Source organism: Anabaena catenula FACHB-362 (genome assembly GCF_014698735.1).
Taxonomy (GTDB): domain Bacteria; phylum Cyanobacteriota; class Cyanobacteriia; order Cyanobacteriales; family Nostocaceae; genus Anabaena; species Anabaena variabilis_A.
This window is the reverse complement of the sequence record NZ_JACJTQ010000035.1, coordinates 1-57,671: the sequence shown is the minus strand read 5'-3', so window position 1 is coordinate 57,671 and position 57,671 is coordinate 1. Positions and strand designations below refer to the sequence as shown.

The following is a 57,671-nucleotide window of genomic DNA, read 5'->3' as shown; positions in this document are numbered from 1 at the left end:
GACAAGCATAAAGTATTGGTAAAGTGGTGACAATTTTTTCATGAAACTTGTCTGCAAAGATTGTTTTCGGCAAAATTACGTTGGTCGATAAGTACTTTATAGGGTAGATTAACAACCAGTAAGCAAAAGTTGAATTGGATATTTTTAATTATAGCCGTGGACAGGGTGGTTAAGACATCAATTGATAATGAAACTCTCACTACAAGAGGGTTTTACTCCTGACTCCGGTCACTGAGCGTAGTCGAAGTGCTGACTCCTGACTCCTGACTCCTGACTCCTGCTATAAATTCCAAATTACAAAACTACAGTAATCAATCCCATGCCGGACTTACAAATCTCTGCCATCATCTGTACTCACAATCGAGATACCTATTTAGGTGCAGCGATTGACAGTTTATTGGCGCAGGACTTTACTGCTAACTTTGAAATTTTAGTAGTGGATAATGGATCTAGCGATCGCACTCGTGAAGTTGTAGAACAAAGAGCGGCTGATACCCGCCTCAAGTACATTTTTGAACCTACCCTGGGCTTATCAGTAGCTCGCAACACAGGCGCTAAGGCTACCAGCGCAGACATTATCGCTTATTTGGATGATGATGCAGTCGCTAGTCCCCAATGGTTGCAAGTTTTGTATTCTGCCTATGAAAATAATCCCAACATAGCGATCGCTGGTGGTAAAGTTACTCTCATCTGGCCTCCAGACATTGAACCACCAAAGTGGATATCTCCGGGACTAGCTGCTAACTTGGGAGCCTACGACTTGGGAGACAGCATCATCTACATTGAACAGCCCGGTTCCACCCCTAGAGGCTTAAATTACTCCATTCGACGCAGTTTTCTAGAAGATATAGGCGGTTTTGACCCTCAACTGGGACGAGTCGGCAAAAACCTCTTATCTAACGAAGAACTACAAATGACCGAATTTGCCCTTCAGCGTGGTTGGCAAGTCGCTTATCTTCCCCAAGCCCTAGTTGCTCACAATGTTGCCCCAGAAAGGCTAAAACCCTCCTGGTTTTTAAACCGGGGTTGGTGGCAAGGTATTAGTGAGTGCTATCGGGAACAACTTGCTGGTAAAGCCGGTATTGGTCAACTGCAACGAGGCAGCGAGAAGTTTGTACGTGGCTTATATAAATCATTACAATATATTACTGATCCAGCCGAAAGATTTGATAAACTAGTCTATGCTTATGGTCAGATTGGTTACTTAAATGCAGCCATTCAAGGACTTCTTTTTACAGCGAACAAAAAATAAATTAAAGTAAAAATTATTATGTCATCTAAAATACCAATCTCCGTACTCATTCCCGCCAAAAACGAAGAATCTAACTTACCTGCCTGTTTAACTAGTCTGGCAGTAGCTGATGAAGTTTTTGTTGTCGATTCCCAAAGTAGCGATAAAAGTATTGAAATTGCTGAGAGTTACGGGGCTAAAGTTGTACAATTCAACTTTAATGGCAGTTGGCCAAAAAAGAAAAATTGGTCATTAGAAAATCTACCTTTTCGGAATGAATGGGTGCTAATTGTTGATTGTGATGAGCGGATTACACCTGAATCTTGGGCAGAAATTGCCGAAGTAATTAAACGTGATGAGTGTAATGGTTATTACATCAATCGTCGTGTATTTTTCTTAGGAAAATGGATTCGTCACGGAGGTAAATATCCTGATTGGAATCTCCGCTTATTTAAACATCAAAAAGGTCGCTACGAAAACCTCAACACCGAAGATATACCCAACACAGGCGATAACGAAGTTCACGAACACGTAATTTTACAGGGACAAGTTGGGTATCTCAAACATGATATGCTCCACGAAGATTTCCGCAATCTTTATCACTGGTTAGAAAGACATAACCGCTATTCTAATTGGGAAGCCCGTGTGTATTTAAATTTGCTCACAGGGAAAGATAATGGTAAAACAATTGGTGCAAATCTCTTTGGTGATGCAGTACAACGTAAACGCTTCTTAAAAACAGTGTGGGTACGCTTGCCATTTAAACCATTGTTAAGGTTTATTTTGTTCTATATTGTTCAGCGCGGCTTTTTAGATGGCAAAGCTGGATATATCTATGGACGGTTATTGAGCCAATATGAATATCAAATTGGAGTCAAACTTTACGAATTACGCAGTTGTGGTGGACAGTTAAATACTGCAAACACCTCTGAATCTACCTCCTCAACTTTGTCTCAGGAAGTTGGGTAATGGGTAATGGGTAATGGGTAAATATTTATATTTCTCCTGACTAATGACTCCAATGACTAATGACCAATGACCAATGACCAATGACCAATGACCAATGACCAATGACTAATGACTAATGACTAATGACTAATGACCAATGACCAATGACAAACCTTTTGTAGATTTACGTAAATATGACCAATCCTGGTTTGACCGAGGTCGTCCGGGTTGGTATGTTTTATTGTGGTGGTTGGTGCAAGCGATCGCATTTCCTCTGACTCCTCAACCGCTAAATATTCTGCGTTGCTCCCTGCTGCGGCTATTTGGAGCTAAGATTGGTAAAGGCGTATTAATTAGACCCACAGCCCGTTTCACCTATCCTTGGAAAGTTACCATTGGTGATTACAGTTGGATTGGTGATGATGTAGTTTTCTACAGTCTTGATCAAATTATCATTGGTGAACAGTGTGTAGTTTCCCAAAAAAGTTACCTGTGTACAGGTAGTCATGATCTTCAAGATCCAGCCTTTGGTTTAAAAACTGCAAGTATTACCATCGGTAATGGTGCATGGGTAGCAGCAGATTGTTTCCTAGCCCCAGGAGTAGAAATCGGTGCTAATGCAGTAATTGGAGCGCGTAGTAGTGTTTTTACTAATATGCCAGCAAATCAAGTTTGTTTGGGCAGTCCTTGTCGTCCCCACCATCAGAGAATAATTCGTAATTCGTAATTCGTAATTCGTAATTAGAAAAGTTACCTCTCTATCAAGTCCGGTTAATTGCTGATCAAAAAAATTCTCCGCGTCTCCGTGTCTCCGCGTCCCGACTTCTCCGCGTCCCGACTTCTGCGCGTCCCCGCGTCACCGCATAAAAGCCCACACTGGATTAGAAATCTCCAAATACAGTGTGGGTAGTTGAGGTTTTGAAATTATGCCGGATAAATCCTTAACCGACGATTTGGTTCTTCCCCAAAACTGTCAGACTTGAGTCGATAATGTTCTACCAACTCATGCTGCATTTTTCTAACCTGAGAAGAACGAGGTAATAACTCAACAGGCTGACCCTTAGGAATGACAATTTGCTCAACCGCAAGTCTTGCTTCTTCCAAAGCGTCCATCTCGTCATCACTGCCATTGTGAAGTAACAATTGTAATTCTCGGTCATCGCCCAGTTCTGGATCATCCATGTTCAGCAACCGCCGCAAACCACGAGTAATTTGGGGAATGGTGCTGGACTTAATCACATGAATTGGCACATGACGAGCTTTTGCCATTTGCCTTAACTTAGCGTGATTTTTGACGTGCGATCGCAATGCCAAAATTGCATCAGCACTATCTATATCTTTTGTTAATGCCACAGGCAAAGTGAGAACATTAATCACCTGTTCCAATTGGTGACGACTCACCCCATAGGGGTAAATATGTAATGGCAAATCTTCCCCATTTGGCCCCGCTAGTTTAGGAGTACTGAAATCAATACTGTCTGAATAATTGAAAGATTCATCCAACAAGCGGTCAAATTCACTGCGCCCAGTCAGACGTTCGCGTTCTAGAGACAAAGGCGGCAGAGCTACCATTTGTCCAGAAGCACGCCAGCCATTGACCTGCCTAGCAGCGGGGAAAGATTCTTCTTCATTAGCCAGCTGTCCACCGCGACCATTAACCACAGATAGCTGTCTGGTAATCGCCACCTTTCCCTGTTCATCAACAGTTCTCGTTTGTGGGCTGGCTTGCCGACCTCGCAACAGAGTATCAACTGTGTCAGCTACACTTTCATGTACTACCCAGCGCTGTCGTTCTAGCATTTCCACAGCAATCTCAAAAGTGGGAGGAGCTTTACGTTCCAAAACCGTCTTTTGAGAACCCCTTCTTCTGGCTTCATCATCTCCTAACGTCACAGCCTGAATACCCCCAACCAAATCGGAAAGGGTAGGGTTTTTAATCAGGTTTTCAATCTGATTTCCGTGAGCAGTACCTACCAATTGCACACCCCTTTCCGCAATGGTACGCGCCGCTAAAGCTTCCAGTTCCGTACCAATTTCATCGATAACGATGACTTCTGGCATATGGTTTTCTACAGCTTCAATCATCACTTGGTGCTGTAGTTCTGGTTTAGCCACTTGCATTCGTCTAGCACGACCAATTGCCGGGTGAGCAACATCACCATCTCCAGCGATTTCGTTAGAGGTGTCAATAATCACTACGCGCTTATGTAAATCATCCGCCAACACACGAGCAATTTCTCGTAAGGCGGTAGTCTTACCCACACCTGGACGACCGAGCATGAGAATCGATTGACCAGTTTCGACCAAATCGCGGATCATGGCAATTGTGCCGAATACTGCCCGACCGACACGACAGGTTAAGCCAATAATTTTACCCGTGCGGTTGCGGATAGCACTAATCCGATGCAAAGTTTGCTCAATTCCCGCCCGATTATCTCCGCCAAAGGTTCCAACTCTTTGAATGCAATCATCTATTTGTGCTTGAGTAACCGGTGTTTCGCTCAGATACTCTGCTTCATTAGGAAAGCGAGCTTCGGGGCGACGACCTAAATCCAAGACCACTTCAACTAAACTATCTCGTTTGGGATGATTCTCTAGTACGTTTCGCAGGTCTTGGGGCAAAATGTCTAACAACTTTTGGAGATCTTCTGTAATCGTCATGCTTTCTATGGTGACGTTTGTAGAGATAACGAATGAGCGATTAGGGGGACCGCTGTGACTTGAGTTGGGAAACGAGAGAATGGGCAAGCTCTACAGCCTGCCAGAGTAATTCTGGTTCTTCTTCCAGACGGCCTGTTGCCTTAATACTAGTTTGACTCACCTCCTGATTCTCTAATTTTTCAAGAATGGGTGACAGCAATACACGAGCGTAGCTACCGTAAGCAATGCCGGCTATGGAGGCAGAGGGGCGGGGGGCTGGGGAAGAAGAGGCAGAGGGGCGGGGTGCAGGGTGCAGGGGAGATGAATTTTCCCCCTTGCTCCCTGCTCCCTGCTCCATTTCCGCGTTTTCTCCCTTACTCCCTGCTCCCTGCACAAGAGCCTCTTGAAGCAGTCCCATTGCCTTTAACTTGGGGACTGTGTAGCTATTAGTACCGCCTGCTAACTGCACATATCCTGGTAGGTTTGCTGCCAAAACTTTTTGCCCTAATTTTATGGCTGCTATAGTGGTTCCATCGCCAATGTCACCACTCATAGAGCGCCCGTCTGTTTGCCAAATTACAACTTGGGGACGGGGGGCAATGATTTTATAAATTGCTTGCAGGTAATCAATTAGTCCTTCATGATCGTTACAGCTGATAGCTATTACCTTTAATTTATCTACTCCAGATGCCAAAGCTGACCACAGGCGCTGGAATTCTGCCAAACGCCCTACTTGTGTATGAATTTCTATCGCATCTATTCCCGTTGACATGATCAGTGGTGCGTTGCCTCTGGCAAGCGAAGCTATGGCTTCTGGAGTTGAGACATATGATACTGTATCAATTATGTCATAGGGACAAGCTGGGATGCAACGACCGCAGCCATAACACTTCTGAGCAACAATTCCTGAAAAACTATCTTTTATATTGTTAAACACAATCGCTTGTGCTGGACAAATTTTTTCACAGGGTCTAGGACATTCCGTTGGACAATGACTAGAATTAAACTCGGCTTTTCTAAAATGGGGGTCTTCTCCATCGTTGAGGCTGACCATTAACAAGGGTAAATTGCCTTGAAAGCCAAAGCCTCGCTCCTGGGCATCCCTCACTAAATCCTTGGCTGCTAGTAAACCTGCTTGGGCTGCGGCAATCACAGCTGGATCAGCTGCCACATCTATGCAGTCAGCGCCCGCCAAAGTGTAGGCTAATGTTAAACTTCTGACCGCAGGTAGATGTTGGTAACTGGCTCCACAGATCAATTTGAACCAGCGACCTTGTTGTAGGGATTGTAAAGGGGCTAACAGATTAGTCACTCTTCTATTATGCGTTTATCGGCCGGAAAATTGCACCCTAGTCATCTAAAGATCCCATTTATATTTCTTTACATAGTTATTTTGGGTTTGCACCAGGTTATTAGAGTGCAATTTGTCAGTATTCGCTGGGGTACGCTACTTGACATTTTGCACCATTATTAATCAAACTATATATCAAAGAATTTTTCTACCTGTTAAAACTTCTCTCACTTCTAACATGGCGGAATAGGTGGGGAGAATGTGTAAGGTTTCATTGGTTGGTGTATGTGCCAATGCTGTAGCGATCGCTTGCCGCAAGTCTTCTTCTACAATCAAATTTAGGTTACTCTGGGCAGATTTTTGGCTATAACGTAAACGTAAGGCCATATCATACACGCGATCGCCACTCACAACCAAAGTCCCACCCCGTTCAACTAATTTCTCAGTATCTACATCCCAAATCCATGATACATCAGTACCATCGGGGGTGCGGTCATTCAAAACCAACAAAGTTGTTTTATCTGTACTTTCAGTAACAACACGAATAGTTTCATTCGTCCCCACAGGATTTTTAGATAATAAAATCCTCACCCGTTTTCCATCAATTACTAAATCTTCGGCACGACCAAAAGCCGCTTGAAAACTATTAATTGTCTCTCTAATTATTTCTTCATCAATTCCTAATTCTTTGGCGGCGGTGGCTGCGGCTAAAGTATTATATTTATTGTATAAACCAACAAGAATTTGTGACCATTCACCACTTTCTAAAGCTGGTTTACTCTTAGTAAAACCGCAACTTGGACAGGTGAAATCTCCTAAATGAGATAGGTAAACCCCTTGATAATCAAGAGAATGTCCACATCTGGGACAATATATAGAATCTACAGCGTGAGGAATTGCTTCTAAATAATGTTCTGGTTCATTTAACCCAAAGAATAACACTTTTTGGGGTAATTGCTGACCGAGATTTGATAAAGTTGGATCATCAGCATTGGGAATAACTACCGTTGCTTCTGGTAATGTAGAAATAACCTTTGTCCAGCGCTTGCTAATGGTGTCAACTTCGCCATATCTATCGAGTTGGTCACGGAACAAGTTTAAACAGAGAATAATCCGGGGTTGAAGAGGTGTTAAAACTTTGGGAACAATATTTTCATCAACTTCCAAAATTGCGTAATCTACATTTAGAGAACCTAGTAAGTTCGCGTTGTCTATTAAAGCTGTGGCTAAACCATTTTCTAGATTTGCACCAGTAGCATTATGGGCAATTTTGTAACCTTTGTGTTCTAAAATCGTAGATAATAACAAGGCTGTAGTGGTTTTTCCATTGGTTCCCGCAATCAAAATTATCCCATTTTTAACTTGCTGACTCAATAATTGTAAAATTCGGGGTTCAATGCGTCGCGCAATAGACCCTGGTAATACACTAGCAGCACCAAGACGGAGCGATCGCACGAAAAATGTGACACTTTTAGCGATTGATACCGCTAAACCCAGTTGTAGTCTATCTATAAGTTCTATTTTCTTTCCCACAGCAGTAGTTAATTAATAGTCTTTAATTACAAATTTAATCTTGCAAGTGTAGCGAATCTTGGCACAAAAAGCCACACATTAATAATTCAATATTTATGAGTCATTGAGAATAGGGGGACTGGGGACTGGGTAATAGTTTTTCCCAATTACCAGTTACAGGGTATGTTAAGAAATGGTGCGTAGATGTAATTATATATCTAGGCTACTCCCTTGCCATCAGAATAATCTTGATTAAATGAACCGCAAAGACGCGAAGAACGCGAAGGAAGAAGGAAGAAGATAAGTAATCTTAAAGTGGGAAGGGTTGAATTCAGCACAAACTTAGAAAAAATAGTGGCTTAAAAGGTTCTCGTTGATGAATAGCATGAAGTGGCTTTTTTTACAAACTAAAATAATTGCTAACTGGCGACGGTTGGTGTCAAAATGCTTATTGTTGGTGATTTGTCTACTTATCATAAGTATACAGCCAGCTTCGGCAGGTATGAAAGATGATAGATACGAAGGGAATATTTTCGTAATTTATGCTGGTAATGGTTCTCTAGTTCCTCCCAGACAAACCCTAGCCCAGACTTTAGCACAACATAAACCGGCATTGCTGGCATTTTATGTCGATGATAGCCGCGATTGTAAACAGTATGCGGTCTTTATTTCCCAGACTCAAGCATTCTATGGACGAGCAGCGGAGATTATCCCCATAAGTGTTGATACAATGCCAATTAAGGAAAGCTACGACCCCACAGAACCAGGATACTACTACTCAGGGGGTGTACCGCAAGTTGTGATCTTTGACAAGTCAGGAAAAGTAATCTTGAATAAAAAGGGTCAAGTTCCTTTTGAAGAGATAGACGACAAATTTCGAGAAGTGTTTGATTTTTTACCGCGTGACCAGTCTATTGAGTTCAAGCAACGCTCATTTAATGAATTCAGCAGCGAGTTGAGTCAGTAAACATTTCCACACACCATAATTAACTTATCTGGAAGTCCGCACCTGCGGACTTATTTTCTATATTCATTCTTCGTTATATCCAGGTGGAGATTTTTAGTTTTACCTGATACTGCATTTCTATTCCGGTCAAGAGATAATAGTTAAATCACGCTTCACCAATGACTAATGACTCATAACTAATAACTTACTAATTAGGTTTGTTCCGATGCCAAAAGTTTATACTACCCAGGAACTCATCCAAATTTTAGCAGATGAACGCCAAGCTTGTCTGAAAGGAGAGCGTCTTAAGTTGGAGGTGACGGCCTCTGGCAATCCCGTCCTCGACCAGTTTATCACAACTGAAGGGCTACAAAAGTTTACAGCCTATCAAGATTTTAAAGCATCGATTCATGAATATCAACGAGAAAATGAAGTTTCTGGGATTGTCTGGAAAGATTTGACAGTCAAGGGAAAAACTCTACATTATCCCGAAGTTGACGCACAGTTAATTGCTTTAAACAGTGATTTGGAAATTTTGAAAACTGCAAAAAATTCTATTGTGGAATTTTGGAATGCAGTTACAGCAGAAATGGAGTTATATTTGAGTGTGAGTAATGGTAAATTACACGAAAAAATTAATATATTAGATGTTGATAGAATTGCTCAAAGAACAGAATGGGCAAGTTTGTTAAAATGGGAAAACTCGAAGTTTTTAGAAGTAATTTTGCAGTTAGGTTGGGGTCAACCGGAAGAAGCTGCTTATAAACGAGGAAGACCACATTCAGGTAGTGAGTTTATTCATGCGGTGAATCCTGGTAATTATCCCATTGGTTGATTTCATCTGCGTTCATCTGCGTTTATCTGCGTTTAATTAATCAGGGTTTTCATAACTTATATCCTATCCATTGCGTAACTTGAGACATTCCTTTCCAACCTAAAAATTTACCAATTGGTTCTGCTCGTTGAATAGAAATGCGGGTGAAATTTCCTCCCACTTTTTCATACCATTGAAATAATGTTTGTTCACCTTCTAAAGTCACAACATTTGCAACCATTCTCCCTCCAGGACGTAAAGCATTCCAACAAATATCAAATAGTCCTGGTGCGGTGACTCCACCACCGATAAAAATCGCGTCGGGTGTGGGTAAGTTGTGAATTATTTCCGGTGCTTTTCCGGTGATGATTTGTAAATTCGGTGTCCCTAAAGCTGCGGCGTTATCGATTATATAATTTATTCTAGTTTCGTTTTGTTCAATAGCGATAGCACGACATCGAAAATTACTCCGCATCCATTCTATCGAAATTGAACCACAACCAGCACCGACATCCCAAAGCAACTCTCCCGGTAAAGGTGCTAAACTCGATAAAGTAATTGCTCTAACTTCCCGTTTAGTTAATTGTCCATCATGGTGAAAAGCACTATCAGGTAAACCGGGAAGTCTCGATAAAGGCTTTACTCCCACATCGGCGATACAATCAACTGCAATGGTATTTAAAGCTGCGATTTCTGTTTCTTGCCAAAATGCGGCGATACCTTCTAAAATGCGTTCATGAATACCGCCCATCCTTTCTAAAACAGTAATTTTACTACCACCATAACCGCGATTTGTCAACAGTTCAGCTACAATTCCCGGTGTTTCCTGTCCTGCACTCAAAATCAATAATTTCGCACCTGGGTAGATGTAAGATTGAAGAAGAGAAGCTGGACGACCGCATAAACTCAAGGTTTCCACTTCCGGTAACGACCATCCTAATCGAGAACAAGCAAGACTAAAAGCCGAAGGTGCAGGAATAATGGTAATTTCAGAAATAGGAATATGATTTGTAATAGTTGCACCCACACCGTAACACATCGGGTCGCCACTAGCTAACACGCAAATTGCTTGACCTCGCCGCTGAATAATTTCTGTTACTGAAGCGCTAAAGGGAGATTTCCAAGTGATTTTTTCGCGGTTGTCGTTTGGAGGTAACATCGCCAGATGACGTTGACCACCGACAATAATTGTAGCTTGGTTAAGGAGAGAAAGAGCGATCGCACTTAATCCCTGTAAACCATCTTCGCCGATTCCGACTATTGATAGCCATTTATTCATAATTTATCATTTGTCATTCGTAAATTATCAATAAATTATCAGCCTATCAGTCCTACTGGGAAAGGTGAAGCAAATAACGCGCTGTATTGAAAAAGTGTAAGATAGTAATTTTTGAAATATTCAAACCGATAAATACCTCCTTGTGCTAGACTGCTAAATCTTAGAGTTGGGAAACTTCGGTGAAATTCCGGGACTGTGCCGCAGCTGTGAGGCAATTTTAGATTTCCGAAAAAGAGATTTTAGATTGTTGGGGGTTGACTCAGAACCCCAGACTCGGAAAAACACGGGTAAGAAAATAATCCAAAATCAAAAATTCAAAATCCAAAATTGAGTAAGTCAGAATGCCAACTATAAGGAGTTTATCAAGTTCTGTCTCTGCGTCACACAGAGAAGGAGTTTTAATTTTGCTGTCCGCATTTACCGCCTGTCCAGGCTTATTTTACACCACACCTGCCCAAGATGGCATATTGTCTCGCATCAGAATACCAGGCGGGAACATGGAGAGTGAACAGTGTCTATTGATCGCAAACATAGCCGATAATTATGGTGGTGGCTATGTAGATGTGACAAACCGAGCCAATTTGCAAATTCGAGAAATCAAAACCGGAATAAATATTGAAGTTCTCCAGCATTTACAGCAATTGGGTTTAGGTTCTGCCAATCCCAATGTAGACCATATCCGCAACATTATGACCAGCCCCACTGCGGGTATTGATTCCCAGGAATTAATCGATACTCGTTCCTTAGTGAAAGCCTGGGATAATTATATTACAGCACATCCTCATTTAGGCGGACTATCTGCTAAATTTAGTGTTTGCTTTGATGGTGGTGGTAAAGTTTCGGTATTGAATCAGCTTAACGATATCACCTTTATGGCTGTGTTGGTTGATGGTAATATTTACTTCCGCCTTTATTTGACTATTGGTGAAAAAGGAGAACCAGCTAGAGATACAGGAATTTTATTAAAACCAGAGGAATGTTTACCAGTTTTAGCAGCTTTAGCAGATGTTTATTTACAAAATATAGATTCTCAAAGTCAACGCAAACCACGTTTGCGGGAAGTTATCAATAATTTAGGGATAGAAAATTATCTGCGTTTAGCTTTTACAAGCAAATCCCTTACTTCCCAACCCCTAGTTTTTCATAGCTTTTCCCAATTACCAATTACTAATTACCAATTACCAGCCCAAACAGATATGATAACTGTTCCGGCAGACTCAATTGGTATTCATCCCCAAAAACAAGTAGGATTATTCTATATTGGTGTCGTGCTACCTCTAGGAAGGTTGGAAAGTTCGCAAATGAGAGGTTTGGGTGATTTAGCAGAAAAATATGGTAGTGGTAATATTAGGCTAACACCTTGGCAAAATTTGCTGATTACCGATATTCCCCAACCACAAGTCGTCGAAGTAGAAAGAGAAATTAGCAACTTAGGACTAAGTTATTCTCCGACTAATATTAAAAGTGCATTAGCGGCTTGTTCTGGTAAACGAGGTTGTGCTGCTTCCGCAACTGAAACTAAAGATCATGCCTTAAAATTAGCAAAATATCTCGAAAATCGGATTACCCTAGATTACCCAGTTAATATTCATTTTAGCGGTTGTGCGAAATCTTGCGCCCAACATAATCAAGCTGACATTACCTTGCTTGGTGTCAGCATTGAGTCAGAAAATGAAACTTTAGAAGGATATCAAGTTTATGTCAGTGACAGTACCTTACAAAAATTTGGACATCAACTTTATGAGTACGTAAATTTTAGCGAACTTCCGGCACTAATTGAACAGATGTTAAAAACGTATAAAATACAACGTCTAAATCCTAAAGAAACCTTTAGAGATTTTACCAAACGTGATGCTCCCCAACTCAAACAAGCAATACATCATAGCTAAATATCCGCTTTTATCGGCGGTTGAAAATCCAAAATCTCAAATCCAGAAAAAATGTCAAACTATATACGCGATGCTAATGAAATATACAGAAATTCCTTTGCTATTATCCGGTCAGAAGCGAACCTAGATCTTCTTCCTCCAGATGTAGCACAAGTAGCAGTACGCCTGATTCATGCCTGTGGAATGACGGATATAGTCACCGACTTGGGATATTCAGCAGATGCGGTAGAGTCAGGTAGAAAAGCCTTAGCAGCTGGCGCACCAATTTTGTGTGATTGCCGTATGGTAGCTGAAGGCGTGACCAGAAAAAGATTACCTGCCAATAACAACGTTATCTGTACTCTCAACGACCCAGAAGTACCACAAATAGCGAAAAGGTTGAGAAATACGCGGTCAGCAGCAGCGTTAGAATTATGGCGTTTTCATCTAGACGGGGCAGTAGTAGCCATTGGAAATGCACCTACAGCCCTGTTTAGGTTATTAGAAATGCTTGATACTGGCGTTCCACGTCCAGCCATAATTTTAGGCTTTCCCGTGGGGTTTGTGGGTGCAGCTGAATCAAAAGCAGCATTGGCAGCGGATAGCCGCAATGTCCCATTCTTAACTTTACATGGAAGACGGGGCGGAAGTGCGATCGCAGCAGCTGCCATTAACGCCTTAGCAACAGAGGAAGAATAATCATGAAAACGGGAGGTCGTCTGTATGGAATTGGTGTAGGGCCTGGAGATCCAGAACTATTGACCCTAAAAGCATTGCGGCTATTACAATCGGCCCCCGTTATCGCTTATCAATCAGCCACAGACCGGGAAAGTATCGCCAGAAAAATAGTGTCGCAATATTTACCCGGCAATCAAATCGAGGTTTTGTATCATCTCCCCCGCGCCTTAGAACCCGAAAAAGCCAAATCCATCTACGACCAAGAAGTTGAACCCATCGCCGACCATCTCGCATCTGGTCGGGATGTGGTTGTTTTATGTGAAGGAGACCCGTTTTTTTACGGTTCCTTCATGTATATCTTCACACGTTTATCTGATAAATACCAAACGGAAGTTGTCCCCGGTATTTCTTCACTCATGGCCTGTCCAGTCTCCCTAGGCGTACCGTTCACCTACTACAACGATATTCTCACAGTTCTACCTGCCACACTGCCCACAGAAATACTAATTACACATCTATTAACCACAGACGCAGCTGCAATCATGAAACTGGGTCGCCATTTTACCAAAGTCCGCGATATCCTCCATCAATTAGGAATAGCATCACGGGCAAAATATATTGAACGGGCAACAACGACGCAACAGAGAATTTTACCACTCGATGAAGTGAATCCCGAAGAAGTTCCATATTTTTCGATGATTGTCATACCGACAAAACAGAAACTCTAAGATGTTGTCATACATCTAGATAGTCTATCAAAAACTAATTGACGAGTAAATAAATGTTTTCTTCTTCCTTCTCTTCTTCCTTTCCTTCGGAACGCTACGCGAACGCGCTCTTTGCGTCTATCCCTACGGTCCCGTAAGGGATACGCGGTTCATTACTCTAAGCTGTTACGCAGCTAAATTTAATATTTCGTAGCCTAGAGTCCTTGTAGTAAGGCTTTTGGGCAAAAAAAGTAAATGCGTAAAAGCTTATCCATCAAAATGTATTTGACAGACTACTAGTTTACACATTAAAAGCGCAGAGGGAAGAGGATTGGATGTTTTTACCAAAACACAACAATATGTAAGTTAAATGTCGAATAGCTTAAAATCTAAAATATGAACACAAGGGTTGCAGCTGCCGTTGTTATATTGAGTCAAAATAGTGTAGCAGTAGGACGGCAAATTACCAGAATTTTACCAGGGGCGAAATTATACGGTTTAGTAAATCGCACCTCAGATGTTGATGTTAGTTTTACAAATTTTGGCGAAACATTGCGAGAGTTATTCGCTACCGGCACACCATTAATTGGTATTTGTGCAGCTGGTATTCTCATCAGAACTTTAGCACCCCTAATTACAGATAAAAGTCAAGAACCCCCAGTATTAGCTGTAGCTGAAGATGGTAGCGCAGTAGTCCCGCTTTTAGGTGGATTGAGTGGAGTCAATGATTTAGCCCGTCAAATTGCGGAAGTGCTAAATGTCAAACCAGCAATTACGACCACAGGTGATTTGCGTTTTCGCACAGCTTTGTTATCTCCTCCTCCTGGATATCATTTAGCTAATCCAGAAGATGGAAAAAAATTTATTGCTGACTTATTAGCCGGGGCAAAAGTTAAATTAGAAGGAACAGCCCCTTGGTTGAGTGAAAGTCAATTACCAATAGACCCCAATGGAGAGTTAACAATTCAGATTACTGAAGATTTGGGAACTCCTCAACCTAACTGTTTAGTTTATCACCCAGACAAGTTAGCAATAGGCAGCGATTTGGAAACCAACAAAAAACAACGGGGAAAATTAGCCATAATTGGGACTGGCCCTGGTGCATCAAAATGGATGTCTCCCCAAGTCAAAGAAATTCTCAATGCTGCTACAGATTTAGTCGGTTATAAAACTTATATAAATTTAATCGGTTCTCTTGCTGATGGTAAACACATTCATGAGTCCGACAACCGGGAAGAAGAAGCACGGGCAAAAATGGCGCTAGACTTAGCAGCCCAGGGAAGATATGTAGCAGTGGTTTCATCAGGCGACCCCGGTATCTATGCAATGGCAGCCGCAGTATTTGAGGTTTTAGACCGCTACAACAAACCAGAATGGCAAAACATCGAAATTCAAGTCGCCCCTGGAATCTCCGCCATGCAAGCCACAGCAGCCACCATTGGCGCACCATTAGGACATGACTTTTGTGCGATTTCCCTATCTGACATTTTAAAACCTTGGGAAATTATCACCCAACGCATTACCGCAGCAGCCCAAGCTGATTTTGTCATTGCCTTTTATAATCCTGTCTCCAAAGAACGCACTTGGCAATTAGCAGAAGCTAAAAATATCTTGCTACGGTACAGAAAGCCAGATACCCCGGTAGTATTAGGGCGGAATCTTGGCAGACCTGGAGAAGCAGTCAAAGTCATTACCCTTGAACAGTTAGAACCAGCATCAGCCGATATGCGAACTTTGATTCTCATTGGTTCCTCTCAAACTCGTCAGATTCAACAGGGTGATGATCAAGTCTGGGTTTATACACCGCGCCGTTACCAAGCCTGAGCAGCTATTTCATCCATAAATAAAGCCCCAACAATAAAAGCTTATCCTTGGGGCTGTTATACCTGACCACCTTTACCTTTTTAATTTAAAAATACCAAGAAATCTGAAGACTCAAAGACATAAATATGGTAATTATGTCTAAAAATAATTTGTTGATTTTAGTAATTTACTATATGGCAATCCTGGCGGTGAGTGTAAGTGCAAAGAACTAATCGCTACAGGTATCAGTCAATATTCAAGGAACATTTGATCGAGCTTTTGATATGGGGATTGAGTTGAAATTCAATCATTTGACTAATTGATAATTGTTTAGCTCCATTGACAAAACCAATACATTGAGAAGATTGACAATTACATTGAAATGGTCTATCCATTTCCCATTCTGTCGAAGGGTAAAAGAAGGTTAATTCCTCTCCTTCCGAGATATCTTTTATCGCAATCACTTGCATTTTAGCAACATCCACAAACGTTGTTGGAGAACAAGAATGATTCATTGCTTCTAGTAGCCGATCAAGAATATGTTTATCTGTCCCAATCTGGACACTTAAAAAATCTGCACTTGTTTTGAATGAGTAAGGCATTATATTATAAATTACCTCGCCCTGTTTAATATCATGTGTCGCAACTGCTGTTCTGTTTAAGTTTCTTTGTCCAACAACCTTTACCCGATAATTAGTGTCTAAGAAAGAAGCGGTACTTTGTGTTTCCAAGTTAAGTTCTCCTAATATGTATGCTATGTATTAATAGATATCATGAAAGTTCAATATTTGAAAATGTACACATAAATTAAATAAACTCTTGACCACAGAGAAAGAATGACAGAGAAATAAAATTCTCGAAAAAGTATTGGTTTTCGTGCATAAATACTTAAAAACAAACACGGTGATATATTATCAGAGCGTTAAAAAAAATGCAAGCACAGTTAATGGGACTTAGACAAAACAAATAGGAAAAAAGGGTATAATGCTTTGTCAGCATAGCTTTCACGTCAAAGTAAGTAACCTTCGATGAAATACACTGCTCCCGATACGAGAAAAAATACTGTAATCTGTTTGATGATGTATTTGACGTATTTGCTGCTTATAAAGCTAGTTTGGGCTTTGTTTGGGCATAATTTTTGTTTAAGTCCCGATAATTAACCGCAGACAAAGGCAGATAAAACGGATTCATTCAACAGGTATAATGTCTTTTATTAAGCTTGGATTTGAATATTTCAAATATTGATAAAAAAGATATAATTCAAGTGATTATGTCTGGTTAATTAATATAAAAGGCTTGATTTTTTAGTTCTAATCATCAAGAATAAAAACAGCATCTTCCATACATGATTGTAGCCTATACAAGTAAAAAGCCCTTATAAATGTCTGCTAACGCGGGCATTTTTTTTATTTACAGCAGATTGCAAGTTGCAGGGGGTAAAACTGAAAATTAAAATATAAATTAAAATATAAATTCAAATATGGCTGAGTCCATCAAATATCAAGCAGCTTTCACTGCTGACTCCTGATAAAAATTCTATGTCATATCAATAGGACTTACGCAAAACACAACCAAAGTAGCGGTAATTCATGAATTACCGCTACACAGGAATAAGGTTTTCAGTCACATCTTGCGTAAGTCCTAATCAATTCACTTCATTAAAGCTACAAATGAATCTCTTTCCGCGTCTGTCAATTTGTATCAATCTTCAAGTGAAATGGTATGAGGCTGCGCTTTATTCACGTAGAGGTAATTCATGAATTGCCCCTGTCTTTTGATTAGATGAGTATGCAGAAATAAAAAGACATAACTAATTGAGTTATGTCCAAAAATTTTATTTATAGCAACCGCGTCTTCACAGAATTAGTAACTCCCAGCCCAAGTTATCCATTGATGGGATAAACCGATATGCAAAATTTCCTCGGTCATCTCTACTTCAGTGATGATTGCTCCTGCTAAATCTGCACTATTAAATTCTGATTCATTGATATTGCTACCAATTAAATTGGCTTTGTCGAGATTAGCACCAGTGAAAACAGCACCACTCATTTCTGCTTCGCTGAGGTTTGCACCCAGTAAGTTTGCCAACATTAAATTTGCTCCACGCAAATCGGCACGACTCAGGTTACTTTCTTTGAGATTGGCTTTCATTAAATCAGCGCCAATGAAGTTAACTTCACTCAAATTGGTATATTGCAAATTTGCTCCATTTAAGTCAGCATTAGTCAAATTTGCTCTGGTTAAGTTACATCCACTCAAGTTAGCTTGACTTAAGTCAGCACCACTCAAGTCAGCTTCAGCTAAATTAACCCCACTCAAGTTAGCCTGATTTAAATTAGCCTGATGTAGAGTTATGCCCTGAAAATTCCGCTCTCCTGATTTATATTGACTCAGGAGTTTTTTAGTATCCATATTTCACCTCGTCATACCTATAGGTGAGTTAGATATTCCTCAAACCACACCAAAAACTATTTGGTAATTCTATTGTGCTAAAGATTTTGGTATTTTGAATCTATCCTTAATGGAAAGATACTTAACTTAATGGTAATGATTTTATCTGTTTCCTTATATATACGCTAATATGAGGCTGCTAACCCCTATGCTTTCTTAAGGAAAATAAAGGTTAGAATCTATCAAGATCATAAGCAAAGCAGATAAAACCCTAAATTTCCAATGTTCTCATGAAGGCTGATTTGACATCTACCACTACACCTGATTTTGTCAGCACCCTATCCCAAGCTGCTGCTGCGTATCGTCAGGGAAGTAAACTTCCAACGGCTGAGGTATTAGTAAATGCCTTACTACAAGCAGAAAAAACTGCCAAACAGCAACGGCTGAATTATCCCTTTGAATCTCTGATTGGCAAATGGCGACTTTGTTTTGCGACGGGGACAAAAAAAGTCAGAAAGCGCGGGGGAATTATATTGGGTAAAGGTTTCTATCTGCCCAAATTTGCAGCAGCCCATATTTCCTTTAGTCCCAGTTTAGAACAGGCTTCAGGTAGAGGGGAAATTGGGAATCAGGTGGAATTTGGTCAAGTGTCGTTGAAATTGACGGGGCCAGCACAATATTTAGGTAAGAAAAATTTATTGGCTTTTGACTTTACCCAGATGCAAATGAGTTTGTTTAATCGGGTTGTTTACAATCAACCAATTCGTTCTGGTAAAGTTGACACTGAGGATTTCTACAATCGGTCTATAGCTAAATTACCTTTTTTCGCATTCTTTATAGTGACAGAAGACTTCATTGCAGCGCGTGGCCGTGGGGGAGGTTTAGCAATCTGGATTAAAATAATTCGTAATTCGTAATTCGTAATTCGTAATTTTCCTCATCTCCCCGCGTCTCCGCGTCTCCCCTGCATCCTGCACCCTGCCTACTTACTTTGCTCCCAGCTTTCTAAAAGCGATAGCTACGCTCGCCGCAGGCAACGCTCTATCTCCTCACTCACAAATTTATTTCCTTTTGTGTTCATGTGAATATGGTCTTGATATAAGGCTTTTGGGTTGGCAATTGAATTAAATTTTGGTAAAAAATCTATATAATTAATTTGCTGTTCCTTAGTAAAATCACTGAGGCGTTTACGGGCGACAATTTCATAGTCACGGGAACCAGGTTCGCCGATTTCTCTCAGTAAAGGAGTCATAACCAGCAGCAATTGACTGTTATTTTCTTGAGCGAAACTGTGAATTTTACTAATTGCTTCTAAATTTATGCCGACGCGATCGCCTGCTTCATTTTGCAATACTTCAAGTTCAGGAATCGACTTTTGTTTGAAAACGTAACGCTGTAATACTTCCACCATTGCTAACGGTGGTTTATGATTTGGGTAGTTGCGATCGCGCCCCACAGGTAAAGAAGTAGGCGCAGTCGCAAATAAATCATCTGTATTAATTAATAAAATCAGCACCTGAGCTTGAAAATTGCCAAACCGCTGTAAATAAGCTAATTCATTTCTTGGCCCCCAAGAATTAGCTGAAGCATTTAGCACTTCTACTTGTTGGTAATGACTCTGAGATGACAAAGAAGCCATCAGCAAACTAGAAATAGTATTTTTTTGATCTGTCCACCAACCGCCATTAGCAATAGAATCGCCTAAAAGCAAAACTCGCAATGTTGAGGGTTGAGGTAGCTTTTGTATGGGCGCACTCCGCATAGAATACTCATTAATTTGAATCTGATTTCCCATGCGACGGGTGCTTTGGTTAGGTGCTAATAAATAACCAATTTGCTCATCACCAATGTAAATCAGGGGATTACCAAAACCAAAGAGCGATCGCAATCCTAACTCTATCACCACAAATAATCCCACCGATACCGCCAAAATGACGATTAGTACCTCTTTCACTGACAATTTCCTCGAAAATAATATAGTAATAAATTATACAAGATTCATACAAAATTCATAAAAAAGCAGCCAACAGATTACAAAAGTAGCTATTACCTATAGGACTAATATTTGATTTTTGAAATATACGTAGGGTGGGCATTGCCCACCGGATCATGGTTTTGTAAGGCATAGCCCTACCTACAAATACTTAGATCTATTCAAGAATCAAATCGGATGCCTATATGAGAAAGTGTTTTAACTTAAAAAACCGTTGCAAAGCTTAAAGAAAATAATAATGTAAATTTAACATCATCGTCCAACAGAAAGACTACAATCAAGACGGACAGATTAGCACTGTAACAAAGGAGGTTTACAAAGCTATGTCTGACTTAAATCGCGGAATTATGAAATTTGAAGGTGCAGATTCCCCAAAAGTAGTGACTATCTCTACTGTTTTGCTGTTGGGGTCGATAGCAGCGCTCATTCTGTGGGCGTTACAATCTGCTTATGCTCTAAACTAGAATCATTAGGTAAGCTACAAGGACACTAGCAACAAGGTTTTCCATCGCTGTCTAGTGTCCATAAAGCAAATAATCAAACTAGCGAAAAAAAAATTAATTAAAATTTTGATTTGCGATTTGCGATTTTAGATGGAAGATAGGTCTAAAATTCATAATCAAAAATAAATGTTTCAGCTTTGGGGTGTCTTAGTTATTTTAATTGCTTGTCCATTCTTAGGGGCAATGCCCATAATTGCCTGGATTACCTATGTACTCAAGGGTAAGCGATTGGCACAAATCGGTACAGGTAATATTAGTGTCTCCGCAGCTTTTTATCACGGTGGCAAACTAGTGGGTATTCTGGCAGTGATGTCAGAAGCTTTCAAAGGAATAGTAGCGGTATTAATTGCTCGTGCTTTCTTTCCCAGCGGCTCGTTTTGGGAATTGATAGCTTTAATTGCCTTAGTGATAGGTAGATATTCTTTCGCTAAAGGTGCAGGAACAACAAACGTTGCTTGGGGATTTTTGATGCATGATCCCCTAGTGGCAGGATTTGTCAGTTTAGTCGCAGCCATTGGCTTTATAATTCTGCGCTCTAGACAGACAATCAAATATGGGGTATTGGTGCTATTTCCCCTATTGGTGGCACTCATGCACGCTGAAGATTTTCCGAGAATCGTGGCAGCGTTTGGATTAGCAGGGTTACTCGGCTGGATTTATAAACAAATTCCCGATGACATGGACTTATCAGTCGAAGCAGCCGAAACCCAAGCACAACCGATGATGCAATATTTAAGCGGTAGTGAGCAAGGGATTGTCACTCTAGATGATGAATTGGATGCAGCCATATTTGGAGCCAAGGCAGCCACATTATCTCAAATCAAACGCTGGGGTTATCCAGTGCCAAAAGGATGGATTTTATCCCCGTTTGATGATCCTGCCCTATTGATTGATTTTCTGCAACCATCGGCATTGTCACCCTTCGTAGTGCGTTCCTCAGCCATTGGGGAAGACTCAGCGCAAGCCTCAGCCGCTGGACAATACGAAACAATATTGAATGTTACCAGCCAACAAGGTTTACTGGAAGCGATCGCACAAGTCCAAGCTTCTTATCATCATCCCAGCGCTGTCCAATATCGGCGTGATCTCGGTGCCAAAGATGCAGCAATGGCGGTACTCATTCAACCCCAAGTCCAGAGTGTATTCTCCGGTGTAGCTTTCAGCCGTGATCCCATGGCCCAACAAGGTGATGCTGTAGTCATTGAAGCCCTCTCTGGTAGCCCTGTACAAGTCGTTTCTGGAAAAATTACCCCAGAACAATATCGGGTGTTTATCGTCGGTGAAGAAAAATTATCTTGTCTGCAATTTGAGGGTGAAGGGAAAATTCCCCCAGCATTAATTAAGCAAGTAGCATACTTAGCCCGCCGACTAGAAAACCGTTACTATGGCATTCCCCAAGATGTGGAATGGAGTTACGATGGGCAAACTATATGGGTATTGCAATCACGCCCCATTACTACTCTGTTACCAATTTGGACAAGAAAAATCGCCGCCGAAGTGATTCCCGGAGTGATTCACCCCTTAACTTGGTCAATTAATTTACCCCTCACTTGTGGAATGTGGGGAGAAATTTTTACTTTAGTACTGGGCGATAGCGTGCGTGAGTTGGATTTTACCAAAATGGCGACGCTGCACTATTCTAGAGCCTACTTTAATGCTACTTTTTTAGGAGAGATTTTCCTAGAAATGGGTTTACCGCCAGAAAGTCTGGATTTTTTAACCAGAGGCGCAAAAATGAGTAAACCTCCTTTAGCGTCTACTTGGGAAAACTTGCCAGGATTAACAAAGTTATTCCAACGGGAAATCAGTTTAGAAAAAGAATTTAAGCGGGATTATCGGCGACGCTTCATTCCTGGGTTGACAAAGTTGGCGAATGAACTAATTGAGGAATTAACGCCATCCCAGTTGTTAGTCAGAGTGGACTTAATTCTAGATTTGCTCAACCAAGGTACTTATTACAGCATTTTATCCCCTTTGAGTGCTGCCATTCGTCAAGCAATTTCCGGGGTGAAAGAGGAGCAAATTGATCATAGTATTACTCCAGAAGTAGCATCATTGCGATCGCTCCATATCTTAGCCGCAGATGCCAAAGAAATTCTACCGGAGTTTGAGCCGGAGAGCGTTTTTGAACAGTTGGCGCAAACCCCAGAAGGGGAAAAGATTTTGTACGACTTTGAAGAACTGCTAGAAGACTATGGTTATTTAAGCGAAGTCGGGACTGATATTTCCGTTCCCACCTGGCGAGAACAGCCGCAGTTAGTCAAACAATTATTTGTCCAGTTGATGCAGGGAAATGAACTCCCAAATCAAGATGAGTCCAGAAAGCGCCCAGAAGGTTTTGTGCAAAGACGTGTGGATCTCAAAGGACGAGTCACAGAAGTTTATTCTCGCTTGTTAGCCGAACTGCGCTGGACTTTTTTGGCTTTAGAAAAGATTTGGCTACAAACCGGTTTATTGTCACAAACAGGAGATATCTTCTTTTTGAAATTGGGGGAAATACGGCGTTTAGCGGCAAATGCTGATGTAGTGCTGAGGAATCAGTTACCGGAATTATTGCAAAATCGGCGATCGCAATTTCTGGAACATAGCCAGATTATCGAAATCCCTCCTCTAGTTTATGGCAACAATCCTCCCCACCCCATCGCCTCTCCTATTGATACTTCTGACAACATCTTACTCGGCATTCCCGCCAGTCAAGGACAAGCAGAAGGACGAGTAAAGGTGTTGCGAAATTTACAAGAAGTCGGCGAAATTAACAAGGGTACAATTCTCGTCGTCCCCTACACAGACTCTGGCTGGGCCCCTTTCTTAGTCAGGGCTGGAGGAGTAATTGCTGAAGCAGGCGGTAAACTTTCTCATGGTGCAATCGTCGCCCGTGAATACGGTATACCCGCAGTCATGGATGTACGTGGCGCTACATATCTACTCCAAGACGGTCAACAAGTCAAGATTGATGGATCTAAAGGTATTGTGGAACTACAGGAAATCTCACTTGAGTAGATATAGATCAGGGAGTTATATCGTGTTCGGCTTATAATTAGGCGAGATGGGGACACGGGGACGCGGGGACACGGAGACGCGGAGACGCTTAAGATGGGGAGATGGGGAGAAATAATTACCTCCTGCACCCTGCACCCTGCACCCTGCCCCCTGCACCCTGCCCCCTGCCTTATCCAAACGATAATTATCCAACTTACTTGTCTTTGATGGTTATCATTGCATAAAATCTATAAATTCATTGATTATGTTAATGAATTAAGTCAAAAAAGACCTAATCATAGTTTAAATACAATAATCATCATCAAGACCAATCTATAGAGTAGAGAAGTCGGGGATAATTTAGGCGAATATATAAGTTTTTACTTATATGTCTAATCTAATATTTATTTAATAATTAGAGTTGAGAATTGATCACTTTCACAAGAAAGACTGTAAACTAGTTTTCACTAGCTGAGTGATACCCATTAATCACACCAGGTTAAGAAATTAAACCACGTTTGTCACAAAGTATATAAATCAGCCTTTTTTTCTGAAAACGGCTAATTTTTAATACCTAGATATAGCGGGAAATTTCAATAGCAACGCAAAGAAAAAATTATTTCTTTGTCTAAATTTTCATGCTTTAAAAAATTAAATTGTGATTTAAGGAGATATTATGACAGAATTTTTTAATCAAGTTTCTCGCCGTAAATTCATTGTTACAGCAGGAGTTTCAGCAGGTGCAGTTTTACTCAAAGGCTGTTTGGGAAATCCACCTGAACCGGGTGGAATTTCGACAACATCCTCCGTTCAACCAGTTGTTAATATTAGCCCAGAACAAAAACCAGAAACAACAAAAGCCAAGCTTGGATATATCCCCATTGTAGAATCTGCACCATTAATTATTGCTTTAGAAAAAGGATTTTTTGCTAAATATGGAATGTCCGAAGTAGAACTTTCTAAACAAGCTTCTTGGGGTTCAGCAAGGGATAACGTAGAAATTGGTTCTGCTGGTGGAGGTATTGATGGTGGTCAATGGCAAATGCCCATGCCACACTTAATTACAGAAGGAAAAATTACCAAAGGGAATCAACCAATTCCCATGTATGTCTTGGCGCAGTTAGTTACTCATGGTAACGGAATTGCGATCGCCAACAAGCATTTAGGCAAAGGTATTAGCTTAAAACTCGATGAGGCTAAACCCCTATTAGCCCAACTTAAATCCTCCACACCCTTCACCGCAGCCTTTACCTTCCCCCACGTTAACCAAGACTTATGGATTCGTTACTGGTTAGCAGCAAGTGGAATCGACCCAGATGCAGATGTCAAATTGCTGACAGTACCAGCAGCGCAAACCGTTGCTAACATGAAAACCGGTACAATGGATGCTTTCAGCACGGGCGACCCCTGGCCATTTCGCCTCGTTAACGACAAAATTGGCTTCATGGCCGCATTAACCGCCGAAATTTGGAAAAATCATCCCGAAGAATATTTTGCCATGAGAGGAGATTGGGTTGACCAAAATCCCAAAGCCACAAAAGCCCTACTCAAAGGTATTATGGAAGCCCAACAATGGTTAGATAACTTTGAAAACCGCAAAGAAGCAGCGCAAATTCTTGCTGTTAAAAAATATTTTGGTTTATCTTCACCAGAAGTTCTTGCAGACCCATTCCAAGGTAAATATGACATGGGTGATGGTCGCAAAATTGATGATAAATCAATGGCTGCTTATTATTGGAAAGATGAAAAAGGCAGTGTTTCTTATCCTTACCAAAGTCATGATTTATGGTTCATCACAGAAAACGTGCGTTGGGGATTTTTGCCCAAAGATTACATTGCGAATGGTGGTGCTAAAGCCAAAGAATTAATCAAAAAAGTTAACCGCGAAGATATTTGGAGAGAAGCTGCTAGAGAACTGGAAGTACCTGCTGCTGACATTCCCACCAGTACATCTCGTGGAGTAGAAGCATTTTTTGATGGCGTAAAATTCGACCCCCAAAAGCCAGAAGAATATCTCAAGAATTTAAAAATCAAGAAAGCCGGTATTTAGTCATTAATCATTAACAAAATTGAGGAAAAATTCATGACAGTAGCCCAAAAACGTTCCACAAGTCCTAAATTTGATAATAAATTTTTATCAAGTTTGCAAAAGCAATTTCCTGAACTTCTCCCTCCAGTTATTGCAATCCTCATCTTCTTAGCCGTTTGGCAACTATTTTCTTGGACTCCAGGTGCAACACTACCAGGCCCAATAAAAGTTATTCAAGACACTTGGATCTTGATTTTGTATCCCTTCTATGACAAAGGAGGAACTGATAAAGGGCTTTTTTGGCAAATCTGGGCTAGTCTGCAACGGGTAGCTATTAGCTATACATTAGCGGCAGTTGTCGGTATTGGCTTAGGTGTTTTGATTGGTGTAAATCAAACTATGGCAAAGGCTTTAGATCCCCTGTTTCAGTTACTAAGAACTGTACCACCTTTAGCTTGGGTTCCTATTTCCTTAGCAGCTTTACGCCAAAACGAACCAGCCGCATTATTCGTAATTTTCATCACCTCGCTTTGGCCAATTCTGATTAACACTGCGGTGGGTGTAACTCAAATTCCCCAAGATTACAACAACGTTGCTAAAGTTCTGCAACTAAGCCGCAAAGAATACTTTTTCAACATTCTTATTCCCTCAGCATTACCCTACATTTTCACAGGTTTAAGAATTGCCATTGGTTTGGCTTGGTTAGCGATTATCGCAGCAGAAATAGTCATGTCTGGTATTGTCGGAATTGGCTTTTTTATCTGGGATGCTTATCAAAATAACAACGTCAGTGAAGTTATTTTAGCTCTAGTTTATATCGGTGTTGTTGGTCTAATACTAGATAAACTCATGGCGGCGCTGCAAAACTGGATTTTACCAGAACAAAAATAGTTATTAGTCATTAGTCATTAGTCAGTGGTCATTAGTCAATAGCGAAAAATAACAACTGACAAATTACCAATCACCAATCACCCATTACCCATTACCAAATAATATGTCTGTATTTGTTGGCGTTGATCAAATTGATAAAGTTTTTGAATTAAGCGGTGGTGGACAATATATTGCCCTCAAAGGTATTGACCTCCAAATTAAAAAAGGCGAATTTGTTTCTCTTATCGGTCACTCCGGTTGCGGAAAATCAACCCTTTTAAATATGATGGCCGGGTTAGATTTGCCCACAGAAGGTTTAGTCACTTTGGAAGGACAAAAGATTAAAAAACCTGGTCCTGATAGAATGGTAGTATTTCAAAACTATTCGCTTTTACCTTGGCGAACTGTTAGAGAAAATATCGCCTTAGCGGTAGATTCAGTATTAAATGGAATGCCAGCAGCCGAACGTAAAGAAATCATCGAACGGCATATAGATATGGTAGGTTTGCGTCCCCATGCAGATAAACAACCGGGAATGTTATCTGGTGGACAAAAACAACGGGTTGCGATCGCACGCGCTTTGGCAATTCGTCCTAAACTATTATTACTAGACGAACCTTTCGGTGCTTTAGACGCATTGACTCGGGGTAACTTGCAAGAACAATTAATGCAAATCTGCGAAGAGAATCAAGTTACCGCAGTTATGGTGACACACGACGTAGACGAAGCCGTGTTGTTATCTGACAGAATTGTCATGTTAACCAACGGACCAGAATCCAAAATTGGCGACATTTTAGAAGTTGATATTCCCAGACCCCGCAAACGCATGGAAGTAGTAAAACATCCCAGTTACTACACCTTGCGGAGTGAAATGATTTACTTCCTCAACCAACAAAAACGCATCAAGAAATTACGGGCGCGGAAAACTACTGCTATTGTCCGACATGGTTTAGAAAAAGTTAATTTAGACATTGGTTTTTTACCTCTTACCGCTTGTGCGCCTCTGGCTATAGCCAAAGAAAAAGGCTTTTTTGTTAAACATGGTTTAGATGAAGTTAATTTAGTCCGGGAAAGCAGTTGGCGGGGAATTGTGGATGGGATGACAGGCGGTTATTTAGATGCCGCACAAATGCCATCAGGAATGCCAATGTGGTTAAGTTTGGGAGGGAATAAAAACGAACCCTTACCCGTTGTCACCGCCCTCACCATGACCCGCAACGGTAACGCCATCACCTTAGCCAAACGCTTTTATGATCAAGGTGTTCACAGTTTATCCGACTTCAAAAATTACCTTCTCAAAACCCGCGAACAAACGCACAGAATGGGTGTAGTCCATCCTGCATCCATGCATAATTTATTGCTACGTTATTGGTTAGCAGCAGGAGGAATTGACCCCGACAGTGATGTGGATATGAAAAATATCCCTCCTGCCCAGATGGTAGTAGATTTAAAAGGTGCAACCATTGACGGTTACTGTGTTGGTGAACCTTGGAATTATCGCGCAGCAGTAGAAGGTTCAGGTTTTACAATTGCGACTGATTTAGAAGTTTGGTTAGGACATCCAGGTAAAGTTTTAGGAGTCAGAGAAGATTGGGCAGAAACTTATCCTAATACCCATATTGCCTTAACCAAAGCCTTACTAGAAGCTTGCCAATATTGTGCAAATCCTGCCAACGCTCAAGAAGTTCGCCAAATTTTAGCAAGTCGGGAATATGTCAGCACAGATATTGACTATATCCAAATTGAAGATGTCAATGGTGCAAGCTGTGACTTAGACCATCCCATGCGGGAGTATGCCCATCACCAATTTTATTCTGAGTCTGCCATTAACCGTCCCAGTCGCACCGAACAAATTTGGATTATGACTCAATTAGCACGTTGGGGTGATACTCCCTTCCCTAGAAATTGGGTAGAAATTGTCGAACGAGTTTGTCGAGTGCGTGTTTTCAGTACCGCCGCTAGAGAACTGGGTTTAGATATTAGTTACACCCGTCAACCAATCCAACTATTTGATGGTAAACCCTTCAACGCCGATGACCCCATTAGCTATCTTAACGATTTAGAAATTAAACGCGACTTCTCCATAGCTGAAGTCGTTCTAGATGCCCCCAGAAGAACAGCAGCTTAATCAATTCAAGATTCAAAATATCCTCGTTCCCATACTCTGTATGGGAATGAATTATGGAAGGCTCTGCCTTCAATGATACCAGAGGCAGAGCCTCTTGATAGCATTCCCAGTCTGAGACTGGGAACGAGATAAATTCAAAATTCAAAATTCAAAATTCAAAATTTAAAATGCAAAACCGTAACTTGAGAACTACCAACACCGCTACAAGCACAATCAGCCGTCAATCTTTCCTAGAAATTAAAGACGTTTCCAAAGTTTATCCCACAAAAAAAGGATCATTTACTGTCCTTGATGGTGTTAACCTCAACGTTGAAAAAGGTGAATTTCTTTGCGTTATCGGCCACTCTGGTTGCGGTAAATCAACTTTATTAAACATGGTTTCTGGTTTTAACTTTCCCACCACTGGACAAGTGCTGTTAGAAGGAGAACCAATTACCAAGCCTGGGCCAGACAGAATGGTAGTTTTCCAAAACTATGCGCTGTTACCTTGGCGAACTGCATTTGAAAATATCTACTTGGCTGTAAATGCAGTTTACCCCACCAAACCAGAAGCCGAAAAACGATCAATTGTTAGAGAACATTTGGCAATGGTAGGTTTAGGTGATGCAATGGAAAAGAAACCCATGCAAATGTCCGGGGGGATGAGACAACGGGTTTCTATTGCCCGTGCTTTGGCTATTCGTCCAAAAGTGTTGATTTTAGATGAACCTTTTGGTGCATTAGATGCAATTACCAAAGAAGAATTACAAGAAGAATTGCTGAAAATCTGGGGAGATAATCGTTGTACGGTTTTGATGATTACCCATGATATTGATGAAGCTTTATTTTTGGCTGATAAGTTAGTAATGATGACCAATGGACCTCATGCAAAAATTGGGGAAGTGATGGAAATTCCGTTTGCAAGGCCACGGGATAGAGCGAGAATTATGGAAGATCCCCAATATTACCAACTCCGTAACTATGCGTTAGATTTCTTGTTTAACCGCTTCGCTCATGATGATGTCGGTTAGTATAGTTTGGGCGAACTAATTAATGTTCGCCTATATCTTTTTTAAATATTTCGTTCACTAATCAAGTTTTAATTGTGTACGAAGATCATCTAGTGGTGACTCTGGCAATTTAGGGGGAATTGATTCCTCTTCTAGATTAGCTTCTAATATCTCTTCTTCCTCTTCTTCCTCATCAGGAATAAATTCTAGAGAAATCCTCACCTTCCCTTTCTGCCAGCCTACCAAATTTTCATGCTACTAAATATACTTGACATGAAAATATGTAAAATAAGAGAACTAATGTATTTGAAAAATGTTTTTTATCATTAGGGGCTAAAAGAGTTTATGACTGAAATTACAAATAAAGCAAATGCTGGAGTTAATCGACAAGAAGCTAAAAGTATTATCAAGAGATTCTTGGATAATGAACATTATAGAGTTTTAGCTGTTAACGGAAAATGGGGTATTGGAAAAACTCATCTAGTACAAACCTTTGTTAATACAGAAACGGAAGGCTATTATTTGTATGCTTCTGTTTTTGGTATTTCTTCAATTGAACAATTAAAAGCAAGGTTAATAGCTAATTCTAAAAGTCAAGAAAGTAACAATCTTATCTATAAGAATATATCTAATGCAGTTGAATGGGCAAGTCGTAATGCTGCAAGATTAGACAATCCAAAATTAGATGTTGCTGGACTCTCAGCTTCATTACTTGCTATTGCTGGTAATTTAGGACTTGAGACTCTTTTTCATATAAATGTCAAAAACTCAATTATATGTATTGATGACCTTGAAAGAAAATCCAAAATACCTCTAGAAGAAATACTTGGATTTGTTGAGTATCTAGTGCAAGAATGTAAATGTAAAATTATTTTAATTTATAATGAAGATGAGCTAGAAGGCAAAGATAAAACAGTATTACAGGATTATCGAGAAAAAGTAATTGATAGAGAATTTACACTTGATCCGACAGTTGATGAAAACTTAGATTTCATATTTAAAGATAATTCTGATATAGAGGTAATTAAAAAGGTTTTTATAAAGACAGGTACAAATAATATTCGAGTTATACGCAAAACTAAATGGCTTATTGATGAACTTATTCCCTTAATGGAGAATTGGGAGGATAGTTTACGTCATCAAGTTATAATAAATTGTATTGTTATTACTGTAGCAAAACTTGATACAGACTTTTGTAAACGCTTATCTATTCATGGTATAGATCCTATTGATACTATCATATTATCACGAGCCTACAACGATCAACAAATGCGAGAATATAGAGAAAAATATAAAGGTGAAGATCAGAAAACTTCTATAAAGAAATTACAATTTCTGCAAAAAATAGAAGAGATGGATTATAGACATCTAGAACAACTAGATGAATTAATAAGTCAGTTGGTTAATACTCCATCATCTGATTCCACTGAGTCGCAGTTTAAGGAAAAAGGTCATATTCTCAATGAAAGAGAAAAAAGAAAGCAAATTATTAAAAAATTGGATAATCTTTACCAATCTAAATACTATAACTCATTCGCAGATAACGAACAAGATATTATGGATGGAATTATTAATTTTCTTGAACAGCATCATCTTGATTTGACTATCGCAGAATTTGAAAATATTGAACGATTTACATTAATTTTGGGACTTGATATTTCTGACTACGAAAAATTTTTGTTAGAAAAAATTTTAAAATCTAATTCTTATGAAAATTTAAGTGCCTTTAGAAATAAACTGAGTAACTATCCTGATTTGGAAGTATCTTTCAATAAGAAAATTAATGAATATTACCAAACATTAGATATTACTACAGCATTGAAAAATATCAGAAATGTTGTTTCATCTTCAAGATCACCTAGACTACAACAAGATATTGAATTCTTGAAAAGCCGTACTGTGGATGAATACTGTCAATGGCTTGAAAAAGGGCATCCTGAATTAATTGATATGGTTGAATGGTTGCGAAATTCCGGGTATCCACCTGCACCTGAAAATTTAGAACAGGCTATTTGCATATTAGCTGAATGTAGTAGAATAAATAAAATTAGAGCTAAGTATCTTTACAATATAGACATAGATAATCTTTATAATAGTGATAATACAAATTAATTTTTGAAGAATCTATGCATTGATGTTGTATAATTAGGACGGTCAAGATGCCCACCCCACAAGAGTTTTTTAAGATTTGGATTTGCAGAATCTCAATAATCACCCACTTCTAAGAGCGACAATTGGGTCTAACATAGCAGCTTGTCGTGCCGGAAATACACCAAAAATTAAACCTATACTACCAGATATTCCCACTGCTACAACAATCGCATATAGAGGAAATTGAGGAGTCAAAGGCGTAAAAAAGGCTAACGGTATAGTTCCTCCAACTCCTAAAATTATGCCCAGCAAACACCCGGAGAGAGATAGAATAATTGCCTCAATTAAAAACTGCGCTAAAATATCATTCTGAGTTGCGCCAACTGCCTTGCGTAAACCAATTTCTTGAGTGCGTTCAGTCACAGAAACTAACATAATATTCATAATGCCAATCCCACCCACTAACAAAGAAATGGCAGCAATTAAAGCTAATAATAACGATAAAATACTAGTCACTTGCACCACTAATTCTTGAAACTTTTTATTAGCGAAAACAGCCACATCTTTTTTACCATGCAGTCGAGAAAGAACATTAGTAATTTGAAAACCTGCCGCGCGAACACTATCTCTATTTTTTGCAGTCACTAAAATGTAACTGAGAGGAATATCAGATATTGATCTGCGTCCAACTAACTTATTAGCAAATGTTGTTAATGGCACAATCGCAGTTTGATCCAAATTATCCCCAGCAAATGCACCTTTTGATTGCAACAAGCCCATAACTTGAAACGATATATTATTAATCAGAACTTCTTGCCCAACAGGATTTTTATCACCGAACAACTTCCGGCTAGTTTCTGCACCTAAAACAGTGACTTGAGCCTGTTGTTGCTGTTGTGTTTGATTAAACATTCTGCCAGTGACAAGAACAAGATTCTGCACAGCGAGCAAATCAGATGTAGTGCCTCTAACAGTTGTGGATGTTAATTTATTTTTAAAGCTAATTGACATTTTCTGCTCATCTACAGGAGCAACTTGGCTAACGCTGGGAACTTGGGCTTTAATTGCTTCTGCGTCTGACAGCACCAATTGAGCATCAGGAAATTTCATCCCCTCCTCATCTTCAAAATTGCTATATACCGTGAGTTGATTTGCTCCAAACGCCTCAAGTTTGCCCAACACAAGATTCTGTGCGCCTTGTCCAATACCGATCATACTAATAACAGAAGCATTGCCAATAATTATTCCCAACATCGTTAGTCCGCTACGGAGTTTATTAGCAGCGAGAGTGGCAAAAGCCATGTTCACACTTTCCAGCAAATTCATACTCCCCTCCCAGCATAAAATAACTTAATTTCTTTCTTCCTTCCTTCTTCCTTCTTCCTTCGCGTCCTTTCCTTCGGAACGCTGCGCGAACGCTCCTTCGCGGTTCATTTAATCAATATTCTTCTGGTAGCAAGAGAGTAGTCTAAGATCCCATAGGACGATCAATACCATCAATTAATTGATTAGCAGGTGGTTGAATAAAAACCCGTTCACCCTCAGAAAGTCCGCCCAAAATCTGGGTTTTATCTCCAGAAGTAATTCCTACCTGTACCGGATGAAACTTTGCTTGATCATCCTTGTCTGGTAACAGTACACCCACCTGCCCTTCCTTACCAGAAACCACCGCAGCCGAAGGAATTACCAAAGCATTGCGAATTTCATTCACCAGAAAAGTTAACTTAACATTTAGCCCTACCTTGAGTTTATCTTGACCTGTTGCCAAAGCAACTTTCACCCGTATAAATGTGACATTTTCTTCCTTAACTCCTCTAGGAGCAATTAAACGAACTCGCCCTTGAAAAACTTGCTCAGGAAAAGCATCAAGTCGAATTTCCACAGGCTGATTTTGCTGAATCTGCGCCATATTTACTTCGGGAACTTTAGCTTCTATCTCTAACCCACTCGCTAATTCAGCAATGGAGGCACTAGTTCCCCCTTCGTTAGTAGAAACAGAAGTATTTGGGGTTACGAAGTCGCCCTCTTGGGCAAAACGCCTTGTAATCAACCCAGAGAAAGGGGCGCGAATGAAAGTATTTTCTAACTGAGTTTCGTAAAATTGCAACTGGGCAGTTGCTTGAGCTACCTCAGCAGCGGCCTTGGTAATTTCCTCAGGAGGATAGCCAGAAAGTTGTTTTTTCAGTTGTTGTTGAGAAGATATCAGACTAAATTTAGCTTGTTGTAAGTTATCCTTGGCGCTTTGTTCTTCATTCAAAACTGCATCCAAATCATCACGGGATATTGCCCCTTGAGATACAGGATATTCCCTGCGCTTGACTCGTTGAGTGGCTAATGCCAAGCGAGATTGAGCTTCCCGCACTTGCGCTGTGTACTTCTGCACATCAGCTTGAGCGATCGCAATTTCTTCTGGTCTATAACCATTGCGCTTTTCTTCTAAATCGGCTTTTGCCTTCAATAACAACGCCCGATACTGATTCACCTGGGCTTGAAATGCTTGACGCTCCATTTCTGCGATTAATTGTCCTTTTTGGACAAAACTACCTTCATCTATATAGAGTTTGGCGATTCGACCTGCTTCTCTCGGTCCGATATTAATTTTGCGGACTGGTTGAACGACTCCATTGGTTTTGATTTTAATGTTTAAGTCGCTGGTAGTGACAGGGACTGTCAAATCTGTAATATCATCTTTGCCGGCTTGATACCAATGGCTGAAGTAAGCAATACCAATTCCCAATAAACTGAATGCAGTCAGCCCAATTAGCCAAGGAATCGGATTTTTGATGTTCATGGCTGATGTGTACCCTAAACCCCATATCGCAAGGAACTCAAGTTCCTTGCTAATAGCGAAAGTCATCTAAAGATGACTAAACACTAGGAAAATTTATTAGTCCGTTAAAACGGACTTGAGCTATGAGACAGGGAATTCATTCCCTGGCGGTTGTGGAAGGCAACAGATAAGCCATTTTTAATTTAAGTTGACACCAATGCTAAACCCCATACTGTTCTGCCTGCATATTCCAGAGGGCGGTATATTCGCCTCCACGCTGTAAAAGCTCCTGGTGAGTGCCATCTTCAATTAAATGACCATCTTTGAGAACTAAGATCCGGTCAGCCATTCGCACTGAAGCTAATCTGTGGGTAATCAGGATGGTAGTTTTGCCTTCAGCTAGTTCAACAAAACGAAGGTAGAAATCACACTCGCTGCGGGGGTCTAGTGCGGCGGTAGGCTCATCCAGAAGTAGTAGTTGGGCTTCTTTGCGGACAAAGGCACGAGCTAGAGCTAATTTTTGCCACTGTCCTCCAGAAAGTTCTGTACCGCCAAACTGTTTACCCAATTGTGTATCTTCCCCGCTGGGAAAATCAGCAACTAGTTTGACGATATCGGCTTTTTCCACTGCATATCTAAGAATCTCTCGTTGTTCTAGAGCCGCTAAGTTTCCTAAGGCGATATTTTCCCCCAAGGTGAGGGCATAATGACCAAAATCTTGGAAAACTCCCGCAATTTGCTGCCGCCACTGCTCTAAATTTAAATTTCTCAGGTCTATCCCATCAACTATAATGCGTCCTGTTGTCGGATCGTAAAGCCTCGTTAATAGCTTGACTAGAGTAGTTTTCCCCGCGCCATTTTCTCCGACTATCGCTACTGTTTGTCCTGGGTAAAGAGTAAAAGAAATATCCTTGAGAGCTAATCTACCATCTGGGTAATGAAAGTCAACATTCTCAAAAGTAATACCTGAACGAATCGGAGTGGGGATTTTTTCTCCCGGTATGCTCAATGGCATGGGGGTGGGGCTATCGAGAAAATTGAAAAACTGCTGCATATAAATCACATTCTCAAACAGATCCAGCCAATGAGTCACAAATCTTTCTAAATTATTCTGGAAGTAAGTTAATGACTGTACGAACAGAAGTACACTTCCTGGGCTGAATGCTCCTCTGAAAGCCTTCTGTACCACCCAGTAGAAAGAAAAACCATTCCCTAATGTACTCAAAATAGCTAAACTAGATGACCAAAATGCTTGCTTGCCCCGCAGATGACGCATAGATTGATGTAAAGACTGAAATGCTTGTCCGTAAAGCTTCATAAAAAATGCACCTAGCTGAAACAACCTGATTTCTTTGGCATAGGTGTCAGTGAGCATCACCGTAGTGTAATACTCCATTCTTCGAGCTTGAGGACTGTTCTCAAATAAAGTTAGCCAAATAGCCCTGCCATACTGGGAAGAAACCACTATCTGGGGTATAGTTGCGATCGCAATCACAATTGGTATCCAAACCGCTAGGGGAACTAGTAGTCCAACTATTACGATTAAAGTTACCAAAGATCGACCTAATTCCACCAAATTCTCCAGTAAGTTTAACGGTTTATAGCTAACTTGTTGTTGGAGAAGTTGTAGCTCATCATAAAACTCAGCATCTTCAAAACGACTCAGGTCGGAAAAAGTATCGGCTTTCCGCATTAATAATAAGCTAATGTGAGCCGTTAACTTATCATTGAGATTTCCCTGAAGGGCGAATATCCAAGGATAGAGAAGCGTTTCTAGTAGCAAAGCTCCCACCCATGCTGCTACTAAAGGCCACAACATTGAATCGTCTAATGCTCTACCAGATGTCAAGGCTGTTGCTACAGTATCTACTACTAGTTTGGTAATCCAAACACTGATAGCAGGAAGAAACCCTTGTAATAAAGTAACAGCAATCAAAAAGACCATTTCTTGAGGTGCTGCTGTCCATAATAAGGGCAAAGAACGAAATAAAGCTCTAGTATAGTCTTCAAACCAAACTCTTAAATCGCTCATTAATTAAACCTTATTTTTTATAAAATGTTAGATTATTGTCTGATTTCAAAAGATTTGATATTTTCTGACTAATAGCTAGGTTTCTCACTCTATAAGAGTCTATTTCTCAAGAGTAAAATCTTCAGACATCAAAATTCTCTCTCCTGGACTTTACCAGCACACAGTCGCTGCCAAGTTGATGAGAGGAGTTTTTTTGATTCTGCTATCTAAGGCTTGCTGATAGCGGAGCGTGGCGTAAGCCATATAAACCTAAAACCTTGAGATATTAACACTTTCAGGGTTGAAAAGGATGAATCAGGTGCAAGGAATAGGCGTTGAAACCATTCATTTACCTATCACTTTTACAGATTCGAGACTATTCTTACCTCCTTCTAATTCTTCCTCCTGACTCCTGAACCGAAGGTCTGCGAAGCGTCTCCTGACTCCTGACTCCTAGCCCCTCACGAAAAGACTTTTTCCGCAAACCCTATCTATTACTTTAATACTTTACTTTTGAAAAAGTTTATTCTCCACTTCTTAGGGATGAATATATCAAAAATATGGAAATCTATGTTCTACAGATTTTTTACGTGTATCAAAACAGAATAAAATCAATGCAAGCTATATATTTAAAGGATAATGAGATGCCTGATCTGATATTTATAGCTATCTACTGACAGGTTAGGTAGTATTACTACTTTACTAAAGTAGTAACTATAAAGAAATAGAACCACGCTTTAGAAGCAGCTATAAGCATTATTTTAAAATAGGCTTTAACTGTAAATTAACTTTCTATGACCAGGAATTTATTCATCCTTAAGACAATTTAGTAAATCCCGTTCTACCCTATTAAGAGGAACAATAATACTACTTAAGAAAGAAGTAAATCTTACAGTAAAAGATATTCTGATAAGAGTTAGATAAGTAAAAACAACATAATTTGCGAAACTAACAAGAGCAAGATTTTTCTTAAAGACAAAGTTTGAGGGAATATAAATCACATCTGGGAGTTACCTGCACTGACCAGAAAGTGATTTTGACCTTTTATGAACTAGTGAAATTTTGAATATGAGGCTTAGTGTTTTTGTTTAACTATACTTGGATGGGGATGATAGTTAGGCATTAACAGTTGTCTTCTTTTCTGGTAATTCTTGACCTTCGCTCGTTCAAAAACTGATGCTTTAACGAAAAATAGTTGACTCCAAAACAGATTTGCAAACAGCTGATTGAATTCAAGTTAAAAGGAGTAAGTGACAATGCTTGCAGAAAAAACACTGACCCAACCAACAATAGAAATGCATTTGGTAGATCAAGCCGACAAACTAGAACAACTTCTGTTGTCTGATGAGGAAATAGCAGCTTTAGAAAAATTAGCAATGTCAGGAGTATTTGACTCTGAAACCACCCAAAGATGGTTTGCTAATTGCGGCGGATGTGGTGGATGTGTTGGATGTGTTGGATGTGTTGGATGTCGTGGATGTGGATGTCGTGGATGTGGATGTCGTGGCTGCGGTGGATGTCGTGGATGTGGTGGATGTCGCGGCTGCGGTGGATGTAAATTTACCAGTGACGGAACAGTATCAGGCGTGATGGAGGACACGGATGATTTCGGATTTGGATACTAACTAAACCTGGAGAAAGAACTGCAATTGATTAATTTTAGAAACCGAGTTTTTTGAGTTTATAGCCACTAAAATTGGCTGAAAAAACTGATAAAAACCCTGTTTTTTACACTCTTTTATTGTTAGCGAAAACAGGGTTTTTCACATTTTCACAAATTGCCACTTACAGCAGCATTCAACTCCTGAAACAAAGCCAATGAAATTAAATGATGATAAGCGGCTACGTCTACTAGAACACGTCGTCATTAACGTTATGCCGTCAGATTGCAATGGCGAAGAAAGTATGATCTTCAATACAACGCGACGAACCCTGAGAGTAAAGGGTCAAGCTCTGCATGATGTGGAAAGTATTGTTTTACCTTTACTAGACGGCTCCCGAACAATAGGAGAAATCCGAGCTACGATTGGCGAAAAGTTGACAGATTCTTCAGTCAATCAATGTTTAGAGTTTTTGATGGACAATCGTTTAGTGGAAGAGTATCTAGAGGATACAAGCGATTTAGATAGTCATGCTTATTTACTTCCTCAAATCAGCCTTTATCATGAGTTAGGCTTTGACCAAAAGGATGCTCAGAAAAACTTAGCCAATGCCAGGATTGCTATTTTTGGACTGGGAGGTTCGGGACTGGTAGCAGCAATAAACCTGGCTACGGCTGGTATCGGTTTTCTTCGTTTGTGCGATGATGCCTGCATACTTCCGTCTGATTCCCTGATCATGTCAGGCTCGGTATTGAATAAAATAGGTGCTTTTCGAGGTGTGGAAGCGGCTCAACAGATTGAGTCCATCGGCGGAGTAACCCGAACTGAGATTGTGACAGATCCTTTAACTGACGATGCAACAATCAATCCTTTGCTGGATGACGTTGACCTTGTGATTGTTGCCACTGATGCCGTATCTGTGAATCTAGCCTATCGTCTGAACAGACTATGCCTGAAGATGCAGCGCCCATTGCTACCAGGTGGTGCGGCTGGTGTGGAGGGAACTGTTGGTCCGCTGGTTTTTTCCAAAGACGGACCTTGCTATCTATGCTATCGGATGCGGTCTATGGCCTGTTCCAAGCTGCCAGAGGCGGAATTGGCGGTTGAGCAGTTTCTGAACCGAGAACGGCGTTCTCAACCACGGCTGCGAGAAAATTTGCCCATAGCCCAGATGTTGGTGGGTAGTTATCTGGCTCTTGATGCCGTGAAGATGATGCTCGGTTTAGCGATCGCAACTGATGGTAAATTACTGCATCTAGACTTGCTCGGCACAAAGCTCACTCACAATGTTGTTCTCAAGAAACCAGGTTGTCCCCATTGTTCACCAAAACAGGTGACAGGAAACAGGTGACAGGTGACAGTGTAAAAAGTCAAAACTCAGCACTGTTTATGATAGGAGGAAACAAAGTGAATGCAGCGATTGCTAGTCCCCGCTGGCGCGATTTAGTCAGCCCCCATACTGGCATCATCCGAGCCTTAGATAGATTTACCAAGCCTTATACAGAGTTCGAGTTTCCTGTTTTATGGCAAGCCGAATTAGCAAATTTCCAACTTCGCAAACAGCAGGATGATTTACGCTACGGTGTAGGCAGGGGCATGACTGATGAACAAGCCATTTTCGGTGCTGTGGGCGAAGCTATAGAGAGATACTGCGGCGGTATTGTTGATTATGGGCGACTGATTGTTAGTAGCTATGAAGAATTAGGTAATCGTGCCGTTCCTCCTTCAGTTTTTTCCTCTTTTTCTGACCAACAATACTCTGACCCAAATTTCCCTTTTCCCGCTTTTGATCCCACAACGCAGACTTCGTGGATGAATGCCCTTTCCTTAGTCAGCAACCAACAGGTTTTAGTTCCAGCGTTCTTGGTTTATTTGGACTGGGACGGCGACCAACCAGGAGATCATATTTTACCTGTTACTTCTAACGGCATGGCTAGTGGACCATCTCTAGAATTTGCTGCCTATCGTGGCTTGTGCGAATTAATTGAGCGTGATGCTTTCATCATTACCTGGTTAAATCGTCTACCTGCTCCGCGTATCTATTTTGACCACAGACCAGGAATTGAGACGGAAATTGCCCGCCACTACGCCCGATTTGGAATTGAGTTAGTTGCCTTCGATTTAACTACTGATATTAAAGTCCCGGTTGTCATGGCTATGTTAATTGACCATTCGGGCAAAAGTCCGGCTGTGTCCACTGGTTTAGGATGCCATCTGGATGGGGAAACGGCTTTTCACAAGGCAATCTTTGAAGTTTGTCAAGCCCGTTTTGGTGACATAGAACGTATGGCTACTGGCGCTGGTGCTAATCTCCATCAATATAGTGATGTTAAGTATTTGGACGATCACAACGCTTTTTTCTACACAATGGCTCGGCTGGGCGAGTTGGATTTTCTGTTTCACCATGACCAATCCTGCAAAGTTGAAGATTTACCAACTAACCAATCTCAGTCCGAAGTAGAAAAATTGCAATCAGTAATTGCTAGGCTGCATTCAGTGGGTGTACAAGCGTATTTAGTGGAAATTACCACCCCTGATATCGCGTCCCTCGGTTTCCGAGTAGTGCGGACTTTAGCTAGTGAATTAGTCCCTATATATTTTGGTTATGGACAAGAGCCTCTGGGGACTCGGCGTTTGTTCGAGGTTCCGGAAAGGTTGGGTTATGGTGGCCGACGTACCGAAAATGACCTCAATCCCTGCCCACATCCTATGGCGTGAACTACCCTGCCGTAGTAAGACGGACAGGGCTTCCCAATTCATCGGGAATAGCCTCCAGGACTTCGTAGTTCTATTGGTCTGACATTCCCTCCAAGGGCAGGAGTCCTGATTCCCAAGACCCAAATCTTTTTCTTGCGACACTTACCTATTAGCTTGGTTTTCGCTTACGGCATTGGTGGTCAAGATATTGAATATCTTACCAGAAAATCCTGGGGATTCGTCATGTATCTGATATTTGTTTTTGCTGTGCAAAAAATCAATCCCAGATGCAATCCTCATCCTCCGCTCTCTATCTCCACCCTACGAGTACGTTGAGAGTAGGGACTTCCGCGATCCTTTAAAACGAGGAAATCAGAGCAATGCACACAGCCAACGAACCTCTAGAGTTAGCACTTCTCTATCATTTGAACTCTCCAGTCCCTAAAAGTTATGTCAAGCGTGTTCCGGCTACTGAACTGCGGTATCTGCCGGAGGCTCCTTTTCTAGAACTGCCGAAAGCACCACATGATAATCCGCTGTCTGAGCTTTTAGAGAGGCGTTCTTCTGTGCGATCTTTTGAGAATAAGGTGATGCCTCTCGTTTCCTTGGCTCAACTGCTGGACGCAGGATGTGGACTCAACGGGCTGCGTCAAGCGGATAGTCAATTCTATGAAGCTCGCAACTCTCCTTCTGCGGGAGGACTTTATCCGATTGAGATGTTCGTATCCACACAAGCCGTGGAAGGTCTGGCAGCCGGACTATATCACTACGAGCCTCGCGGACACGGGCTTCATCGGGTTAGTGATGCAGTACCGACAGCTTTTTTAGAACCATTATTACAGCAGGATTACTTTGTGAATGCCAATGCTCTCTTTGTGTTGACATCGGTTTTTATGCGCTCAATGTCTAAATATGGTGCGCGTGGCTACCGCTTTGCACTGTTGGAAGCTGGGCATCAAGCTGAAAACATAAGTTTAATGGCTGTGCAATTGGGACTTGGCAGTCTTTGTATCGGTGGATTCCATGACTTAAGTTTAAATACTCTTTTGGGTATTGACGGGGAACGTCATGCTGCCATTTACTGTGTTGCTGTCGGCACTAGCGCTATAAATATGATCGCCTAAAAAGCAGGTATACAACAAAAATGAATACCTGCTTCATTTGAATTTATTTAGGGCTGGGTTTAGGTGTAGGAGTACCAAGAATGTAATCGCGGCAAGCTTTGGTATCAACAGGCGCTCCTTTTTTAGGATTACAAGGATTTGCCTTTTTCTCAGCGTCAGTATTTCTACTTATGGGAGCCTTGATCGGTTTTTCCCAAGGACACCGGATAGGTTTGCCTTTGTCATTAAGACATGGTACGTGCTGTTCAGCATGATCAACTTGTGTAGTTAATGATTGTTGTTGTGCTATAGCAACAGGGGAAAATAGGACAGTCGCTAAAAGTGTGGTACTCATTAATTTTTGAAGACGATGCATAATAAAATTCTCTGTTTAAGTCCGTACTACTTTAAGTAGGATTCACCTTTCTGATTTATGCATATTCGTTACTGTGCTAGATCTGGATATCGGACAAAATCTAATATTTATAAGTACGTAGGGTGGATTTAGAGTAGTTCTTGTAGATAATATAGAAATAATATTTGATTTTTGAAATATACGTAGGGTGGGCAATGCCCACCGCAGCAATGGTTTGGTGGGCAATGACCACCCTACGAGACTTAAAATTTTATGGCTACGCCACGCAAGCTATCAGATATCATTTATGATTCCTATAGGACTTACGCATTGACAGAAAATACAAAATATGAGTTATAAAAAAACCGATATGTCGTAGGGGTTTAGCATTGCTAAACCCCTACAGCACGGATCTATTTACCATCAAAGTAATCATTAATCAAAGCCTAAAACAACCTATTTTCGTAAAATCATACCATGATTAATTTGTACAGTGCGTAAGTCCTACTCTAATCAGTCGGGTATCTGATAGCGCCGCGTGGAGTAAGTCATACATAAGCGATTTTTACAAATCAGGTAAAATTTCTATATCATCCATCAAAAATAAATAATAAACCTCAATTTTGTCATGCAAAGTTGAGGTTTCTTTATTTTTAAGAAACAAGGAATAAATTCACAGCTACTAAAGTTAAACTAGATAAAACCTCACTTGTTTGTGGAAATCCCCAAAAAGAAGTCATCCAATTTCTGAGGATGCTTTACGAAGGCACTGGTGTGATTTAATCTATGACGGTGTTGTACTTTTGTCTAACATATCCTACAGGTTGGGATATCTTTTTAATTGGAAGTTACTGAAACTTTGATACTCATCTCACTAAGCTTTAAGATTAAATGCAAGGTCGAAAGACATGGAGATCTTGACATTTAAACTACAAAAGGTAGGCATTATGAATCCCCGCGCGCTGCTGTTAATAAACCGTCATTCCCGTCAAGGAAAAGAACGCCTCTTGGAAGCTATTCATTGTCTGGAGACACTTGGTTTTCATGTGATTCCAGAATCTACAGAAAACCCAACACATTTGGGTGATGTTATTAGGCGCTATCAGCCCGAAATAGATTTAGTGATAGTTGGAGGTGGTGATGGTACTCTCAACGCCGCAGTAGATGCTATAGTTGATACTCAATTACCTTTGGGAATTTTACCTTTGGGAACTGCTAATGATTTGGCTAGAACGTTGGGAATTCCCAATTCTCTACCGGAAGCTTGTCAAATTATTGCCGGTGGACAGTTGCGACGGATTGATTTGGGTTGGGTAAATGGTAAGTACTTTTTTAATGTTGCCAGTTTGGGATTAAGTGTAAAAATTACCCAGCGATTAACCAAAGAAGTTAAACGTCGTTGGGGAATATTTGCTTATGCTGCCACTGCATTACAAGTAATTTGGGAATCTCGCCCTTTTCATGCAGAAATTCGCATCAATAACCAATCAGTTCACGTCAAAACTGTCCAAATTGCTGTAGGCAATGGTCGCTATTATGGGGGTGGAATGGCTGTATTTCATGATGCCAGCATAGATGACCAAAGACTGGATCTTTATAGTTTAGAAGTTAAGCATTGGTGGCAAATCATACCCTTACTCCCAGCCATGCGCCAAGGTAGACATATACATTGGCAGAGTGTTCGCGCCATACAAGGGCAGGAGATTGAAGTATATACTCGTAAACCACGCCCTATAAATACAGATGGGGAAATAACGACACATACTCCGGCTGTGTTTCGTGTGATTCCTCAAGCTATAGGTGTTTTGGTGCCACCACTATAATCTATCTATTGTGGCCATTCCCTATCACCTAGCACCAAAATGCATTTGAGATTTTCTCAAGAAATCAAGTCTTTACTCCAACGTTTAGCCCAACAGCCACTGACTCTTGGTCATATTCTGGCGGAAACTTCCGAACGGGGTTTTAGCTTGGTGATTGCATTATTAGTTTTGCCGTTTTTGTTTCCGATGCCGCCGGGGTTGACTGGCCCTTTTGGTGGTGCTTGCTTAATATTATCATTGCAAATGGTTTTGGGGAGGCGATCGCCTTGGTTGCCTAAAAAAATCGCTAACTACCAGTTTCCTCGCGCCTTTGCTCAGATCATCTTACACAATCTGCATCAGGTAACTAGGGTGTTAGAGAAAATTGCCCGTCCCCGATTGGCAAGAATAGCGAATAATCATTGGACTTGGCAATTGAATGGGCTTTGTATGTCTTGGTTGACATTGTTACTAATTTTACCAATTCCCTTTACCAATCCTATCCCCACCGTGGCTATATTACTTTTGGCAGTTGCTACTATTGAGTCTGATGGGTTGCTAATGTGCATTAGCTACGTTTTTACGGCCTTGATTACTTTGTTATTTGGGTTTATTGGTTATGCACTGTGGTTAGCCCCCAATTTGCTGCCTGCGATTTTTGCTCCTAGCTAATGTCATCCTCTAACAGGATTTTAGATTTTGGATTGAGTCCACGCATAAATACGCTTGCTCTGTACCATTAAGGAATTATTGGTCAGTAGATCACAAAATTATCTGTTTAGGAAAAAATCTGAACTGTATTACCACTTACCCCCTACATCCTGTTTACAAAACTTTTTGGTTTACTGAATGTCTGAGGATGCGTCTAGAATATCAGGACTGAAGACTGTTCTGTAAAACCTACCCTCGGCTCTGGATAAATGAAATTTGTCACAAAAATATATACTATTCTTAGTTGTAAGCTGCTAATATAGAGTATATAAAATAAACAACTTAAAAAAATAAATCGAGTTAGGCAAATCTGTCATCCTAATTTTTTGTCCTATTCTCACTCAATCGGGAAAGGTTCTGTTTCTTAGAGAACTTTTTTTACTCAGAAAAATACACATTTAAGCAATCCAGTATTGCTAAAATAAAATCCCCAGCTATAAGCTGAGGGACATAATCTAATTAAGGTGCATCTACTATTTTCTTATCCGTCTGAGTTCTAACCATCTCCGGAAGATTTGGGTTAGTCAAAGGATTTTTTGTATAGAACTTAGAAAAAGGTTTAGTTAAACCCCCAGTTTCCACTCTGAGGGCAATTAGTCAATTAAGGTATATATACTTCCGCCTGTGTTTTGGCTTAATCAGGACAAATTTAGCCATCTTTCATGACTATTGGATAAATCAACTTTGAAGAAACACAGGTATAGCAGGTGACGGAAAGGAGGAAAGGAGGAAAGAGGTAATAGTTGTATTTCAGATGTTGCGGGAGCGCAAACCGCACTCGTTGGAAGCTCATATCTCTGCCTCCTTGCATCCAAAACCGATCATTGCATTTTCTGCAATACTAGTCGAACAGTATCTGATGTCACCTCGTCCGTAACTTTCACTTCACCAATTTGGGTTGGTAAGACAAATCGCACTTTACCGGATTTGACTTTTTTGTCTAATTGCAAAGCATCAATAATCGCTTCAATATCTAAATCTGCTGGTAATTGTGTTGGTAAACCAGCTTTTTTAATTAAGGCATTTTGACGTTCTGTGTCTGCTTTTTGCCATAGACCCAATTCTACTGCAATTTCCCCTGCTGCTACCATACCAATTCCTACGGCTTCACCGTGTTTTAGCAGACGATAGCCTGTTAAGCTTTCTACTGCATGACCGATAGTGTGACCATAGTTAAGAATTGCCCGTAATCCAGATTCTTTTTCATCTTTGCTGACAACATCTGCTTTCGCTTGACAAGAATGGGTTATTATGTAATTTATCAGGTCGGATTTTACATAGCGGAGTTGGTCAAGGTGTTTACTCGCTTCCAATTGGGTAAACAATTCAGCGTTCCAAATTACGCCGTACTTGATTACCTCCGCCATTCCCGCCCGAAACTCTCGCACTGGCAGAGTTTTTAAGACTTCTGGGTCAATTAAAACTAGGCGCGGTTGATGAAATGCGCCAATTAAGTTTTTACCGTGGGGATGATTTACGCCGGTTTTACCGCCAATTGCCGAATCTACCATTGCTAAGAGACTGGTAGGAATTTGCACTACATTAATTCCTCTCAACCATGTAGCAGCTGCAAACCCTGTCATATCACCAATAACGCCTCCCCCCAAAGCCACCATTGTGGAGGAACGTTCTAGGCGGTTTTCAAGGGCGATGTCATAAAGTTTTTGAATGGAGTTAAGGGTTTTGTAGCGTTCACCAGGTGGCAGGTTGTAACTTGTGACTTCAAAGCCGGCATTTTTCAAAGATGCGATCGCTCTTTCGCCATAATATTTAAATATCATGGGGTTGGAAACTAGCAATACCTTCTTACCTAGTTTCAAACTCGCCATTTGTTCACCTAGTTGATCTAAACTCCCCGGTGCGATCGCAATATCATAAGACTTTTCTGGTATATCTACTTTAATTACGGAAGTCATTCCCCAACCCCAATATAATCACTCGTCCGCGTATTTTACCTCAATATGGGGATTAGGGACTGGGGATTGGGGACTGGGAAAAATTGTTGTGAATTACAAATTACTAATTATTAATGATTCAATATAAATAAGTAACTAATGTGGAGAAAAACAAATGGCTGTAGTTGAATATGTTGTATTTTTAGGCGTGTTCATGGGCATAGCTGTTGGCTTGCTGTTTGGTCTGCGTTCTGCGAAGATCATTTAGTATTCAGTCGGTTTGATTTTAACCCTTGTAGTACACGAACTTTCTCTGGTACTATATGCCCCCCTTTTTAAGGGGGGGTTGGGGCAATACTCTTCGCTCAAGGGGGAAAAGAGAAGATAAAACCTTTAACCCTGCTGTATAAATCTTGACTACTTAAAAAGCTTTCTAATTAATTAAGCTGAATCGCTTTCTTGCTACGCTTTAACTGTTTCCAAAGATTCTGAATTTGCTTGTAAGCTTCCTCTGGAGCTATTTTACCACCAGTTTGCAAACTACAAATATAATTCACTCGTTGAGAAAATTCTTGCAAGTGTAAATTAAATTGTAAATACTCTGTCTTCAATTCTCCATGATATCGATTACGAGGATAGAGAAAATCAGATAATTCAGTAAGAAAATCAGAACTTGTCTTCATAGGATTTAAGTAATTGTTGAAAATGAAAATTGATGGTTAAAAAAATATGATAATAGATACAATCTTAATTTCAATCATACTGTAAATCACTTCTTTCTATTTTCCAAATACGACCATTTTGACGTTGGGATTATCATATATCTGCATTGCTTACTAATTATGAGTTGTTGCTATAAATACTCAAGTGTTAACTGTTTAACATCAACGCAGAAAAGTTGAGAACATAACTAAATTCAGTCAAATGGTTGAAGTTATTGTTAATTCCAGCGATCATAAATCTACTTTATTGCCAATTCTTCCTATTTAATTAAGGGTTTGATAAAACTTAACAATTATTAATTACGATAAATATTGCAACACAAAATGAGCGACAATAGCTAATTTTGTCGCCGAAAAAGAGTTAATAGGGGTGATATATAGGACTCCTATTTGATTTTTGTTGGCGCAGCCTGCGCTTTGCGCTTACAAAACTCCGTATACCTTGATTCATTCTTCTCTGTTCCCTGTTCCCTATCTCTACGAGTAAATATGGCTACGCCACGCAAGCTATCAGAAACCAAACCGGATTCCTATATATGCCCCTAACAAATACGGTTCTTCGGTACTTTTTATGGAGAACCCAGTTCAAAATCATTGAAAGCCTTATTGTGTCGGCATTTCATTCAAAATATGGGCATTATAGTTTATAATCCTTGCCCCGTAAGGGTTTTGTGATAAACAATCCTCAACCTCCATAAAACAGACGCAAGAGCCACAAATACTTACTAAGTTGTCAAATTTTGGGAAATTAATTGAGATATTAGCATTGGTTGTAGATGATAAAGTTGCCAAAAACTTAATATTTGTTGCCCGACTTCTTGAGGATAAAAGTAATGAAAAAAATGATGTCCTTGAGGGCATTCCCAGAGATTATCTTCAGGCTTGAAATATTTTAACCAGTCCTGTAATGCAGGTGGATCAACAATGGAATCATTATTGCTACCACATACCATCATGGGCATAGAAACACCACCTTTAGGTAAATCAACCAATTTGAATATAGAGTGTGACAAGGGGGTTTGATCCAAATCTTTATCTAAAGCTGACATTAACTTCTTAGTAGTGTGATGAGATTGTTTCCCAAAGAGATTGCGGACACTATTTGCTAATACTTGTTCACGACTGATAGTAAATAGACTTCTCTGCACATAATAGTGAGCGTTCCAAGTATGTGCAGGTTGAGAAGCCACAGCTAATAAAGTTAGCGATCGCACTTTTTCGGGATAACGACGCGCAAAATTTACAGCGATCGCACCACCAGCACCATGACCAGCTAAATGTATAGCATCAGTGCAAGGTGTCAAAAATTCATTGAGCAAATTCACTGCTTCATCTATAGAACTACCTTCGTCTTTTTCTGGATGGTACTCCCACTGAGCGACCTTCATATACTTAGATAAGTATTTTAATAACGGTTGATCAAACCTTGCCAAAGCAGGACTAGAACTTAACCACAAAACATCAAAAATATCAGACATAAATATGCTCACAGAATAGGATAGATGATAGATACGATTAATCCTGCATGGACAACATGAGCGCCTAAAAGCCGTCCTGAAAGATTTGTTAACCGAGTGTTCCCTGACCACCAAGGAATTGACTTCGGGGTTTGCACAGCCATGCTTGTCATGGTGTAATTTCCTGTAAATTGTTGGAAATAGTTGCGATGCTTAATTTACTTATTGAAATAGATATTCAATAAGCTCTAACCATAGCATATCAGATTTATTGAGATAAATTATCACTTATAAAAGATGAATTTTTGTAAAAATCCAGTTGAGGCTATCCCACTGTCAAAAATTATCATCCTCTATATGCAGTAAATACCGTCATTTCCGGCTGTTACTGACTCATTTCGGATACAAAACGAATTATAGCTGTAGCCAGGATAATTAGGACATTATTAATCCTTGAAACTTAGATATAATAAGGCTTTCCCTCCTGCCTCCTGCCCTCTGCCTCCTGCCTCCTGCCTCCTGCTATAACATTCAACAGTTAGTGAATGCCTAATAGCAGCTTATATTAATAGTAGTAACTATCTTGGTGTATTATTTACAGCTATTTTTTGAGAAAAATTAGTAATTATAGTAATTATATTAGTCACTCAAAAATCTCCTTTTAACCTTCTAACTCTGTGTTCTCTGTGTCTCTGTGGTTAAATAAATTACTGTTAAACCACAAAGGCGCAGAGAGAGCAGAGAAAAAAGCAAAGATTGTCTAAGTGACCTTGAAGGAGATAGTCCTAGGCTATATCTAAACAGTCACAGCAGCAGGTGTTTTTTCCTGCTTTTGGAATGGTGGACGCATTTCTAAACCCAGCAAATTCAGCATTTCCCGGTCTGCGTCATAATCAGGACAGGGAGTTGTCACCGTTAACATTTTGTTATCATCGCTGGAAAAGATGGAATTAGCCCCCGCCATAAAGCATAAAGCTTGTTCTACTTGGGAGAGTTTTGCCCTACCGGCACTTAAACGCACATCAGAAGCGGGCATAATGATTCTAGCGGTAGCAATCATCCGCACCACTTCCCAAATTGGGACTTCGGGTTGATTTTCTAAAGGTGTACCGGGAACCTGTGAGAGAATATTGATGGGTACAGATTCTGGATGTGGCTGTAAATTCGATAGCGTGTACAACATTCCTACACGATCTTCGACGCTTTCGCCTAAACCAAGAATGCCGCCAGAGCAGACAGTAACATTAGTTTGGCGGACATTTTCAATTGTATGCAAGCGATCGCTATAAGTCCGGCTAGTAATCACCGTACTATAATATTCTTCTGAGGTATCCAAATTATGATTGTAAGCATACAGTCCCGCATCTTCTAAGCGTTTCGCCTGATTTGCACTCAACATTCCCAAAGTGCAGCAGACTTCTAAACCCATAGCGGTGACATCCTGTACCATATCCAAGACTTGCTCAAATTGGGAATTATCCCGCACTTCCCGCCAAGCAGCACCCATGCAGACGCGACTCACACCAGTTTCTTTCGCTTTCTTAGCAATATTCATCACCGTTTCTTTTTCTAACAGTGCTTCTGGCTTTACCTCGGTTTTATAGCGAGAAGACTGGGCGCAGTAACTACAATCTTCTGGACAACCCCCGGTTTTAATAGAGATTAGTTTACAGACTTGTATTTGTTTTGGATCATGAAATTGGCGATGCACACTAGCAGCTTGATAAATAAGCTCTAGAAATGGTGTATTGTATATGTCCAAAATCTCTGCTTGCTGCCAATTGTAGCGTATTCCCACCATCATTATCCTTTTGTAGATTGGATTTATCAACAACTGCTATAATATCATCACGATTTTTCAGAAAAAATTCCCTCTAAGTAGAGCCGCCTTCAAAATTCAAAATCGAGCCAAGGGATAAAAAATTGTAGCCTCTTACATCAGGGGATTGAAACTCCGACTGCAACATCAACTACTTGTAGACCTAGGGGTATAGGAATCATAAATGATATTTGATAGCTTGCGTGGCGTAGCCATAAAATTTTAAGTCTCGTAGGGTGGGCATTGCCCACCTTAGCAAAGGTTTAGTAGGTAATTCCCACCTTACGTATATTTCAAAAATCAAATATTATTCCTATATTCAACCCGTTACTTGCTGACTAAACAACTTATATAGCCGTGGACAGGGTGGTTAGGACATCAATTGATAATGAAACTCTCACTACAAGAGGGTTTTACTCCTGACTCCTGACTCCTGACTCCTGACTCCTGACTCCTGACTCCTGCTATAACACCTCAACGCTGTTACTAAAAGACATATTCTCAATAATGTAGCTTATGAAATCAGAACTGCCACTAATTACAAGCGAACGCCTGTTATTAAGAATGGCGATTCCCCAAGATACACGGGAAATTATCAACTATTTTCTCAAAAATAAAACCTACCTTACTCCATATTGTGTAACTTGGATTGATGGCTTTTTTACAGAAGAATATTGGCAGGATCAAATAGAAAAACATTGTTTTGAATTCATTAATGACTATTCATTAAAATTATTTATTTCTTCCAAAAAAGATCCCCAGCAAATTATTGGTACTGTTAATTTCAGTAATTTCGTCCGGGGAGCCGCCAGTTTTTGCAATGTTGGATATAATCTAGCAGAAAATGCCCAAGGTAAAGGCTATATGACAGAAGCACTAAAAGCCGGAACTGAATATGTCTTTCAAGAATTAAATTTTCACCGCATCATGGCCAATTATATGCCCCATAATCGCCGTAGCGGTAACGTACTCAAAAGACTCGGTTTTGTGATTGAAGGATATGCTAGAGACTATTTATTGATTAATGGTAAATGGGAAGATCATATTCTCACCAGTCTCACTAATCCCAACTGGAAAATAGAGTATTTCTAAATAGGCATAGCATTGAAAAAGATGGTAGAGATGTAATATTAAGAGAAGATCAATTAAAATTTGCTGATAATGACTCTGGCTGAAACTCCAAATCACACCAATTCTAGTAATCCTTTACTCACCCTTAACTACGAAAGCGCCTTAGAATCTCTAGGTAGTGACTACTATGATGAAGTCACAGCCGCAGAATTTCCCCAACACATTCTGCGTTGGCGCAATAATGCACTACTACCCCGTTTAGGACTTGATCCCCAAGTAGTCAAAGACGAAGATTTTATTACAGCCTTTGGGAAATTTCAAGAACGCAAACCCTTATTAGCACTGCGTTATCACGGTTATCAATTTGGTGAATATAACTCACGTTTGGGTGACGGTAGAGGCTTTCTCTACGGACAAGTGAGGGGAACTGATGGCGAATTATACGACTTTGGTACTAAAGGTTCTGGTACAACACCTTACTCCCGTGGTGGTGACGGAATGCTTACCCTCAAAGGTGGAGTGAGAGAAGTTCTAGCAGCAGAAGCACTACACCGCTTAGGTGTCAGAACCTCACGCTGTCTGAGTATGATTGAGACAGGTTTAGGTTTGTGGCGCGGTGATGAACCTTCGCCCACTCGCTCATCAGTAATGATACGGATGAGTAAATCCCATATCCGGTTTGGCACTTTTGAACGACTGCACTATTTAAAGCGTCCTGATTTAACCAAAAAGCTACTAGATCATGTCATTGAAACTTATTACCAACATCTCAATTCTGAACATGATTCTGAACATGATAAATATGCCCTGTTTTATGCGGAATTAGTGAAGCGAGTAGCCGAACTAGTCGCGCAGTGGATGGCGGCTGGTTTTTGTCATGCAGTCCTGAATACTGACAATATGTCGATTACAGGAGAGAGTTTTGACTATGGGCCCTACGCCTTTATTCCCACTTATGATCTATCCTTTACTGCGGCATATTTTGATTATTATAAACGCTATTGTTACAGTCAGCAGCCAGGTATTTGCAAACTGAATTTAGAATTGCTGCAAGAACCCTTAAAGGCAGTCATTGATATAGGTGATTTGCAAAGTGGTTTATCTAAATTTGCCGAATATTATCTGGCCGAATATCAGACTCTCATGTTGAAAAAGTTAGGATTTGAGGATGGGCAATTTGCCGAAGCTGATGAGCTTTTGCAACTAACAATCACTTTTTTACAAGATAGCCAAATTGGTTATCATCAATTTTTCTCAGATATGGCTCGCACCTTTGACAGTAAATGGCGTGATGAACCTGCATTTGTGATGAATGCTTCCGAGATTGTTCCAGCTTTGGGAGCATCAGCAATTTTTGATAATTGGTGTGTACTATATCATCAAATTCTCAATCATTTTGATCCCAATCAAATGGACATAATTGCCCAAACTCTAGCTAAATATAATCCGCAAACAGCATTATTAAGACCTGTAATTGAATCAATTTGGGAACCAATAGCCCAGGAAGACAATTGGCAACCTTTTTATGATTTAGTTCAGCAATTTCAATAACAGATTCTGATTACGTTAAATTTTCAGATACAATGCGGTTTCTTCCCTGGGCTTTAGCCGCATAGAGTGCTTTGTCAACAATCTCAATGAAGCTATTCGGGAGAATCTCCAAATTAGGAAAAATAGTTGCAACTCCTACACTCAAAGTCACAAAATTATCAACTCTAGATTTAGCATGGGTAATCTTGAGATTATATACCTCTTGTCGGATTTGTTCAGCTAAATATACAGCCCCCTGAAAATCTGTATTGGAGAGAATTATGACAAATTCTTCTCCACCATAGCGTGCTAATAAATCAGTCGGACGCTTAATTGATAATTTAAGTGTTTTAGCAATCTGCTGTAAACAATAATCTCCCCTTAAGTGGCCATAAGTATCGTTATAATTTTTGAAAAAATCTACATCACATAATAATAAAGATAGAGGCAAATTTTCACGAGCAAGTCGTTGCCATTCTAGATTTAAATAGTCATCAAATTTTCTCCGGTTGGCAACTCCTGTCAATCCATCTAACAGCGCAAAAAGTTGTAGCTGCTCATTGGCTGCAAGCAAAGCATCTTCCATTCTTCGGCGTATTTTTATTTCTTCCTGTAATTGATAATTTTGTGCAATCAGTCGCTGATGTTGCTGGTAAATAATCAATTGATTTTTAACCCGTGCAAATACTTCTAACTCTTGAAAAGGCTTTGTAATATAATCTACTCCACCTATCTCAAATGCCTTAACTTTATCTATAGTTTGGTCTAAAGCGCTAATAAAAATTATGGGAATATTTGCAGTTTCTTCCTGGGCTTTTAATTGCCTACAGACTTCATAACCATTTATATCAGGCATATTAATATCAAGTAAAATCAAGTCAGGAGGTTCTATCTTCGCTGCCTGAATTGCAATTTTTCCACTAACTGTTTTCTTAACTTTTAACCCTTTTGACTCTAATATTTTAGAGAGCAATCTTAGATTATCTGGGTTGTCATCAACAATCAAAATCAGACCAAAATTGCTATAGTTATAATATTTGGATAAAGGCATGATTTTATTTTATTTGGTGAGAAGTAAGACTAATAATTGTTTCTATATGGAAATTATCAACTAAATTTCTCAATGTATCAGCAATTTGTTGGTGTTCTGCGGGGATTAGTTGAAAAAGTTCGTAGAGTTTTGCGTCGTCAATTACCAATGCTGCTTCATAAACTTGAGTAATCCAATTAGAAGGCATAACCTGTAAATCAGATCTAGTTAATTGTATTAATTTATTATTATCTAATTTGGGCAGCTTTTGTCGATATTTTTTATCTGAATAAACATAGCGTAATTTTAGATAATGTGCCATTTTTTCAAATAGAATAGTTTCTTCAAAAGGCTTGGCAACAATATCATCACAACCAACATCTAAAATTGCTTGTTTATCTTCTTCAAAAGCACTTGCAGTTAGAGCAATCATAGTCAATTTTTTGCCTTGACTCATAGCTCGAAGTTGCTTGGTTGCTTCATATCCATTCATCACAGGCATTTGTATATCCATCCAAATTAAATCAGGTTTCCATTCTTTGTAAATTTCAATTGCTTCTAAACCATTTTCGACTGCACAGACATCAAAACCAACATATTTCAGCAGTTTGACAAGTAACTGCCGATTTTCTAAAATATCCTCAACAATCAAGATGCGATGTCTAGGCTGTCCGGGTTCTAGTCCCACTACACGCTTGATGTTTTGAATGGGAGAAATCACATCGACGTTATCAGCTAAGGTAAGTTGAAGACAACAAATAAAAGTTGTTCCTTGACCTAAAATACTGTTAATTGTCACATCACCTCCCATGAGTCGGGCAAATTGACGACTAATAGCTAGTCCTAGTCCAGTACCCTGCATAAACTGTCGTCCACTTTTAGCTTGTAGGAATGCTTCAAAAATTAATTCTTGGTCTTCTACAGCAATACCTGTCCCTGTATCTTCAACTTCAAATTTAACAACAATTTTGTCTGTTTGTAGTGGTAAAAATGTAGAATCACAGGCATAAGAAACCTTGATAGTAACGTGACCAACAACGGTAAATTTGATAGCATTACCTATGAGATTAATTAGTATTTGTCTAAGCTTACCTTCATCTCCATAAACATATTGATTCACCTCCGCACCAAATTCAGTGATTAAGTTTATGCCCTTGTCTGCGGCTTTGAGGGCAAACATTTCTTGAATTGAGTAAATGAGACGATGCAAGTCAAAATAGATTTCATTTAGGGTGAGTTGACCAGCTTCTATTTTAGACATTTCTAACACGTCATTAATTAAAGCTAGTAAATGCTCACCACTACGACTAATGATGTCTAAATTCTCTTGATCTTCTTCAGATAATGAGCTATTGCGGGTTAATATTTGAGTGAAACCTAAGATAGCATTGAGTGGAGTTCGTAATTCATGACTCATCTTGGCCAGGAATTGACTTTTGGCTTGGTTGGCAATTTCTGCCTGTTCAGCTGCTTGCTGTAGTGCTAGTTGGGAAAACTCTAGTGCAGCAAGCATGAGGCTATTTCTCATCTCTTGTGCGACTTCAATTTCAAATACTTGCCAGGGGAGTGATTTATCTTTAACTGTCTGTTTCCATAGTTCAAAAGACTTACGTGGGGTGAGGTACGGGTTATTATCTGAGTTAACAGATATTGCTGGATGAGGATTACCCGCCCAATTCACAGTTTGAACTTGCTCTGGTCTAAACCAAATGATGTGATAAGATCGCTCATGAAGAACAATAGAAATTGCTAAAATACCGCTGGCAATATCTTGAAAATTAGTAGCATTTGGATATATTTGCGAGAGATAATCTGTGTAAAAAATCTCTTGTTGATTTTTTTGATTTACTATCCAGTCTACTAAGTGCCGCGTGTCTTGTTCTGAGGGAGTATTACCAATCAAGATTAATTGTCCTTGTAATAAAACAGCAGCACCAGTAGCTTTGAGTAAATTTAATAGGCTTTTTTCATTTCGCTTAAATACATTACCAATGTAGTCTAATTCATTGGTTAAATTTTGATTTAGCTGTGCTTGAATTAGTTTTACTTGTTGACGGTAGAAACTTAACGCCCGTTCCTGATGATTAATTAATTCAAGAGATGCAAATTGACCAATGACTTCACAAATTTTGCGAATTTTATAATCAACATATTTGGTTGAATAATGGTGACAAGCAATCAAACCCCAAAGCTTATTCTCATGCATGAGCGAAATGGTCATTGAACAAGCAACGCCCATGTTCTGTAAATATTCTATATGACATGATGAGATACTTCTCAATATCGAATCACTTAAGTCAAGGGGTTGATTTGTGAGAGGATGATTGCGGGGAATAATTTTGATGGGTTGATAATTAACATCTGGGATAAGGCGTAGCAAATTTTTGTGGTAAAATTCTCTGGACTTAGGGGGAATGTCTGTGGCTGGGTAATGTAGTCCTAAATAACTTTCTAGATGACTTTGTTTTTCTTCGGCAATCACAACTCCGCTATAGTCTGATTCAAATCTGTATATCATTACCCTGTCAAATGCAGTTATTTTTCTAACTTGTTGGGCAATAATATAAGAGATATCAGATAAATGGGGTGCATTAACAATATTAAAAACTGCTCGTTCTAAAAGATGAGTATATCCAATTTTTGGATTTGTTTTAGTAGATGAATGAGGTTCCATTTCCAGAATCAAAACCCCATGAGAGCGATGAAAATTTCCTATAAATACTGAAGATTTTTCTGGAGCCTTAGTGTTAATTTCTAAAAATTCGATAAATCCAAGTTTTTCTTCTTGCAAAAAATTGGTAATTAATTCTACTTTTTCTGGGGAAAATAGATAGTTTAAGTCTTTTCCAAGTAAAGACTCTGCTGGAATTCCAAAAAATTGATTTGTATTTTCACTAACTTGTAAGATTTTTAAATCTGGTTCTTGTAAAGCGAAGATTACACCATGAGGTTGGATATGACCAGGAATATGAAAGAGCTGGTGGTCGGAATTACTACAATCTGAGTTTTCCGGTGGATCAAAATATTGATTATTCATATAATCGTTTTAAAAGTTTGTTTTTAAATTTCTTTGTTTTGATTGAAGTATTATTTAAAATCAAGTAAGTTAAAAAGTAAATATTAGTTTTTGCCTAAAAAAGCAAATTATTAACCTTATTTCTTTCTACCCCTGCTTAGTTTAAAATATTTGTATACAACAATTTATCGGGTGATATGATTATATACTGCCCCAAAAGAGTGATCAGTATTAACTTCTATAACTAAATCAACAGTGGAAGATGTAATCAACGGTTTGATAAATAGACATCTCCGAAAAAGAATTAAATTATGGTATAAGAATATAAAAGTGTATTTTTTGGTAAGACGTTATGGGCAGTATATTTGAATATATTCAGAGCAATCCTCAC

General features: G+C 39.9%; 45 protein-coding genes, 1 pseudogene and 1 riboswitch (1 of these 47 running past the window's edge). Of the genes and pseudogenes, 27 read left to right on the top strand and 19 right to left on the bottom strand.

All coding sequences use genetic code 11. The annotated features are described in order from the left end of the window. From H6G68_RS19750 to hpsU, 4 genes are all read left to right on the top strand, one after another. Positions 1-11, top strand: partial view of a hypothetical protein gene (locus H6G68_RS19750; RefSeq protein ID WP_190908169.1) — the 3' end only. 796 nt of this gene lie to the left of the window's left edge; the window shows 11 of its 807 coding nt (coding positions 797-807); its start codon lies beyond the left edge, outside the window; the stop codon is at positions 9-11. Positions 12-319: 308 nt separating this feature from the next. Then, complete coding sequence (locus H6G68_RS19745; protein WP_190908168.1) at positions 320-1,252, top strand: glycosyltransferase family 2 protein; 933 nt, start codon at positions 320-322, stop codon at positions 1,250-1,252. A gap of 18 nt (positions 1,253-1,270) precedes the next feature. Beyond that, positions 1,271-2,200, top strand: a complete 930-nt coding sequence (locus H6G68_RS19740) for a glycosyltransferase family 2 protein (RefSeq protein ID WP_190908167.1) — start codon at positions 1,271-1,273, stop codon at positions 2,198-2,200. Between the two features lie 136 nt (positions 2,201-2,336). Then, on the top strand, positions 2,337-2,906 hold the full coding sequence (gene hpsU, locus H6G68_RS19735; RefSeq protein ID WP_190908166.1) for a hormogonium polysaccharide biosynthesis acetyltransferase HpsU: 570 nt from the start codon (positions 2,337-2,339) through the stop codon (positions 2,904-2,906). Between the two features lie 197 nt (positions 2,907-3,103). Here hpsU and H6G68_RS19730 read toward each other — a convergent pair whose 3' ends face one another. The 3 genes from H6G68_RS19730 to H6G68_RS19720 all read right to left on the bottom strand — a co-directional run bounded on the left by H6G68_RS19730 (position 3,104) and on the right by H6G68_RS19720 (position 7,643). After that, positions 3,104-4,840: a R3H domain-containing nucleic acid-binding protein gene (locus H6G68_RS19730; protein WP_190908165.1), complete on the bottom strand. Its 1,737-nt coding sequence runs from the start codon at positions 4,838-4,840 to the stop codon at positions 3,104-3,106. A gap of 40 nt (positions 4,841-4,880) precedes the next feature. Beyond that, complete coding sequence (gene ldpA / locus H6G68_RS19725; RefSeq protein WP_190908164.1) at positions 4,881-6,131, bottom strand: circadian clock protein LdpA; 1,251 nt, start codon at positions 6,129-6,131, stop codon at positions 4,881-4,883. Between the two features lie 174 nt (positions 6,132-6,305). Next, positions 6,306-7,643, bottom strand: coding sequence for a MurT ligase domain-containing protein (locus tag H6G68_RS19720; protein WP_190908163.1), 1,338 nt, complete (start codon positions 7,641-7,643; stop codon positions 6,306-6,308). Positions 7,644-7,998: 355 nt separating this feature from the next. Between H6G68_RS19720 and H6G68_RS19715 the strand changes: the two genes are divergently transcribed. Together H6G68_RS19715 and H6G68_RS19710 are read left to right on the top strand one after the other, a co-directional pair. Next, on the top strand, positions 7,999-8,589 hold the full coding sequence (locus H6G68_RS19715; RefSeq protein WP_190908162.1) for a thylakoid membrane photosystem I accumulation factor: 591 nt from the start codon (positions 7,999-8,001) through the stop codon (positions 8,587-8,589). A 205-nt stretch (positions 8,590-8,794) separates the two neighbouring features. Further along, the gene (locus H6G68_RS19710; protein ID WP_190908161.1) at positions 8,795-9,403 is read left to right on the top strand and encodes a hypothetical protein; all 609 of its coding nucleotides are present in this window, start codon (positions 8,795-8,797) and stop codon (positions 9,401-9,403) included. 49 nt (positions 9,404-9,452) lie between these two features. Here H6G68_RS19710 and cbiE read toward each other — a convergent pair whose 3' ends face one another. Beyond that, complete coding sequence (gene cbiE / locus H6G68_RS19705) at positions 9,453-10,661, bottom strand: precorrin-6y C5,15-methyltransferase (decarboxylating) subunit CbiE (protein WP_190908160.1); 1,209 nt, start codon at positions 10,659-10,661, stop codon at positions 9,453-9,455. Between the two features lie 126 nt (positions 10,662-10,787). Further along, positions 10,788-11,028: riboswitch (cobalamin riboswitch) on the top strand. Here cbiE and cobG point away from each other — a divergent pair. From cobG to cobJ, 4 genes are all read left to right on the top strand, one after another. Beyond that, positions 11,003-12,550 (top strand): precorrin-3B synthase, encoded by a 1,548-nt coding sequence (gene cobG, locus H6G68_RS19700; RefSeq protein ID WP_242045328.1) that lies wholly within the window; start codon positions 11,003-11,005, stop codon positions 12,548-12,550. It overlaps the preceding riboswitch by 26 nt. A 51-nt stretch (positions 12,551-12,601) precedes the next feature. Continuing rightward, positions 12,602-13,228, top strand: a complete 627-nt coding sequence (locus tag H6G68_RS27295; protein ID WP_190716696.1) for a precorrin-8X methylmutase — start codon at positions 12,602-12,604, stop codon at positions 13,226-13,228. A gap of 2 nt (positions 13,229-13,230) precedes the next feature. Then, positions 13,231-13,935, top strand: a complete 705-nt coding sequence (locus tag H6G68_RS19695) for a precorrin-2 C(20)-methyltransferase (protein WP_190908159.1) — start codon at positions 13,231-13,233, stop codon at positions 13,933-13,935. Positions 13,936-14,310: 375 nt separating this feature from the next. Further along, a complete protein-coding gene (cobJ, locus tag H6G68_RS19690; protein ID WP_190908158.1) occupies positions 14,311-15,738 on the top strand; it encodes a precorrin-3B C(17)-methyltransferase in 1,428 nt (475 codons plus the stop codon). 224 nt (positions 15,739-15,962) lie between these two features. Here the strand turns inward: cobJ and H6G68_RS19685 are convergent, their stop codons facing one another. Next, positions 15,963-16,448: an SET domain-containing protein-lysine N-methyltransferase gene (locus H6G68_RS19685; protein ID WP_190908157.1), complete on the bottom strand. Its 486-nt coding sequence runs from the start codon at positions 16,446-16,448 to the stop codon at positions 15,963-15,965. A 1,132-nt stretch (positions 16,449-17,580) separates the two neighbouring features. Next, positions 17,581-18,129, bottom strand: coding sequence for a pentapeptide repeat-containing protein (locus tag H6G68_RS19680; RefSeq protein ID WP_190716703.1), 549 nt, complete (start codon positions 18,127-18,129; stop codon positions 17,581-17,583). Between the two features lie 269 nt (positions 18,130-18,398). Here H6G68_RS19680 and H6G68_RS19675 point away from each other — a divergent pair, with 269 nt between their 5' ends. Then, positions 18,399-19,025, top strand: coding sequence for a hypothetical protein (locus H6G68_RS19675; protein WP_190908156.1), 627 nt, complete (start codon positions 18,399-18,401; stop codon positions 19,023-19,025). A gap of 101 nt (positions 19,026-19,126) precedes the next feature. Here H6G68_RS19675 and H6G68_RS19670 read toward each other — a convergent pair whose 3' ends face one another. Continuing rightward, positions 19,127-20,062: a GDSL-type esterase/lipase family protein gene (locus tag H6G68_RS19670; RefSeq protein ID WP_190908155.1), complete on the bottom strand. Its 936-nt coding sequence runs from the start codon at positions 20,060-20,062 to the stop codon at positions 19,127-19,129. 362 nt (positions 20,063-20,424) lie between these two features. Between H6G68_RS19670 and H6G68_RS19665 the strand changes: the two genes are divergently transcribed. The 6 genes from H6G68_RS19665 to H6G68_RS19640 all read left to right on the top strand — a co-directional run bounded on the left by H6G68_RS19665 (position 20,425) and on the right by H6G68_RS19640 (position 29,620). After that, positions 20,425-20,565, top strand: coding sequence for a hypothetical protein (locus H6G68_RS19665; RefSeq protein WP_190716711.1), 141 nt, complete (start codon positions 20,425-20,427; stop codon positions 20,563-20,565). Between the two features lie 165 nt (positions 20,566-20,730). Continuing rightward, on the top strand, positions 20,731-23,604 hold the full coding sequence (locus tag H6G68_RS19660; protein ID WP_190908154.1) for a glycerol-3-phosphate acyltransferase: 2,874 nt from the start codon (positions 20,731-20,733) through the stop codon (positions 23,602-23,604). Between the two features lie 655 nt (positions 23,605-24,259). Beyond that, entirely contained in the window at positions 24,260-25,633 is a 1,374-nt protein-coding gene (locus tag H6G68_RS19655; RefSeq protein WP_190908153.1) for a CmpA/NrtA family ABC transporter substrate-binding protein, read from the top strand. Positions 25,634-25,666: 33 nt separating this feature from the next. Further along, positions 25,667-26,503 (top strand): nitrate ABC transporter permease, encoded by an 837-nt coding sequence (gene ntrB, locus H6G68_RS19650; RefSeq protein WP_190908152.1) that lies wholly within the window; start codon positions 25,667-25,669, stop codon positions 26,501-26,503. 103 nt (positions 26,504-26,606) lie between these two features. Further along, positions 26,607-28,610 carry an ABC transporter ATP-binding/substrate-binding protein gene (locus H6G68_RS19645; protein WP_190908151.1) on the top strand — a complete coding sequence of 668 codons (2,004 nt, stop codon included), beginning with the start codon at positions 26,607-26,609 and terminating at the stop codon, positions 28,608-28,610. 167 nt (positions 28,611-28,777) lie between these two features. Further along, entirely contained in the window at positions 28,778-29,620 is an 843-nt protein-coding gene (locus H6G68_RS19640) for a nitrate ABC transporter ATP-binding protein (RefSeq protein ID WP_190908150.1), read from the top strand. Positions 29,621-29,677: 57 nt separating this feature from the next. Here H6G68_RS19640 and H6G68_RS19635 read toward each other — a convergent pair whose 3' ends face one another. Further along, positions 29,678-29,845 (bottom strand): KGK domain-containing protein, encoded by a 168-nt coding sequence (locus H6G68_RS19635; RefSeq protein WP_190908149.1) that lies wholly within the window; start codon positions 29,843-29,845, stop codon positions 29,678-29,680. Between the two features lie 99 nt (positions 29,846-29,944). Between H6G68_RS19635 and H6G68_RS19630 the strand changes: the two genes are divergently transcribed. Beyond that, positions 29,945-31,711 (top strand): P-loop NTPase fold protein, encoded by a 1,767-nt coding sequence (locus H6G68_RS19630; protein ID WP_190908148.1) that lies wholly within the window; start codon positions 29,945-29,947, stop codon positions 31,709-31,711. A gap of 99 nt (positions 31,712-31,810) precedes the next feature. Here H6G68_RS19630 and H6G68_RS19625 read toward each other — a convergent pair whose 3' ends face one another. From H6G68_RS19625 to H6G68_RS19615, 3 genes are all read right to left on the bottom strand, one after another. Then, positions 31,811-33,016 (bottom strand): ABC transporter permease, encoded by a 1,206-nt coding sequence (locus tag H6G68_RS19625; RefSeq protein WP_190908147.1) that lies wholly within the window; start codon positions 33,014-33,016, stop codon positions 31,811-31,813. 142 nt (positions 33,017-33,158) lie between these two features. Then, complete coding sequence (locus H6G68_RS19620; RefSeq protein ID WP_190908146.1) at positions 33,159-34,481, bottom strand: efflux RND transporter periplasmic adaptor subunit; 1,323 nt, start codon at positions 34,479-34,481, stop codon at positions 33,159-33,161. A 199-nt stretch (positions 34,482-34,680) separates the two neighbouring features. Beyond that, positions 34,681-36,492, bottom strand: coding sequence for an ABC transporter ATP-binding protein (locus H6G68_RS19615; RefSeq protein WP_190908145.1), 1,812 nt, complete (start codon positions 36,490-36,492; stop codon positions 34,681-34,683). Between the two features lie 1,235 nt (positions 36,493-37,727). Between H6G68_RS19615 and H6G68_RS19610 the strand changes: the two genes are divergently transcribed. The 4 genes from H6G68_RS19610 to H6G68_RS19595 all read left to right on the top strand — a co-directional run bounded on the left by H6G68_RS19610 (position 37,728) and on the right by H6G68_RS19595 (position 41,893). After that, entirely contained in the window at positions 37,728-38,096 is a 369-nt protein-coding gene (locus H6G68_RS19610; protein ID WP_190908144.1) for a hypothetical protein, read from the top strand. Positions 38,097-38,289: 193 nt separating this feature from the next. Then, on the top strand, positions 38,290-39,423 hold the full coding sequence (locus H6G68_RS19605; RefSeq protein ID WP_190908143.1) for a TOMM precursor leader peptide-binding protein: 1,134 nt from the start codon (positions 38,290-38,292) through the stop codon (positions 39,421-39,423). Between the two features lie 56 nt (positions 39,424-39,479). After that, positions 39,480-40,790 carry a YcaO-like family protein gene (locus H6G68_RS19600; protein ID WP_190908142.1) on the top strand — a complete coding sequence of 437 codons (1,311 nt, stop codon included), beginning with the start codon at positions 39,480-39,482 and terminating at the stop codon, positions 40,788-40,790. Positions 40,791-41,149: 359 nt separating this feature from the next. After that, positions 41,150-41,893 (top strand): SagB/ThcOx family dehydrogenase, encoded by a 744-nt coding sequence (locus H6G68_RS19595; RefSeq protein WP_190908141.1) that lies wholly within the window; start codon positions 41,150-41,152, stop codon positions 41,891-41,893. A gap of 43 nt (positions 41,894-41,936) precedes the next feature. Here the strand turns inward: H6G68_RS19595 and H6G68_RS19590 are convergent, their stop codons facing one another. Continuing rightward, positions 41,937-42,248 (bottom strand): hypothetical protein, encoded by a 312-nt coding sequence (locus H6G68_RS19590; protein ID WP_190908140.1) that lies wholly within the window; start codon positions 42,246-42,248, stop codon positions 41,937-41,939. A gap of 926 nt (positions 42,249-43,174) precedes the next feature. On the opposite strand from H6G68_RS19590, the gene H6G68_RS19585 reads away from it, so the two are divergent. Then, positions 43,175-44,050: a lipid kinase gene (locus H6G68_RS19585; RefSeq protein ID WP_190908139.1), complete on the top strand. Its 876-nt coding sequence runs from the start codon at positions 43,175-43,177 to the stop codon at positions 44,048-44,050. A gap of 39 nt (positions 44,051-44,089) precedes the next feature. Beyond that, positions 44,090-44,701, top strand: a complete 612-nt coding sequence (locus H6G68_RS19580) for an exopolysaccharide biosynthesis protein (RefSeq protein ID WP_190908138.1) — start codon at positions 44,090-44,092, stop codon at positions 44,699-44,701. An 860-nt stretch (positions 44,702-45,561) separates the two neighbouring features. Here H6G68_RS19580 and aroB read toward each other — a convergent pair. Next, positions 45,562-46,656, bottom strand: a complete 1,095-nt coding sequence (gene aroB / locus H6G68_RS19575; protein WP_190908137.1) for a 3-dehydroquinate synthase — start codon at positions 46,654-46,656, stop codon at positions 45,562-45,564. Positions 46,657-46,810: 154 nt separating this feature from the next. Here aroB and petL point away from each other — a divergent pair, with 154 nt between their 5' ends. Next, entirely contained in the window at positions 46,811-46,903 is a 93-nt protein-coding gene (gene petL / locus H6G68_RS19570; RefSeq protein WP_127055704.1) for a cytochrome b6-f complex subunit PetL, read from the top strand. 169 nt (positions 46,904-47,072) lie between these two features. On the opposite strand, the gene H6G68_RS19565 is transcribed toward petL, so the two are convergent. The 4 genes and pseudogenes from H6G68_RS19565 to bioB all read right to left on the bottom strand — a co-directional run bounded on the left by H6G68_RS19565 (position 47,073) and on the right by bioB (position 50,618). Beyond that, the gene (locus H6G68_RS19565; RefSeq protein WP_190908136.1) at positions 47,073-47,318 is read right to left on the bottom strand and encodes a DUF7219 family protein; all 246 of its coding nucleotides are present in this window, start codon (positions 47,316-47,318) and stop codon (positions 47,073-47,075) included. Between the two features lie 764 nt (positions 47,319-48,082). After that, positions 48,083-48,835 carry an alpha/beta fold hydrolase gene (locus H6G68_RS19560; protein ID WP_190908135.1) on the bottom strand — a complete coding sequence of 251 codons (753 nt, stop codon included), beginning with the start codon at positions 48,833-48,835 and terminating at the stop codon, positions 48,083-48,085. A 32-nt stretch (positions 48,836-48,867) separates the two neighbouring features. Further along, a pseudogene (locus H6G68_RS19555) lies at positions 48,868-48,978 on the bottom strand (chlorophyll a/b binding light-harvesting protein); the annotation flags it as partial. A 632-nt stretch (positions 48,979-49,610) separates the two neighbouring features. Then, positions 49,611-50,618, bottom strand: a complete 1,008-nt coding sequence (gene bioB / locus H6G68_RS19550) for a biotin synthase BioB (RefSeq protein WP_190908134.1) — start codon at positions 50,616-50,618, stop codon at positions 49,611-49,613. Between the two features lie 531 nt (positions 50,619-51,149). Here bioB and H6G68_RS19545 point away from each other — a divergent pair. Beyond that, complete coding sequence (locus H6G68_RS19545; RefSeq protein WP_190908133.1) at positions 51,150-51,725, top strand: GNAT family N-acetyltransferase; 576 nt, start codon at positions 51,150-51,152, stop codon at positions 51,723-51,725. Positions 51,726-51,794: 69 nt separating this feature from the next. Continuing rightward, positions 51,795-53,255 (top strand): protein adenylyltransferase SelO, encoded by a 1,461-nt coding sequence (locus tag H6G68_RS19540; RefSeq protein WP_190908132.1) that lies wholly within the window; start codon positions 51,795-51,797, stop codon positions 53,253-53,255. A 10-nt stretch (positions 53,256-53,265) separates the two neighbouring features. On the opposite strand, the gene H6G68_RS19535 is transcribed toward H6G68_RS19540, so the two are convergent. Further along, positions 53,266-54,285, bottom strand: coding sequence for a diguanylate cyclase domain-containing protein (locus H6G68_RS19535; RefSeq protein WP_190908131.1), 1,020 nt, complete (start codon positions 54,283-54,285; stop codon positions 53,266-53,268). Between the two features lie 4 nt (positions 54,286-54,289). After that, entirely contained in the window at positions 54,290-57,301 is a 3,012-nt protein-coding gene (locus tag H6G68_RS19530; protein WP_190908130.1) for an ATP-binding protein, read from the bottom strand. Positions 57,302-57,671 lie beyond the last annotated feature (370 nt).

Coding starts and splice junctions, on each gene's coding strand:
- H6G68_RS19745 (WP_190908168.1), top strand. CDS start 320: ATGCCGGACTTACAAATCTCTGCCATCATCTGTACTCACAATCGAGAT.
- H6G68_RS19740 (WP_190908167.1), top strand. CDS start 1,271: ATGTCATCTAAAATACCAATCTCCGTACTCATTCCCGCCAAAAACGAA.
- hpsU (WP_190908166.1), top strand. CDS start 2,337: ATGACCAATGACAAACCTTTTGTAGATTTACGTAAATATGACCAATCC.
- H6G68_RS19730 (WP_190908165.1), bottom strand. CDS start 4,840: ATGACGATTACAGAAGATCTCCAAAAGTTGTTAGACATTTTGCCCCAA.
- H6G68_RS19715 (WP_190908162.1), top strand. CDS start 7,999: ATGAATAGCATGAAGTGGCTTTTTTTACAAACTAAAATAATTGCTAAC.
- H6G68_RS19710 (WP_190908161.1), top strand. CDS start 8,795: ATGCCAAAAGTTTATACTACCCAGGAACTCATCCAAATTTTAGCAGAT.
- cbiE (WP_190908160.1), bottom strand. CDS start 10,661: ATGAATAAATGGCTATCAATAGTCGGAATCGGCGAAGATGGTTTACAG.
- cobG (WP_242045328.1), top strand. CDS start 11,003: ATGCCAACTATAAGGAGTTTATCAAGTTCTGTCTCTGCGTCACACAGA.
- H6G68_RS27295 (WP_190716696.1), top strand. CDS start 12,602: ATGTCAAACTATATACGCGATGCTAATGAAATATACAGAAATTCCTTT.
- H6G68_RS19695 (WP_190908159.1), top strand. CDS start 13,231: ATGAAAACGGGAGGTCGTCTGTATGGAATTGGTGTAGGGCCTGGAGAT.
- cobJ (WP_190908158.1), top strand. CDS start 14,311: ATGAACACAAGGGTTGCAGCTGCCGTTGTTATATTGAGTCAAAATAGT.
- H6G68_RS19680 (WP_190716703.1), bottom strand. CDS start 18,129: ATGGATACTAAAAAACTCCTGAGTCAATATAAATCAGGAGAGCGGAAT.
- H6G68_RS19675 (WP_190908156.1), top strand. CDS start 18,399: ATGAAGGCTGATTTGACATCTACCACTACACCTGATTTTGTCAGCACC.
- H6G68_RS19665 (WP_190716711.1), top strand. CDS start 20,425: ATGTCTGACTTAAATCGCGGAATTATGAAATTTGAAGGTGCAGATTCC.
- H6G68_RS19660 (WP_190908154.1), top strand. CDS start 20,731: ATGTTTCAGCTTTGGGGTGTCTTAGTTATTTTAATTGCTTGTCCATTC.
- H6G68_RS19655 (WP_190908153.1), top strand. CDS start 24,260: ATGACAGAATTTTTTAATCAAGTTTCTCGCCGTAAATTCATTGTTACA.
- ntrB (WP_190908152.1), top strand. CDS start 25,667: ATGACAGTAGCCCAAAAACGTTCCACAAGTCCTAAATTTGATAATAAA.
- H6G68_RS19645 (WP_190908151.1), top strand. CDS start 26,607: ATGTCTGTATTTGTTGGCGTTGATCAAATTGATAAAGTTTTTGAATTA.
- H6G68_RS19640 (WP_190908150.1), top strand. CDS start 28,778: ATGCAAAACCGTAACTTGAGAACTACCAACACCGCTACAAGCACAATC.
- H6G68_RS19630 (WP_190908148.1), top strand. CDS start 29,945: ATGACTGAAATTACAAATAAAGCAAATGCTGGAGTTAATCGACAAGAA.
- H6G68_RS19625 (WP_190908147.1), bottom strand. CDS start 33,016: ATGAATTTGCTGGAAAGTGTGAACATGGCTTTTGCCACTCTCGCTGCT.
- H6G68_RS19620 (WP_190908146.1), bottom strand. CDS start 34,481: ATGAACATCAAAAATCCGATTCCTTGGCTAATTGGGCTGACTGCATTC.
- H6G68_RS19615 (WP_190908145.1), bottom strand. CDS start 36,492: ATGAGCGATTTAAGAGTTTGGTTTGAAGACTATACTAGAGCTTTATTT.
- H6G68_RS19610 (WP_190908144.1), top strand. CDS start 37,728: ATGCTTGCAGAAAAAACACTGACCCAACCAACAATAGAAATGCATTTG.
- H6G68_RS19605 (WP_190908143.1), top strand. CDS start 38,290: ATGAAATTAAATGATGATAAGCGGCTACGTCTACTAGAACACGTCGTC.
- H6G68_RS19595 (WP_190908141.1), top strand. CDS start 41,150: ATGCACACAGCCAACGAACCTCTAGAGTTAGCACTTCTCTATCATTTG.
- H6G68_RS19590 (WP_190908140.1), bottom strand. CDS start 42,248: ATGCATCGTCTTCAAAAATTAATGAGTACCACACTTTTAGCGACTGTC.
- H6G68_RS19585 (WP_190908139.1), top strand. CDS start 43,175: ATGAATCCCCGCGCGCTGCTGTTAATAAACCGTCATTCCCGTCAAGGA.
- H6G68_RS19580 (WP_190908138.1), top strand. CDS start 44,090: ATGCATTTGAGATTTTCTCAAGAAATCAAGTCTTTACTCCAACGTTTA.
- aroB (WP_190908137.1), bottom strand. CDS start 46,656: ATGACTTCCGTAATTAAAGTAGATATACCAGAAAAGTCTTATGATATT.
- petL (WP_127055704.1), top strand. CDS start 46,811: ATGGCTGTAGTTGAATATGTTGTATTTTTAGGCGTGTTCATGGGCATA.
- H6G68_RS19565 (WP_190908136.1), bottom strand. CDS start 47,318: ATGAAGACAAGTTCTGATTTTCTTACTGAATTATCTGATTTTCTCTAT.
- H6G68_RS19560 (WP_190908135.1), bottom strand. CDS start 48,835: ATGTCTGATATTTTTGATGTTTTGTGGTTAAGTTCTAGTCCTGCTTTG.
- bioB (WP_190908134.1), bottom strand. CDS start 50,618: ATGATGGTGGGAATACGCTACAATTGGCAGCAAGCAGAGATTTTGGAC.
- H6G68_RS19545 (WP_190908133.1), top strand. CDS start 51,150: ATGAAATCAGAACTGCCACTAATTACAAGCGAACGCCTGTTATTAAGA.
- H6G68_RS19540 (WP_190908132.1), top strand. CDS start 51,795: ATGACTCTGGCTGAAACTCCAAATCACACCAATTCTAGTAATCCTTTA.
- H6G68_RS19535 (WP_190908131.1), bottom strand. CDS start 54,285: ATGCCTTTATCCAAATATTATAACTATAGCAATTTTGGTCTGATTTTG.
- H6G68_RS19530 (WP_190908130.1), bottom strand. CDS start 57,301: ATGAATAATCAATATTTTGATCCACCGGAAAACTCAGATTGTAGTAAT.